Origin of the sequence: Luteolibacter sp. SL250 (assembly GCF_026625605.1) — a bacterium.
Taxonomy (GTDB): domain Bacteria; phylum Verrucomicrobiota; class Verrucomicrobiia; order Verrucomicrobiales; family Akkermansiaceae; genus Luteolibacter.
The window spans coordinates 623,034-680,704 of sequence record NZ_CP113054.1 but is presented as its reverse complement, the minus strand read 5'-3'; the positions used below and the strand labels follow the sequence as shown (position 1 = coordinate 680,704).

The 57,671-nt window shown below is 62.9% G+C and carries 42 protein-coding genes and 1 tRNA gene (2 of these 43 cut by a window edge); 17 read left to right on the top strand and 26 right to left on the bottom strand.

What is annotated here, in order from left to right; all coding sequences use genetic code 11:
* The 3 genes in view from OVA24_RS03045 to OVA24_RS03035 are tightly spaced (at most 59 nt apart) and all read left to right on the top strand, a layout consistent with a single transcriptional unit that may run on beyond the window.
* On the top strand, positions 1-494 hold the 3' portion of the coding sequence (locus OVA24_RS03045) for a DOMON domain-containing protein (protein WP_267673389.1). Its footprint begins 193 nt before the window's first position; only the last 494 of its 687 coding nucleotides appear in the window; its start codon lies off the left edge, out of view; its stop codon occupies positions 492-494.
* Between the two features lie 59 nt (positions 495-553).
* On the top strand, positions 554-1,924 hold the full coding sequence (locus tag OVA24_RS03040; protein ID WP_267673388.1) for a serine/threonine-protein kinase: 1,371 nt from the start codon (positions 554-556) through the stop codon (positions 1,922-1,924).
* Positions 1,921-3,360 (top strand): DUF3482 domain-containing protein, encoded by a 1,440-nt coding sequence (locus OVA24_RS03035; RefSeq protein ID WP_267673387.1) that lies wholly within the window; start codon positions 1,921-1,923, stop codon positions 3,358-3,360. The genes OVA24_RS03040 and OVA24_RS03035 overlap by 4 nt, the downstream gene beginning before the upstream one ends.
* A 26-nt stretch (positions 3,361-3,386) precedes the next feature.
* On the opposite strand, the gene OVA24_RS03030 is transcribed toward OVA24_RS03035, so the two are convergent.
* The 3 genes from OVA24_RS03030 to OVA24_RS03020 all read right to left on the bottom strand — a co-directional run bounded on the left by OVA24_RS03030 (position 3,387) and on the right by OVA24_RS03020 (position 6,297).
* Complete coding sequence (locus OVA24_RS03030; RefSeq protein ID WP_267673385.1) at positions 3,387-3,752, bottom strand: hypothetical protein; 366 nt, start codon at positions 3,750-3,752, stop codon at positions 3,387-3,389.
* Between the two features lie 94 nt (positions 3,753-3,846).
* Positions 3,847-4,920, bottom strand: coding sequence for a TerC family protein (locus OVA24_RS03025; protein ID WP_267673383.1), 1,074 nt, complete (start codon positions 4,918-4,920; stop codon positions 3,847-3,849).
* A 21-nt stretch (positions 4,921-4,941) separates the two neighbouring features.
* Positions 4,942-6,297, bottom strand: a complete 1,356-nt coding sequence (locus OVA24_RS03020; protein WP_267673381.1) for a hemolysin family protein — start codon at positions 6,295-6,297, stop codon at positions 4,942-4,944.
* A gap of 158 nt (positions 6,298-6,455) precedes the next feature.
* Here OVA24_RS03020 and OVA24_RS03015 point away from each other — a divergent pair, with 158 nt between their 5' ends.
* Both OVA24_RS03015 and OVA24_RS03010 read left to right on the top strand, forming a co-directional pair.
* Positions 6,456-7,919 carry an MFS transporter gene (locus tag OVA24_RS03015; RefSeq protein WP_267673379.1) on the top strand — a complete coding sequence of 488 codons (1,464 nt, stop codon included), beginning with the start codon at positions 6,456-6,458 and terminating at the stop codon, positions 7,917-7,919.
* A gap of 46 nt (positions 7,920-7,965) precedes the next feature.
* Complete coding sequence (locus OVA24_RS03010; protein WP_267673377.1) at positions 7,966-10,080, top strand: carbon starvation CstA family protein; 2,115 nt, start codon at positions 7,966-7,968, stop codon at positions 10,078-10,080.
* Between the two features lie 87 nt (positions 10,081-10,167).
* On the opposite strand, the gene OVA24_RS03005 is transcribed toward OVA24_RS03010, so the two are convergent.
* Together OVA24_RS03005 and OVA24_RS03000 are read right to left on the bottom strand one after the other, a co-directional pair.
* Positions 10,168-10,863 (bottom strand): SGNH/GDSL hydrolase family protein, encoded by a 696-nt coding sequence (locus OVA24_RS03005; protein WP_267673375.1) that lies wholly within the window; start codon positions 10,861-10,863, stop codon positions 10,168-10,170.
* A gap of 12 nt (positions 10,864-10,875) precedes the next feature.
* Positions 10,876-11,562, bottom strand: coding sequence for an SGNH/GDSL hydrolase family protein (locus tag OVA24_RS03000; RefSeq protein WP_267673373.1), 687 nt, complete (start codon positions 11,560-11,562; stop codon positions 10,876-10,878).
* Between the two features lie 154 nt (positions 11,563-11,716).
* Here OVA24_RS03000 and OVA24_RS02995 point away from each other — a divergent pair.
* A tRNA-His gene (locus tag OVA24_RS02995) sits at positions 11,717-11,792 on the top strand.
* 68 nt (positions 11,793-11,860) lie between these two features.
* The gene (gene rnc / locus OVA24_RS02990; RefSeq protein ID WP_267673371.1) at positions 11,861-12,544 is read left to right on the top strand and encodes a ribonuclease III; all 684 of its coding nucleotides are present in this window, start codon (positions 11,861-11,863) and stop codon (positions 12,542-12,544) included.
* 6 nt (positions 12,545-12,550) lie between these two features.
* Here the strand turns inward: rnc and OVA24_RS02985 are convergent, their stop codons facing one another.
* Together OVA24_RS02985 and OVA24_RS02980 are read right to left on the bottom strand one after the other, a co-directional pair.
* The gene (locus OVA24_RS02985) at positions 12,551-13,180 is read right to left on the bottom strand and encodes a response regulator transcription factor (RefSeq protein ID WP_267673369.1); all 630 of its coding nucleotides are present in this window, start codon (positions 13,178-13,180) and stop codon (positions 12,551-12,553) included.
* Positions 13,177-15,222: a sensor histidine kinase gene (locus OVA24_RS02980; protein WP_267673367.1), complete on the bottom strand. Its 2,046-nt coding sequence runs from the start codon at positions 15,220-15,222 to the stop codon at positions 13,177-13,179. Before OVA24_RS02980 ends, OVA24_RS02985 begins: the two co-directional genes overlap by 4 nt.
* 114 nt (positions 15,223-15,336) lie before the next feature.
* On the opposite strand from OVA24_RS02980, the gene OVA24_RS02975 reads away from it, so the two are divergent.
* The 4 genes from OVA24_RS02975 (at position 15,337) to OVA24_RS02960 (ending at position 18,815) form a co-directional block, all read left to right on the top strand.
* Positions 15,337-16,047: a hypothetical protein gene (locus tag OVA24_RS02975; RefSeq protein ID WP_267673364.1), complete on the top strand. Its 711-nt coding sequence runs from the start codon at positions 15,337-15,339 to the stop codon at positions 16,045-16,047.
* Positions 16,048-16,052: 5 nt separating this feature from the next.
* Positions 16,053-17,684, top strand: a complete 1,632-nt coding sequence (locus tag OVA24_RS02970) for an FAD-dependent oxidoreductase (protein WP_267673362.1) — start codon at positions 16,053-16,055, stop codon at positions 17,682-17,684.
* 130 nt (positions 17,685-17,814) lie between these two features.
* On the top strand, positions 17,815-18,357 hold the full coding sequence (locus OVA24_RS02965; protein WP_267673360.1) for a GNAT family N-acetyltransferase: 543 nt from the start codon (positions 17,815-17,817) through the stop codon (positions 18,355-18,357).
* The gene (locus OVA24_RS02960; protein ID WP_267673358.1) at positions 18,354-18,815 is read left to right on the top strand and encodes a hypothetical protein; all 462 of its coding nucleotides are present in this window, start codon (positions 18,354-18,356) and stop codon (positions 18,813-18,815) included. Before OVA24_RS02965 ends, OVA24_RS02960 begins: the two co-directional genes overlap by 4 nt.
* Positions 18,816-18,905: 90 nt before the next feature.
* Here OVA24_RS02960 and OVA24_RS02955 read toward each other — a convergent pair whose 3' ends face one another.
* Both OVA24_RS02955 and OVA24_RS21340 read right to left on the bottom strand, forming a co-directional pair.
* On the bottom strand, positions 18,906-19,763 hold the full coding sequence (locus tag OVA24_RS02955; protein ID WP_267673357.1) for a sugar phosphate isomerase/epimerase family protein: 858 nt from the start codon (positions 19,761-19,763) through the stop codon (positions 18,906-18,908).
* Positions 19,764-19,856: 93 nt separating this feature from the next.
* Positions 19,857-23,732 carry an autotransporter-associated beta strand repeat-containing protein gene (locus OVA24_RS21340; RefSeq protein ID WP_324287885.1) on the bottom strand — a complete coding sequence of 1,292 codons (3,876 nt, stop codon included), beginning with the start codon at positions 23,730-23,732 and terminating at the stop codon, positions 19,857-19,859.
* Positions 23,733-23,895: 163 nt separating this feature from the next.
* Between OVA24_RS21340 and OVA24_RS02940 the strand changes: the two genes are divergently transcribed.
* On the top strand, positions 23,896-25,899 hold the full coding sequence (locus OVA24_RS02940) for an RNA polymerase sigma factor (RefSeq protein WP_267673355.1): 2,004 nt from the start codon (positions 23,896-23,898) through the stop codon (positions 25,897-25,899).
* Entirely contained in the window at positions 25,896-27,176 is a 1,281-nt protein-coding gene (locus OVA24_RS02935) for a hypothetical protein (RefSeq protein WP_267673353.1), read from the top strand. Before OVA24_RS02940 ends, OVA24_RS02935 begins: the two co-directional genes overlap by 4 nt.
* A gap of 12 nt (positions 27,177-27,188) precedes the next feature.
* Here OVA24_RS02935 and mpl read toward each other — a convergent pair whose 3' ends face one another.
* Complete coding sequence (gene mpl / locus OVA24_RS02930; RefSeq protein WP_267673351.1) at positions 27,189-28,574, bottom strand: UDP-N-acetylmuramate:L-alanyl-gamma-D-glutamyl-meso-diaminopimelate ligase; 1,386 nt, start codon at positions 28,572-28,574, stop codon at positions 27,189-27,191.
* 219 nt (positions 28,575-28,793) lie between these two features.
* Between mpl and OVA24_RS02925 the strand changes: the two genes are divergently transcribed.
* On the top strand, positions 28,794-31,400 hold the full coding sequence (locus OVA24_RS02925) for a VPS10 domain-containing protein (RefSeq protein ID WP_267673349.1): 2,607 nt from the start codon (positions 28,794-28,796) through the stop codon (positions 31,398-31,400).
* A gap of 219 nt (positions 31,401-31,619) precedes the next feature.
* Here the strand turns inward: OVA24_RS02925 and OVA24_RS02920 are convergent, their stop codons facing one another.
* From OVA24_RS02920 to OVA24_RS02890, 7 genes are all read right to left on the bottom strand, one after another.
* Positions 31,620-32,579 (bottom strand): hypothetical protein, encoded by a 960-nt coding sequence (locus tag OVA24_RS02920; RefSeq protein ID WP_267673347.1) that lies wholly within the window; start codon positions 32,577-32,579, stop codon positions 31,620-31,622.
* Between the two features lie 51 nt (positions 32,580-32,630).
* Positions 32,631-33,626 (bottom strand): ABC transporter ATP-binding protein, encoded by a 996-nt coding sequence (locus OVA24_RS02915; RefSeq protein ID WP_267673345.1) that lies wholly within the window; start codon positions 33,624-33,626, stop codon positions 32,631-32,633.
* Positions 33,623-35,257, bottom strand: coding sequence for an ABC transporter permease (locus OVA24_RS02910; RefSeq protein WP_267673343.1), 1,635 nt, complete (start codon positions 35,255-35,257; stop codon positions 33,623-33,625). Before OVA24_RS02910 ends, OVA24_RS02915 begins: the two co-directional genes overlap by 4 nt.
* A gap of 14 nt (positions 35,258-35,271) precedes the next feature.
* On the bottom strand, positions 35,272-36,300 hold the full coding sequence (locus OVA24_RS02905) for a Fe(3+) ABC transporter substrate-binding protein (protein WP_267673342.1): 1,029 nt from the start codon (positions 36,298-36,300) through the stop codon (positions 35,272-35,274).
* A gap of 129 nt (positions 36,301-36,429) precedes the next feature.
* Positions 36,430-37,311, bottom strand: a complete 882-nt coding sequence (locus tag OVA24_RS02900; RefSeq protein WP_267673340.1) for a haloacid dehalogenase-like hydrolase — start codon at positions 37,309-37,311, stop codon at positions 36,430-36,432.
* A 54-nt stretch (positions 37,312-37,365) separates the two neighbouring features.
* Entirely contained in the window at positions 37,366-38,508 is a 1,143-nt protein-coding gene (locus OVA24_RS02895) for a TolB-like translocation protein (protein ID WP_267673338.1), read from the bottom strand.
* Between the two features lie 33 nt (positions 38,509-38,541).
* The gene (locus tag OVA24_RS02890; protein WP_267673336.1) at positions 38,542-40,029 is read right to left on the bottom strand and encodes an SLC13 family permease; all 1,488 of its coding nucleotides are present in this window, start codon (positions 40,027-40,029) and stop codon (positions 38,542-38,544) included.
* A gap of 110 nt (positions 40,030-40,139) precedes the next feature.
* Here OVA24_RS02890 and OVA24_RS02885 point away from each other — a divergent pair, with 110 nt between their 5' ends.
* Positions 40,140-41,492, top strand: a complete 1,353-nt coding sequence (locus OVA24_RS02885; protein ID WP_267673334.1) for an APC family permease — start codon at positions 40,140-40,142, stop codon at positions 41,490-41,492.
* Between the two features lie 259 nt (positions 41,493-41,751).
* On the top strand, positions 41,752-45,078 hold the full coding sequence (locus tag OVA24_RS02880; RefSeq protein ID WP_267673332.1) for a CHAT domain-containing protein: 3,327 nt from the start codon (positions 41,752-41,754) through the stop codon (positions 45,076-45,078).
* A gap of 25 nt (positions 45,079-45,103) precedes the next feature.
* Here OVA24_RS02880 and OVA24_RS02875 read toward each other — a convergent pair whose 3' ends face one another.
* From OVA24_RS02875 to rfbB, 9 genes are all read right to left on the bottom strand, one after another.
* Entirely contained in the window at positions 45,104-46,843 is a 1,740-nt protein-coding gene (locus tag OVA24_RS02875; protein WP_267673330.1) for a cation:proton antiporter, read from the bottom strand.
* Positions 46,844-46,946: 103 nt separating this feature from the next.
* On the bottom strand, positions 46,947-47,843 hold the full coding sequence (locus OVA24_RS02870) for a TIGR01777 family oxidoreductase (RefSeq protein ID WP_267673328.1): 897 nt from the start codon (positions 47,841-47,843) through the stop codon (positions 46,947-46,949).
* A gap of 137 nt (positions 47,844-47,980) precedes the next feature.
* On the bottom strand, positions 47,981-49,234 hold the full coding sequence (gene urtA / locus OVA24_RS02865) for an urea ABC transporter substrate-binding protein (RefSeq protein ID WP_267673326.1): 1,254 nt from the start codon (positions 49,232-49,234) through the stop codon (positions 47,981-47,983).
* Between the two features lie 126 nt (positions 49,235-49,360).
* Positions 49,361-50,215: a hypothetical protein gene (locus OVA24_RS02860; protein ID WP_267673325.1), complete on the bottom strand. Its 855-nt coding sequence runs from the start codon at positions 50,213-50,215 to the stop codon at positions 49,361-49,363.
* A gap of 284 nt (positions 50,216-50,499) precedes the next feature.
* A complete protein-coding gene (gene urtE / locus OVA24_RS02855; protein ID WP_267673324.1) occupies positions 50,500-51,222 on the bottom strand; it encodes an urea ABC transporter ATP-binding subunit UrtE in 723 nt (240 codons plus the stop codon).
* Between the two features lie 40 nt (positions 51,223-51,262).
* On the bottom strand, positions 51,263-52,051 hold the full coding sequence (gene urtD, locus OVA24_RS02850; RefSeq protein WP_267673322.1) for an urea ABC transporter ATP-binding protein UrtD: 789 nt from the start codon (positions 52,049-52,051) through the stop codon (positions 51,263-51,265).
* Positions 52,052-52,054: 3 nt separating this feature from the next.
* Positions 52,055-53,173, bottom strand: coding sequence for an urea ABC transporter permease subunit UrtC (gene urtC, locus OVA24_RS02845; RefSeq protein ID WP_267673320.1), 1,119 nt, complete (start codon positions 53,171-53,173; stop codon positions 52,055-52,057).
* 5 nt (positions 53,174-53,178) lie between these two features.
* Positions 53,179-54,915: an urea ABC transporter permease subunit UrtB gene (urtB, locus tag OVA24_RS02840; protein ID WP_267673317.1), complete on the bottom strand. Its 1,737-nt coding sequence runs from the start codon at positions 54,913-54,915 to the stop codon at positions 53,179-53,181.
* A 105-nt stretch (positions 54,916-55,020) separates the two neighbouring features.
* Entirely contained in the window at positions 55,021-56,025 is a 1,005-nt protein-coding gene (rfbB, locus tag OVA24_RS02835) for a dTDP-glucose 4,6-dehydratase (protein ID WP_267673315.1), read from the bottom strand.
* Between the two features lie 168 nt (positions 56,026-56,193).
* Between rfbB and lptD the strand changes: the two genes are divergently transcribed.
* Positions 56,194-57,671: the 5' portion of an LPS assembly protein LptD gene (lptD, locus tag OVA24_RS02830; protein ID WP_267673313.1), read on the top strand. The gene runs 1,030 nt beyond the window's last position; the window shows 1,478 of its 2,508 coding nt (coding positions 1-1,478); it begins with the start codon at positions 56,194-56,196; its stop codon lies beyond the right edge, outside the window.

Here is a 57,671-nt window from a genome sequence, read left to right as displayed (position 1 = left end):
TCTCCCTGGCCACGGATGCACGCCGGCTCTGGTTCATCGCCACCCACCGGAAGCCGGCCTCCCTCCACCCCCAGTCGCGCCCCGGCAAGTTCATGCCCAGGCTGTGGCAGCATGATGTGGCGGAGCTGTTCCTGGCAACGCCATCCGGGGACCGTTATTTCGAGTTCAACCTGTCCCCCAACGGAGCCTGGTGGAGCTGCGAGTTCAAGGGTCAGCGGATCCGCGAAGAGGAGGGGGACATCGTCATGCCGGAAGTGGCGGCATTCTCCGAGCTGGCCCCGGACGGTGGATGGGTGGCGGCGCTTTCCATCCCGCTGGACCTGCTCCGCGCCCGCATCGGCTTCGGCCCGCAATCCCTTGGCAACGTGGCCTTCATCCTCGGCCACCCGGAACCGCGCTACCTGAGCGCCGCGGATCTGGGAAGCGGTGAGCCGGATTTCCACCGCCCGTCCCATTTCCGGAAACTTCAGTTCGCGCCGGTGCCTCCACGTTGATTGCCGGAAGGCTCAAAGATCTCTTGGCTTGGCCGCAGAAAACAGTAATTTCAGCACCCTTGGCAGCCCGCTTCCACATCGAGGAACTCATCTCACAGGATTCATCCGGCGTGATTTTCCGCGCCAAAGACCTGGAGTCCGGCACTGACGTGACGGTCCGCCGCTTTTTCCCGCGCGGGATGGGTGAAGGCGGACTGCAGGAGGAGGAACGGGCCGCCTTCGACATCGCCGTGCAGCGCTTCACCTGCGCCATCCATCCGGCACTGCGAGGTGTGATCGCCGGAGGTTGTGATGCGGTGGACGGGGTACCTTTCATCGTCAGCGAATGGCTGGAGGGCACGCCCATTTCCCAGCAGCTCGCCAGCGGCCCGATGCAGCCGCGCCGTGCCATCGACATCCTCATGGGGGCGCTCGAGGTTTCGGAGGTGATCTCCGAATTGCTCGCGGAGCAGGCAGTGTGGGTGGAAACGGATCCCTCCTCCATCATCGACGCGTCCGATGATCCGAAGCGTGGCACCACCTTCGGCATCTCCCCTTTCAAATGGCTGGGTTCCGACGAGGAACGCCGCAGCCTGAAGCCCCTCATCCAGCTCACCGAGGAGCTGATGGGCTGGAAGAACAAGCTGGTGAACGACCAGGCGGGCAACGGTCTCGCCATCTGGTTGAAATGGCTGAAACAGCACGCCTTCCAGGCCACCCTCGCTGAGACACGCGAAAACCTGGCCGCCGCAACGGGTGCGCCACCTCCGCCTCCCACCTCCCGCCTCGTCCGGCAGTCAACCCGGCCGATGGTCCCACGGGCCGCCACCGTCCAGGTGCAGATGGTCCCCGTCCAGCGGACGAAGCCATCGAAGGTGCCGCTGGTCCTCGGTCTGACAGGTCTGCTCATCGCACTGGGCATCGGCGGATGGGTCGCCAAAACCGGGGAGATTCCTTTCAAAGGCCGTTTCCAGGCGGTGGCGGCAGAAGCCACGCCGTCCGCCCCGAAGTCCGCCCTCGACTACGCCCCGCCGCTTCCGTCGCAGGCAGACGTTGAGGAGGAAGAAGCGGTTGCAGCGACCCCGGCCAGCGCCTCCACACCAGCTCCACCGGCATCGGGATCCTCTTCCGAAACCGTGTATCAGGTGAAGGATTCCGAGGCCGTGATGAAGAAGCTCAACCAGACGGTGACCTTGGAAGGGAAGCTGGAAAGCGTCTCCCGCAACACGGAGAGAACCCAGATCTTTCTCCAACTGGAGATGACAGAACGCAACGACGCATGTGGCTTCGTCATCTCACGGGATGCCACCGGCTCCTTGAGCTTCGAGGAACTGACAAAGCTGGTGGGCAAAACGATCCGCATCCGGGGCAAGGTGGGCGTGGGGGCGGGCAAGTTCGGCAAACGGCCGAAGATCCAGATCTTCGACAGGGAATCCATCACGCTGCCATGAACGGACTGGTGACCTCGGACGTCCCCGCCTTCGCGGTGGTCGGACGGGTGAACATGGGGAAGTCCGCCGTCATCGCCACGCTGCTGGAGATCGATGACCAGGACGTGGTCCGGGTGAGCGCGACCCCGGGTGAAACCACACGCTGCCAGCCGCACCGCGTGATCTTTGGCGGCCGGGAATGCATCCGTTTCATCGATACTCCCGGATTCTCGCGGCCGGTGGAGGCCCTGCGGGTCATCCACTCGCTGCATGGGGAGGGCACGCCGAACCTGGAAACGCTGCACCGCTTCGTGGCGGAGGCGGGGGAGGATTTCGGGGATGAGAAGCGGCTGCTGGAACCACTGCTGGAAGGCGCGGGCGTCCTTTACGTGGTGGATCCGGCGAAGCCACTGCGGGACGACTTCCTTGCGGAAATGGAGATCCTGCGCTGGACCGGCCGCCCGAGGCTGGCGCTTCTCAACCGGCGGTCCGAAACCACCGGCCCGGACGAAGAAGCATGGCGGTCCAGTCTGGGCGGGGCCTTCAATCTGGTCCGCAGCTTCGATGCCCACCATGCCCGCTATGAAGAACGGCTGAGGCTTCTCAAATCCCTGCTGGAGATCGAGGAACGCCACCGCAGCAAACTGGAGGAAACCATCCGGCTGGTAGAGGATGAATGGGAACGGCGGCGGGAGGAGTCCGCCGAGATCATCATCAGCTTTTTCGAGGAAGCCCTCTCCCTGAAGGTGGAGGCGACGCTGGAAGAGCGTGATCTGACCCTGCCCTCCCGGCGGGAGCGGAAGGCTGAGTTGCTGGGGAAACAATATTTCGGGAAACTCTCCGAACTGGAGAAAGAATGCTTCGCCGCCCTGCTGAAGCTCCACCGCCACCATCTGCTGAAAGCTGACACGAACATCGACGCCTTCCACGGCATTGATCTGGAAAGTGATGAAACGTGGACGAAGTGGGGCCTGAAACGGGGCCAACTGGCGCTGGTCTCCGCCCTGACGGGAGCCGCCGGAGGGCTGGCGGTGGACGCCGCCACCGGCGGACTGACCCACGGTGCGGGAACCGTTCTCGGCGGCCTGCTGGGAGGTGCGGCCGCTTGGTTCAAGGGAGGCAGCCTGCCGGACCTGAGGATCGACCTCACCGGTGGCATCACGCTGGGGGCGGGTGAAGGCAAGACCCTTTCCATGGGTCCGCCGAAGAACCCGAATTTCCCCTGGGTGCTGCTGGATGGCATCCTCAGCCGCTACCGGCAGATGCTCGCCCGCGCGCACGGCAGGCGGGATGAGGAAATCCTGGAAGGCGCCGGAGAGGGATTCACCCGGCATTTTCCGCGCGAGCGGAGGGATGTCCTGGCAAAGTGGTTCAACTCCTGCCTGAAAGGATCACCGAACCGGGCGCTGGAGCCGGAGGTGTTCCAGGCGCTGGTCGCCGCGCTGGAGGAAGTGTAGGGAGGCCCTCCCCCTTGTTTTGGGCATCACTCCGCAGGAAGCCAACGCTCCTCGGTGCGCTTGCTCACCTTCGGGGAGCCCTGCCGTTTCCCATCCACCTCCACCCAGCGGGAGGTTTCGATGGTCAGGCGGACCTTGATCTCACGCTTTCCGAAAGCGCTGGTGCGGGAGTCGAGGCGGCTGATGTCTGATACCTTTTCGTCCTCGCTGTAGCCCTTGCCATTCGGCCAGCGGAAACCCTTCGGCTGGAACGCCGTTTTCCGGCCGCTGAAGCCCTCCGCGTAGCGGTTCATCACCGCCTGGTCCCCGGCCTCCGAACGGGAGGCGGAGGTCAGACAACCCACGGAACCCAGGCACAAGGACGCCACCACGATGAGGGAGAAAGGACGCATGGCCCATGTGTTAGATGGGCCGGTGCGCGTGGTCAATCCGCCCCTTGCGGACGGTGCAAAAATGTGGAACGCCGCCCGCATGGAGGCGGGCCGTTCATCCCGCCTTCTTCTCGTCGTCCTCCGCTCCGACGACCAGTGAGGTGACCACTCCCGCCAGCAGCAGGGCCAGGATCACACCGAGGACGACAAAGTTGAACGACTCCCCGAGCCAGGCCTTGAGGTACTTCGCGGTGAGCATCTTCACGCCGACCACCAGCAGGATCAGGGAGAGGGCGGGCTTGAGGTAGCGGAACTTGGCGATCATCCCTGCCAGGGCGAAATAAAGCGACCGCAGGCCGAGGATGGCGAAGACGTTGCTGGTGAAGACCAGAAACGGATCCGCCGTGATGGCGAAGATGGCCGGAATGGAGTCCACCGCGAAGATGACGTCCGTGAACTCCACCAGGATGAGCGCCACCGCCAGCGGGGTGAGCAGCCATTTGCCGGCAGGTGCGGCCTGGACGACGGGATCCGGAATCACTTCCGCACCCGGGGTTTCCGGCTCCTTGGAGGTGGGCTCACCCGCCTTCACCAGGAAATGCTGGCCGTGGAAGTCCCGGGTGATGGGGAAGCGCTTTTTCAGGAAGCGGACCAGACCGTTGTTCTCCGGATGCTCCTCCTTTTCCTTCATGAAGAGCATCTTCAGGCCGGTGACGATCAGGAACACGCCGAAGACATAGAGGACCCAGTGGAAGTTCTGCACCAGCGCCGCGCCGATGCCGATCATGGCGCCGCGCATCACCAGCGCACCGAGGATACCCCAGAAAAGCACCCGGTGCTGGTATTGGGCGGGAACCGCCAGCGAGCCGAAAACCATGGCGATGACGAAGATGTTGTCCACACTGAGGGACTTCTCCACCACATAGCCGGTCAGATACTTGGTGGCCGCAAGACGGCCGTTGTTCACCACGCCATCAACCGCGTCCCGGGTATTGCCCAGGTCGAACCAATGATTTTCATAGGCGAAATACACCGCCACGGAGAACGCGAGGCCGAGCGAGATCCACACACCGGACCACCCGAGCGCCTCCTTCATCCCCACCACGTGGGATTTCCGGTGAAACACGCCGAGGTCCAGCGCGAGCATGAGGAACACAAAACCAAGGAAGATCAACCAGGCCCAAATCATTGCGGGAAGCTGCCCCCAGCTTCAGTTCCCCGCCACTGTAATCTCTTCCACATTTTCCACTTCCTCCTCCTTCGCCGCGTCCGGATCGACGCTGGCGATCACCTTGTCCACTCGGATGCCGTCCATGTCCACGATCTCGAAGACCCAGCCGCTGTCACGGATGATGTCCCCCTCGACGGGAACCCGCGCCAGCTTCGCGCCGAAGAATCCCGCGACGGTCTGGTATTCGTCCCCGGCCTCCACCGGATGGGTGAAGCCGGAAAGGTGGCGTCCGAGTTTCTCGATCTCGAACAGTCCGTCGATGAGCCAACTGCCGTCGGTCCGCTGCTGGATCGACAGGGTCCGCCTTTCCTCCACCGACGGCACGTCGCCGACAATGGATTCCATCAGGTCGATGAGCGTCACCATGCCGATGACGCCGCCGAACTCATCCACGACGAAAGCGACGTGGTGGCCGGTGTCCCGGAAGGTCTCCAGCGTGGCGCTGGCCTTCTGGACTTCCGGCACCAGCAGGGGCGGCCGCATGAGGTGCCGGAAGGAGACCGGCACACCTGCGGCGAGCTGGGCGTAGCAATCCTTGATGGAGATGACCCCCACCAGATTGTCCCGGTCTTTCTGATAGACCGGGAAGAAGCTCTGGGAACTGCGGACGATGACCGGCCAGGCATCCTCATGCCTTGAATCCACATCGACCCAGACCACCTTCGGCCGCGGGATCATGAGGTCATAGACGTCGAGTTTCTCGAACGCGAGCACGCCTTCCATCATCTTGGACTCACCCTGCTCGATGGTGCCGGCGATGACGCCTTCACGGATCAGCACGCGGAACTCGTCCTTCGACATCCCCTCGGCGGTGGAGTCCTGCATCCCCAGCAACCTGAGGATGAAGGTGGTGGAGCCGGACAGGAAATGGACGAAAACGGAGGCGATCCTGGAGATGAACGCCATCGGCCGGGCCATGACGCTGGCGATGACCTCCGGCTGCTGCATGGCCAGCCGCTTCGGCACCAGTTCCCCGATCACCAGTGAGAGATAGGTCAGCGCCCCGATGACGATGATGAACGCCATGTTGTCCGCGAACTGGCCCAGCCAGGGGATTCCCTCCATGGTCACCGCCAGCTTGTCCGCGATGCGGGCACCGCCGAAAATGCTGGCGAGGATGCCGATGAGGGTGATGCCGATCTGGACGGTGGAAAGGAAACGCTCCGGGGTGTCCGCGAGCTCGAGCGCCTTTGCGGCGCCTTTGTTTCCGCCCTCCGCCATGGACTGGAGCTTGCCGCGGCGGGAGGAAACGATCGCGATTTCCGTCATGGCGAAGACGCCGTTTGCGAGAAGAAGGACGAAGATCAGGACGATCTCAAACAGGACTGAGCTCATTGAAGACAGGCATAGTCGGCGCGGAAACTGTTCAGTTCAATTTGAATTTTTCCTTGGTTTTACACCCATTCCCGAAAGCAACCACCCCGAATGGGCGTTCTTTCGGACTTGCCGGAACCTCTCCGGCACTCTGGAGTCCTCAAACGAAGCCCCGAACGATGTCACAGCCCTACCCATCCCATCCCTCCGTTCCCACCGGCAAAAGCTGGTGGGGCCAACTCGGCCCCTATCAGCGTCTCGTGTTCGTCGTAGCGACCCTCGCGTGGTTGTTCGACTGCCTGGACCAGCAGCTTTTCAACCTGGCGCGGAGTCCGGCGATGACCTCGCTGTTGGGCCAGAACCAAACCATCGACCTGGGATTCATCACCACTACCGCCCCCACGCTGGCCACCACCATTTTCATCCTCGGCTGGGCCACGGGTGGCATGATCTTCGGCTCGCTCGGTGACCGGTTCGGCAGAGCAAAAATGCTCTCCACCTGCGTGTTGCTCTACTCGATCGCCACGGGACTTTCGGCACTTTCGGTACATTTCGTCGACTTCTGCATCTACCGTTTCGTCACGGGTCTGGGTGTCGGCGGGGTGTTCGGCTTGGCCGTGGCGCTGGTCGCGGACACGGTTCCCGGTGAAGTCCGCCCGCGGGCGCTGGGGGTACTCCAGTCGTTCTCCGCAGTGGGCAATGTGAGCGCCGGATTCATCGGCCTCGCCATCGCGCTGACACACTTCGGTGACAGCCCGACCTACTGGAAGTGGCTGTTCGTGATCGGCGCTCTGCCAGCCTTCCTCGTCGCCGTGATCCAGATGCGCATGAAGGAACCGCCAGCATGGCTTGAGGCGCGCGAGCGTGCCACCGCCCAAGGCAAGAAGGCCGGCTCCTACAAGGATCTATTCGGCCACCCCACCTGGCGGAAGCATGCGCTGCTGGGCATGACTCTCTCCTGCGCAGGGGTCGTCGGACTTTGGGGCATCGGCGTTTTCTCCAGCGACCTGGTCGGTGACATCATCACCAACAGCCTGCGCGAAGCGGGAGCCGGAGCACAAGAAATCAGCAAGGGCAAGCAGACCTGGATGTCCATCAACTTGTTGGCATTCAACGTCGGCGCGTTCGCCGGGATGCTCGCCTTCACCCGTGCGACCGAGGCGTGGGGCAGGAGGAAGGCGTTCGCCATCTCATTCATCGGCTCCTTGCTGGTGACGGTCTTCGTCTTCCAGAAACTGGGAACCATCAACGGCCGCTGGGACATCCTTTGGATGACCCCGCTCATGGGCTTCTTCCACCTCACGGTGTTCGCCGGATTCTCCATCTACCTTCCGGAGCTGTTCCCGACCCGCCTGCGGGCGACGGGGGTTTCGTTCTGCTACAACGTGGGTCGCTATCTGGCAGCCCTCGGTCCGCTGCTGTTGGGGACGATGATCGCCACCTTCGCCAAGTCCGCGGAAGCGGAAGCGGTGAAGGCCGCGGGAGCCTCCGTTTCGGACTCCGCGCTCGCCGCCCTGAAGGCCGCCGCGAAGATCGATGCCTTCCGCGACGCCGCCTCCTGGATGTGCGTGATCTTCCTGCTCGGCGTGGTCGTCCTGCCGTTCCTCCCGGAAACGAAAGGCCAGCCGCTGCCGGAGGATTGAGATTTCCGCATTGCGCCGCCTTGTAATCCCACTAAAAACCGCTCCCATGCCCAAATTCGTCAAGATCCTGATCTGGATCGCCGTTTCGCTCCTAGGCGCCGCCGCCGTGGCGATCGCCGCGTTCCAGAGCGGCGAGAAAGTCAACGCCCTCTGGCTCGTCGTGGCCGGTGCCTGCGCGTTCGCCGTCAGTTACCGCTTCTACAGTTCCTGGCTGATGGCCAAGGTGCTGGTGCTCGATGACCGCCGCGCCCCCCCTGCCGTGACCAAGGCGGACGGCAAGGACTACGTGCCCACGAACAAGTGGGTCGTGTTCGGCCACCACTTCGCCGCCATCGCCGGCCCGGGTCCGCTCGTCGGTCCGGTGCTCGCCGCCCAGTTCGGCTACCTTCCAGGAACCCTCTGGATCCTCATCGGCGCCACGCTCGGCGGCGGTGTGCATGATGCGGTGGTCCTGTTCTCCTCCATGCGCCGAGAGGGCAAGTCGCTCGGCCAGATGCTCAAGGACGAGGTGAACCCCGTGGTGGGCATCGTCGCCCTCTTCAGCCTTCTGGCGATCATGACGATCATCCTCGCCGTGCTCGGCCTGGTGGTGGTCAAGGCGCTCTCCCACAGCCCGTGGGGCCTGTTCACCATCGCGATGACCATCCCGCTAGCGATGATCATGGGTCTGGCGATCCGCGGTGGCATCAGCGTGAAGTCCGTCACCATCGCCGGTGTCATCGGCCTTTTGGTCTGCGTGTGGGCCGGCGGGCTGATCAAGCCGGGCTCAGCACTCTACGGCGCCCTCACCTGGTCCTCCACGGATCTGGCCTGGGCCATCATGATCTACGGCTTCTTCGCCTCCGTGCTGCCGGTGTGGCTACTGCTCGCGCCGCGGGACTACCTCAGCACCTTCATGAAGCTGGGCACCGTGGCGATCCTCGGGGTTTTCGTCATCATCATCGCGCCGAAACTGCAGATGCCCGCCGTGACCCAGTTCGTGGACGGCAGCGGCTGGGTGGTCCCCGGTCCTGTGTTCCCCTTCGTCTGCATCACCATCGCCTGCGGAGCCATTTCGGGTTTCCACTCGGTGATTTCCTCCGGCACGACGCCGAAGCTGCTGGAACGGGAAAAGCACATCCGGCTGGTGGGCTACGGCTCCATGGTCACGGAGATGCTCGTCGCGCTGATGGCCATCATCGCCGCCTGCTCCCTGCAGCCGGGTGAATACTTCGCCATCAACACCCCGGTCGCCCTGAGCGACGCGCCGATCTCCGCCCCGGAGAACCAGGCGGCCCTGCAGGGCGCGGTGGACAGGGTGAACTCCGTGAAGAACCCGGACGGCACCGCCGCATTCCCCATCACGATGGAGCGGATGAACACGATGGCGTCCGACATGGAGGAGCCCACCCTGATCGGCAAGACCGGTGGCGCGCCGACCTTCGCCGTCGGCATGGCGGTGATGTTCGATTCCGTGTTCAAGAAGTTCGGCCTCGGCCACGGCCTGCTGGGCCTCTGGTATCACTTCGCCATCATGTTCGAGGCGCTGTTCATCCTGACCACGCTGGATGCGGGCACGCGGGTGGGCCGCTTCATCATGCAGGACCTGCTGGGCAGCTTCTACAAGCCGCTGGGCAACACGAAGTCCTGGGGTGCGAACGTCCTCACCAGCGGCCTGCTGGTCGCCGCCTGGGGTTATTTCCTCTATCAAGGGGCGATTGATCCGAACGGCATCGCGAAGAGCCTGTGGCCGCTGTTCGGCATCGCCAACCAGCTCCTGGCGGTGATCGCCTTCTCGCTGGGCACGACGGTCATCATCAAGATGGGCCGGGCGAAGTACGCATGGTGCACGATGGTGCCGCTGGCTTTCCTGGTCTGCGTGACCTTCACCGCCGGCTACATGAAGATCTTCTCCACCAAGGCAGCCGGATTCCTTCCGGAAGCGGACAAGCAGAAGGCCATCCTGGAAAATGCCGCCAACCTCACCGCAGCCCAGATCAAGGCGGCGGAGACGGCGCTGTTCAACGCCCGCATGGACGTCGGCATCACCGCCATGTTCATGGTGCTGGTCGCTGTCATCGTCATCGGCTGCGCCCGCGAGTGGATCAAGGTCATCAACGGCACCAAGAAGGCCGTCCTCCACGAGGGTCCCTACGTGGCACTCGACGGGGAGAAGGCCTGATCCGGATATCCGGCTCCCAATCCCAAACAAAAAAGGCGCGGTGCGAACCGCGCCTTTTTCATTTGATGGGGAGAGGAGTTCCGCCGGTCACTTCTCCAACGCTTCCTTCAGCGCCGGAAAGGTGACTTTGACCGAGGCTTCCTTCGTCGGATGGACGCCATCCTTGACGTAGGTCTTGAACAACTCCCCGTCCTCTTCGCGGATCTTCAGCCAGTTCTTGTTGTGATCGACCAGCAACAGGCCACGCTCCGCGGCGACCTTCCGGTAGACCTCATAGTAGGAGGGGAGTTCCGGACGGATGGATCCGGAGCGGTTGCCGTTCGGCGCGTCCCACGCGGGGTTCATGGTCTGGAGGATGATCTCCGTGCCCGGCAGCGCCTTCTTGATCCGGTCGATCATTTCCCCGAGATTTTTCCCGCACTGCTCCTGCGAAACGGCGGCCGGCTTGCCCTCATGCTTGCCCGCGTCGTTCACGGCGAACTCGATGATCACCGTGTCCGGCTTGTTCCCTATCACGACCTCATCGAGCTTCTGCAGCCCGACGATCGAGTTTTTCCCGGATTGCCCGCTGTTGATGAAGTTGACCTTTGCTTTGGGATTCACGGTCACCAGCCAGTCGTTCAGGGCCTTCGTCCATTCGCCGCCCCTGGTGAGGCTGGTTCCATAGACGACGACGGTCTGGTCTTTCCCCGCCTTGAGATTGTCAACGAGCTGTGAGGCGGAACAGAGGCCCGGAGCGAAAAGCAGCAGCGCTGCGGCGGACAGAAAGGTTTTCGTTTTCATGGGATGGATCGGTTATTTTTCCAACATCTTCTTCACTTCGGGGAAAGTGACCGCCACGGAGGCCTCCGCCGACGGATGGATCCCGTCCGCGACGTAGGCCCTGAACTGTTCCTCGCTCTCCGCGCGGATCTTCTCCCAGTTCCTGTGATGATCGATGAGCAGCAGGCCGTGCTTCGCGGCGACCTTGCGGTAGCTCTCATAGCAGGCCGCCAGATCGGGGCGCTTGGTGGCGGAGCCGTTCCCTTTCGGGGAGTCCCACGCCGGGTTCATGGTCTGGATGATGATCTCCGCGTCCGGCAGCTCCTTCCGGATCCTTTCGATCATGGTCTCGAGGTTCTCCCCGCTCTGTTTGGCGGAGACCCGCTTCTGCTCCTCCGGGTAGAGGAATGCGTCGTTCACGGCGAACTCGATGAACACGGTGTCCGGCTTCTTCGCGATGACCACGCTGTCCAGCTTCGCCAGGCCGACGAGGGAGTTCTGGCCGGACTGGCCGCCGTTGATGACATTCACCTTCGCGGCGGGGTTGATGGCGGAGAGCCATTCCTTGGTGGACGACACCCACTTGCCACCGGCGGTGAGGCTGGTGCCATAGACGACCACGGTCTGGTCCTTTCCGGCCTTGAGGTTATCGACCAGTTTTGAGGCGAAGGCCGGGGAAATGGAGAAAAGACAGAGAAGGAGGCACAGTCGGAGTTTCATGCGATCCAAGTGGATGCCACCTGGTCTCCCCGCCGTCGAGATGGATTTGAAGGATGCCGCAAGGGCTTCCCCTGAGGAAATCCATGAAGTGCATATTTTTCACTTTGCAAACCCGGGATCATCCCTTAGTCCTCCCGTCCGCCTGAAACAAATGGTGGTCGTAGCTCAGTTGGTAGAGCCCCGGATTGTGATTCCGGTTGTCGCGGGTTCGAGTCCCGTCGATCACCCCATCTTTCTTATCGGGGATCCCTGAAGTGGGTCCCGGACAAGGGGGAAGGAACCCCCTGGATACTGAACGATGCAGCCTCTAGAGAGCAGGATTCAATACAAGTTCCGCAATTCACTTCTGCTGGCGGAAGCGCTGACCCATCCGAGTCTGGCCTACGAGTCACAGAGGCCCCATTTCGACAACCAGCGGCTGGAATTCCTGGGAGACGCGGTCCTCCAACTGATCGTCACGGAGGAACTCTACCGGATGTTCCCCGACTTCACCGAAGGGAAGCTCACCAAGCTGCGTTCCCGTGTCGTCTCCCGCCGCGCGCTCGCCCGTTTCGCGATGGCGATCCACCTGGGCGACTACGTGCTGCTGGGGAAGGGCGAGGAAGCGACCGGCGGCCGCAGGCGGCTTTCCACGCTCGCTGACGCCTTCGAGGCGTTGATCGGCGCGGTCTATCTGGATGCCGGTCCCGGCCCGGCGACGAAGCTGGTGCTGCGGCTTTTCGAAAGCGAGATCGGTGCGATGGCCTCCAGTCCGGAGGAACGCAATCCAAAGGGAGAGCTGCAGGAATGCCTGCAGGCGCTCCATCCGCAGGCCCCGTCCTACCGCATCATCGGCGAGACCGGACCGGACCACCGCCGGGTCTTCCAGGCGGAGGTTTCCTGGCGGGACAAGGTGCTGGCCACTGGCAAGGGCAAGAGCAAGAAGGAAGCGGAAGCCCGCGCCGCCGCGGAAGCGCTGCGCTCCCGGGTGTGGGAGGACTGAACCGGTTCACTCCCGCAGGATGCCGCGCCGCAAGGCCTCGCTGATGGCCTCCGCGCGCACGTTGACGCCCAGCTTTTCGTAGATTTTCCGCAGGTGGTGCTTCGCTCCATCCTCGCTGAAGCCGAGGACGCCCGCGATTTCCTTGTTGGTGAGACCCTTCGCGACGAGATCCAGCACCTCCACCTCACGCTTCGACAGCTCCGGCAGGGAGGCCCGTTCCTTGGCCAGGTCCAGGATCTCCTTGGGAAACCACCGCTCCCCACGGAAGACCGTCCGGATGGCCTCCGACAGCTCCGGGAGCTTCGATTCCTTCAAGAGGTATCCGGCCACGCCTGCCTTCACCGCCTGGTGGATCTCCTCCTCCCGGTCGAAGCTGGTCAGCAGGATGACCCTGGCTCCGGGAAATTCCTTCCGGATGCGCCCGGTGGCCTGGATGCCGTCCAGCTTCGGCATCCGCAGATCCAGCAGGGCGATGTCCGGCTGGTGCTCGCGGAACAGCGCCACCGCCTCCTCCCCATCCCCCGCCGTGGCCACCACCTTGAACTCCTTGCGGAGTTTCAGAAGCGACTTCAGCCCCATCAGGACGATGTAGTGGTCGTCCGCAAGCAGCAGACGGATGACGGGTGAGGCGCTCATGATTGCAACGGTACGGTGGCGGTGATGCGGGTGCCCGCGGAGGAACTGGCCACCTCCAGCACACCGCCCAACCGGGTGATCCTTTCCTTCAGGGAGCGCAGGCCGAAGTGCCCCTCATCCGGGCCGGGGACGGTCACGGGATCGAAGCCGCAGCCATCATCCACGATCTCCAACCTGGCGGAGCCGCCGGACACGCCGACCGAGATCCCCAGTCGCCCCGCGCCGCCATGCCGCAGTGCGTTGGACAACGCCTCCTGTCCCGCCCGGAAAAGATGGATGCGGATCCGCTCCGGCAGGGAGGCGATGTCCCCGGAACGGTTGACGGTGACCTCGCAACCCGCACCGCTCTCACGCGCCACCTTTTCAAGCGCGGTGGCCAGATCCTCACCAGCAAGGGCGCTGGGGCTCAGATCCCACACAGTCCGCCGCAGATCCTCCCTGCCCCGGTCGAGCAACCGCTTCGCCAGCGCCAGATGATCTTCCGCGCCGATCCCCTCCTCCGCCAGATTTCCAGCGACCTCAAGCTGCATCGCCGCTCCGGAAAGGGATTGGGAAATCGTGTCATGCAGGTCCGCGGCGAGCCGCACCCGCTCCGCTGCCACCAGCTCCGCGTCATGCCGCGCGCGGATCTCCCTCACCAGCAGGTCGCTTCTTTTTCCCACCCGCCGCCGCAGCACGACCACCCACAGGAATGCCCCGGCAAGCACCGGTCCCAGGGCCATCAGCACGCCCCCCACCGTCAGCCATGAGCGGCTCCCGCCGATCTTGATCGCCCTAGCGTCCGGCAGTTGCAGGTCGAACCCATCCGCGCCTTTCCCAAAGCGCCCCGCCACATCGCTGAAGCCCACACGGCACACGCCCTCCACCACGACCTCCACACCGGGTTCCAGCCCCTCCGGAAGGACTTCACCCTCCGGCAGGATGGCGCGGAAATCCCGCTTTTCCGCTGCGATCACCAGCGTCTGCCGGTCTCCTTCCCGGAGGGTTTCCTTGAATCTACCCGCCATCCTCAGCAGCCGCGCCTCCCGGTCCGTCCCTCCACTTTCATCCAGCAACCGCTGGGGGGAGATCTCCTCCGGTTCCACCAGACCCGCGACGCCGGTCCGCTTCACTTCCGCGTTCTCCAGCACCACCCTGCCACCCGCCAACGAGGGAAAGCCCGCCGCCACCACCCTATCCCCCAGACGCAGTCCGCCCGGTGCATCCGTCCGCAGCCGGATGGCGTGTCCTCCCCGCTGCAGGACCACCAGCCCGTCCGGCCAGCAGAGCGTGACCACCCCTCCCGCCACCTCCCGGTGGGCCATGAAGTCTTCCACCGGCAGGACCAGCAGTTCCTCCAGCGAGCGCTCCTCCAGCTTTTCCCAATCTCCGGGTGCCTGCTTCAGCACCTCGATCTCCTGCGGATCGGACACGGTCACGAACGTGCTGAACGGTTGGAAATTCGGGCCGCGCCAGGAGTTGCACACACCCCGCACCTTCACCTCCACATCCGGCACCAACTTTTCCCGCACCGCGTCATCAAAGTGTGAAACCCACACCCGCAGCCGCCTGCTTTCCGGCCCGAGATCCAGCACCAGCCTCGTCGGCGGAACCCCTTCCTCGATCTTCACCGCGCGGATCACCCCCTGAAACTCGATGTAGTTCGCGTCCTTCGAGCCGTCCCGCAGTTCCAGCGGGCTGACTTTCATCGGTTCCGGCAGCCCCACGACGGGACCCACCGTCAGCTTCCTCACCTTCACCCGCGGACTCGGCGTCTCCTCGGCCGTAACGCCCTCGATTTCCACCTGCTGCCCGGCCACCAACTGGTCGCCCACTTTCCCATTGAGGCTGGCGACCACGCCGCCCGTCCGGTCCTGGAGAATGAACTCCGGGTATTCCTTCCCCCTCACGGATGTCACCACGCCGGAGATCCTCACCGGGTGTTTCTCCGCCAAACGCGTGGGCGTCATGGCGCGCAGCTCCGCGGAACTGGTGAGCACCTCCCCTACCGACATCACCTGCAGGCAGGCGAGGATGGCGGGGATCTTCAGGGCTCGGAGCATCGGAGGAACGTCACAGATCATCACGCGGCCGCCCACTACACGTCCGTGTAGTGGACCACTTGCCGATGGAATACCATCCTAGGCCAAGCTTCCGGAATCCTGTTCCGCAAACCCATGAAAAAAACCTCCCCGCTCGTTCTCATGGCCTGCCTCGGTGGTATGGCCATGTCCCACGCCGCCACGGTGGCATCCTACCAGTTCGATGGTGCCAGCGGCACTCCGGTTTCATCGGACACGGACACGAACTCGACTCCCCAGCCGTTCGGCGTCGGTTCCGGAATCAATGGCAGCGCCCTCCGCTACTCCACCTACAACTCCACCACCGGCAACCGCTCCGCGGCGATGTTCACGGCGGAAACCAACGGTACCGATGAAGCGACCACCATCGCCGCCAACGACTATTGGACATTCACCGTCACCGCGGTCACCGGCACGCTCAACCTGGACACGCTGAGCTTCAACCACGGCGGCTCCGTCAACATCGAGAGTACGATCTTCGTCCGCTCCAGCATCGATGACTTCGCCACCACCATTCACTCCACCGGCGCATACGTCGTCTCCAGCGGGGGCGGAGTCAGCGGCTTCACCCCGCCCGGCGGCTCGTCGCCGCATCTGGCGGTCGTCAATCTGGCGTCCATCCCCGCCTACCAGAATCTGACCACCGTCGAGTTCCGCATCTACGGCTTCGACAACAGCGCCACCACCGCGGACACGGGCGGTGTCCGGATCGACAACGTGCAGCTCACCACCATCCCGGAGCCTTCCACCCTGCTTACGGCGGCCATCTTCTCGCTGATACCCATCACCCGCAGACGCATCCACTGAACAACATGATCCGATCCCTACGAACCATCCCTTTCCTCGCGGCCCTCATCGCCACCGCCCACGCGGAGGACACCATCAATGCCGATGTCTGCGTCTATGGCGCGACGCCTGCGGGCATCAACGCCGCCATCGCCGCCAAGCAGGAAGGCGCGAGCGTCATCCTCATCGAGCCGTCCCGCTGGGTCGGCGGCATCCTCGGCGCGGGCATCAAGACGAAGCAGGACTGCCCGGAACCAAGGGCGGTCGGCGGCCTCACGAAGTCGAAGATTTTCACCTTCGGGAATTTCCCCAGCCATCTGCGCCGCGACTTCGAGGCATGGCTGAAGGAAGAGAACATCGGGATCGTCCGCGAGCACCGGGTGAAATCCACCACCAAGGATGGCGCGAAAATCACCACGGTCACGCTCGAAAACGCCCCGCCGGACAAGGAAGGCATCCCGATCCCGGAAGCGCTCCCCGGCTCCCCTGAAAAGCAGGTGCAGGCGAAAGTGTTCATCGATGCCTCCTATGAAGGCGACCTGATGGCGAAGGCCGGGGTTTCCTACTCCGTGGGCCGCGAAGCCGCTTCCGAGTTCAACGAGGAACCGGCGGGCGTGGGCAAGCAGACGAACTGGACGCCCATCGACCCCTATGTGAAACCCGGAGATCCATCCAGCGGTGTGCTGCCGCTGGTGGACCCCGATCATGGCAGGCCACTGGGTGCGGCGGATGACTACACCCAGGCCTACAACTACCGTTACTACGTGACGGATGAAGCGGACAACAAGGCCGAGTTCGGCGTTCCTCCGGGTTATGACGCGGCGCAGTTCGAGCTGGTGGGCCGGTTCGTGGAGCACCTGAAAAAGGTGCATGCGGACGATGCCAAGAAGCTGGACGAGCGCCTCTCCGCCATCTTCCCCGGCTGGATGAACTCCGGCGAATACAACTACCAGCGCAACTCGCTGGTGACGATGGCCCCTCTGAACGTCTCCCGCTTCTACCAGGACGGTGACTATGCCACCAAGTCGAAGGTATGGCGCCAGCACCGCGACTATCTCGCCGGCCTCCATCACTTCATGTCCACCGACCCGCGCGTGCCGCAGGAGTTCCGGGAAAAGACCGCGAAGCTGGGACTGAAGCTGGATACCCACCCGGACACCAACGGCTGGCCGAACCAACTCTACGTCCGCATCTCCCGCCGGATGGACGCTCCCTACAAGCTCAGCCACAAGGACGTGCTCAACAAAACGGACGAGAAGGATGCCGTCGGACTCGCCCTATACGGGGTGGACACCTACCCGCCGCGCCGCTACGTGGCGAAGCACCCGGAGAGCGGCCAGATCGGTGTGGCGACGGAGGGCAACATGTTCATTGGCGGACCGAAAGGCACCGGGCATCCCTACCCGGTTCCCTATCGCTCGATCACACCAAAGGCGGAACAATGCGAGAACCTGCTGGTTCCCGTCTGTTTCAGCGCCACCTACATCGCCTACGCCTCCGCACGGATGGAGCCTGTCTTCGCCGTGCTGGGGGAGTCGTCCGGCGTCGCCGCCGCCCAGGCGGTCAAGGCGGGACAGAAGGTGCAGGAAGTGGATGTCCCGAGACTGCAGGCCCGCCTGAAGGAACGCGGGCAGGTGCTTTCGTGGGAGCCGAAGTAAGACTCCATCACCAACCTTTCCTGAAGCCCGGCCTCCGCAAGGGGCCGGGTTTTTCTTTGGCATGGCGCACCAGCTTCGACCGTCATGCAGACAAATTTCCCGCCTGGCGGGATTTTCCCAATGAATGCGAATGCCGGATGAAATCCAGATACGCGACGCCGTCCCTGCGGATGCACCGGCCATCGCGGACATCCATGTCCGCTGCTGGCAGGCGGCGTACGCGGGTATCCTGCCGGGTGACCATCTGGCCGCGCTTTCCATCGGAAAACACACCGCTTTCTGGGAGGGCGAACTCGCCGGAAGCGGGAGTATCACGCTGGTATCCGTCCGGGAAGGATCGATCACCGGTTGGATTTCCGGTGGCGGCAGCCGCGATGACGATGGAGCGAAGACATCCGAGATCCACGCCATCTATGTCTCCCCTGACTGCTGGGGCGGCGGCAGCGGAAAAAAATTGATGGAAGCCATGGAGCGCCATTTCCCATCCGGATCTCCCATCACACTGTGGGTGCTGGAACAGAACCAGCGCGGCATCGGTTTCTACCAACGGCTGGGCTTCACAGCGGAAGGCATGACGAAGAGAATCCGGATCGGCGGGGCGGAGCTGGCGGAGATCCGGCTGCGGAAGGAATGGACTCCGCGGGACATTCGGGAAATGATGGCAGGACCATGAAATCGTTCATTCCAGCGTTGGCATGTCTGGGCTTGGTGTTCCCCTGCTCCTCGCATGCGGAGGAGATCCTGTTCCATGCAGGACCTACGGTCGCGGTGCCGGATGCCGTGATGCTGGACCCGACACTGAAGGCCGATCCGAAGGGGGATGACCTCCAGTTCATCTATGAATTCTTCATCGGCTCCGAGCTGCTCGCGCGGCTGCCCCACGCATCGGGCATGCCTCCGCTTTCCGCCGCGAAGGCGATCGAGCTGGCATCCGCTTCAGTGGAGCCGAAACCGGAATCCGGTGGACTGCCTGTCCGGAAGCTCGACCTGATGGAGGACAACAAGGCGGGGAAAAGGATCAGCTACTATCTCATCACTCTGAAGGTGGACGACAACGCCGAGAGCCACCGGGTGGTGCTGATGGATGGGACGGTGCTCAAACCGAAGCTGAGGAGGATCGACGGGAAGTAACAACGACCGGACCACAGCCCGCTATCCCTTTGAGACAAGAAAAGCCCCGGCCGCAGGTGCGGGCGGGGCTTCGTGAATGCTACAGGCGGATCAGCCCTTGCGGGTGGCGGAGTAGGCGCGGAGGTAGCCGACGCACTGGGCGATCTCCGTGACGTTGTTTTTCCAGTTGAATTCGTACTCGATGGTGACGTTGCCGGCGAAGCCGTGTTTGCGGACCTCATCGAGGATGGCGAAGTTGTCGATCACGCCGGTGCCGAACGGGCGGTCGCGGCTCGGCTTGCCGACGATCTCGCGGTCCTTCATGTGGAAGGAGCGGACGCGCGGAGCGATCTTTTTGATGACTTCGAGCGGGTCCAGGCCCGAGGTGGCCCAGTGGCCGAGGTCCGCGCAGAAGCCGATGTTCTCATGGCGGTCCTTGATGGCATTCCAAATGGTGTCCGGATTCCAGAGAGCCGTTGGCTTCGGATGGTTGTGGAAGCAGACCTTCACGTCGTATTCCTTCGCCAGTTTCTCAAGCGTGTCGAGGGAGCCCAGCGACTCGGTGGTGACGCCGTAGAGGCCGAGTTTTTTCGCGAACTCAAACACCGGTCGGGCCTTCGCCTCGTCCTTGTCGATGCCGGTGACGCCGAAGTTCACGGCGGCGATCTTGTTCTTCTCGAGGTGGGCCTTCAGAGCCTGGATCTTGTCGTCCGCCATGTCCGGCCCCAGCTTCGTGTCATCCTCCGGGGAAAGCTTCTGGCCGGGGAAGATCTCGACCCCGGTGGCACCGGCGGAAGCGGCCTTTTCGATGGCTTCGAAGAGGGTGAATTCCTTCAGCGACCAGCACTGGACGGAAATGGCGAAGCCGGCCTGGGTGGCGGCGGAGGCCGGGATGGGGGCGGCTTTCGAGCGGAGCGAAAGAAGGGCCGCGGCGGCTGGCACCATCGTGAGAAGTTTGCGTCGGTTCATAGGATTTGCGGCCCGAGAGTGAGCGAAAAGCAAAGCGGCGCAACTCCCGAATCCAGGAGCCGCGCCGCGGAAATGCCGGAACAAAACCCCGCGTCAGGGGATCTGGGCCCTCAAGCGGTAAAAGACTTTCCCGGTGGCGTGGGTCCTGTTGTCGGTGACGGTAACCGTGCCTGCGGATTCCGACACGGTCGCACTCACGCCCACGCTGCTGGTCATCGCGGCACCCGCAGTGCTGGTCGCCAGCACCGTCCAGGTGGCGGCCCCCAGGTCCGGACTGGCCTCCAGATAGAGGGTCAGGTCGCTGCGGACCGGAGTGGTCGCCCGGTTGAACCTCACCGACGCGGGGGCACCTGCCACCTGGGTCAGAACGGATGGGGTCGAGCCCTTCGGAGCCGTCCCCACCGCATATTCGATGCCGTTCTTCACGCCGTCGAAGTCCGCGTCATAGTCGGCGGCGGATTCACCCGTCGAGAGGCTGTTGTTGTTCGCCCACTGCTGGTATGGGGTGAGGGCGCTGCCGACATACAGGGAACCGCCTCCGAGAACGACGTTCTCTTTCGTCACCTTCCCCGCGGGTTGGGCGGCTCCGTCGATGTAGACAGCGGCGACGGCGACGTCACCCGTGACGTGCAGCTTGCCAGCGCCACCGGTGGCGGATGTGGCGATGTAGATCGTGGATGAAGGATGCAGGTTCCCCGGTCCGACCATGAGGGTTCCGTCCTGGACGCGGGTCTCCCCCTTGTAGGTGTTCTGTCCTCCGAGTTGAAGCGTGCCGGCCCCGGACTTGATGATGCCGGAGGCGTCACTGCCGCTGAGAACCCCGTTGAGCAGGGCATCAACATCCGCACTGCCGTTCGCCACCTCGATCTTCCGGCTGCGGCCGTTGAGGTTGATGTTGTTGCGCAACTCCAGCATGGCGTTCGCCCTGGAGGAGGACAGCTTGAAGGTGTAGTCCCCATCCGTCTCGGAATCCGGCTGCGTGAGGAAACGATCAGCTCCCCATACGAGTTGCTGGCTGCTCGGGACGCCGGAAATGTCGTAGGTCGCGAAGTGCACCACTCTCTTGGGGATCGGCACCGAAGGGGTCGGCGCCGCAGTGGAATAGGCGCTCATTCCGGAGTCTCCGTAAAATGCGATGCCGCCGGCCGGGGTGGTTCTCAGCGGCTTCGCGAAATCCACCTGATCCCATTCGGGATACAGCCCGAGGCTGAAGAAGTCCGCGTTCACCTCGAGGACGCCGCCCTCCGCAACCCGGAAGTTGCCCTCCGATGGGAAGAGGATCTGGCCGCGTGAAAGGCGCACCGTGGAGCCGTGGAGGAAGAAGTTGTCCGTCTTCTGGAAGAATCCCACGTGCTCGGTGAATCCGGTGCCGCCGAAAATGAGGAACTGCTGGTCGAAGTCGGCTTCGATTTTGAACTTGGCGTTCGGCTCCAGATAATTGTGGAACCAGATCGGCTGGGTGTTCGAGTTGAAGAATTCGGCATTGGAGATCGTCACATTGTTGTTCCCTGTGATCAGGATGCCTTTTCCGCTGTTCTGTCCGCTGCCCATCCCCGGGGAAAAGCGGCCGGTGTTCAACGACAGGCTGATCTCGTTCTCAAAAGCGACGGCAGGGGCCGTCGAGTCCAACGTGATGGTGTTGAACAGCATGTTCTCATAGTTGCCGGCGGTGTCCCAGATCCCGCTGGCGCTGTATTCCCCTTTGGTGATCCTGTAGTTCTTGGTATTGTCGTTGAAAACGGCGGTCGCGCCGTTGGTATAAGTGACAATGTTGGAGTCCGCGGTGGAGGCGCTGATCTTGACCAGGTTGCCGGAGGTTCCGCCGCTCAACGTCGGGAACCCGTAGGTTCCATCCTTGTCACGCAGGATCAGGTTGGCACGGCCGTTGGTGGTCGTGGAGGCGTTCGCCATGAGCACCCCGTTCACAACCCTCATGGCGTTGTTGGAATTGAGGGCGGTGATCGTGAACGAGTTGTTGGGATTGCTTGAGATATCGATGAGGTCGTTGCGCTGCGTGCTGCCTCCGTGGGTAAAGGTCGTGGCGGTGAGGTTGACCCGGTTCTCAAACTTCAGGGTGGCCGCGGTGTGCTGGTTAATCGCAAGCTGGAAGGTGCTGAACGTCTCCGTGGTTCCGCCGGTGGTGCCCTTGATGCGGATCTCACCGGCGTTCAGGTGGACCGCTCCGGTGCTGACGGGATCCGCCCCGGCGCTGTAGTCCAGGGTCAGGATACCGCCGTTGTTGCGGGTGGTCCCGGTATAGGTGTTGGTGCCGGCGAGCGTCCAAGCCGCCGTGCCCTGCTTGGTGACGCCAATCGCCGTATTGTTGCTCGTGTTCGGGATGATGCTGGCGATTCTGTTCTCACCCGGTGCATAGCCAGTGAGAGTGAGGGTTCGCCCCGAATTGCCTGAGTGGACGATGGTGCCGGTATTGGTGAAACGGAGGGGACCGTGACCGGAGGAGTCGATCATGGAACTGGCGCTCATGGTGAACAACCGGTCGGTCTGGGCCGCCGGTCCGACATACATCAGGCGTCCGCCGCTGAGGAGCACGCTGGACGCGGTGGAAGGGGAACTTCCGATCGAGGAGTTCTGGCCTCCATCACCAATCTGATAGATCCGCAGCGATCCTTCACGGATCTGGATCCCGCCGCTGTCGGAGCGGGTACCCAGGAGGGTGAGGGTACCAGGACCACTCTTGGCAAAACCACGGGTGCCGGAGAGGGCACCGTCCCAGGTGAAGTCGGACAGGGCACCCATGCCGAAGGCGGCTGTCCCGCCACCGGTGGTTGCCATGGTGGGCAGCGCGGCATACTCAGTCTCGCTGAAACCACCCGCGCCAACCATGGCGACAATCGTGTTGGCGTCTCCGTTAAGGACGATGGGATTCGCCCCAGTACCCAAGGAACCCGGCCGACCGAGCGTAAGCGACCCCCCGTTGAGGGTGATCTTGCCCGCTCCCGTGAACGTGTTGGTACCGGACAGAGACAGACTGTGCGCTCCGACGGCAATGTTACCCGTAATCGTGTTGTTCCCGGACAATGCCAGGTTCCCGCCGGACAGGTTCACAGAGGAAAGGGTGTTGTTCCCACTCAGGATCAGAATACCGCCACTTGGGGTGACAGTCAGCGTGTGGCCGCCCTGAGTGATGGGACCTGATATGGTGCCGGTGATACCGGAGTTGACGTTGATCGTCGAAGGTCCCGTCAGCGTCACCGCCCCGGAGACAATGGCGCCGGTGGTGTCGAAGCGGATCGCCCCCCGGGCGGCCGCACCGCTTCCGTTGAGGGTGAACGCCGGGGTGAAGGTGGATCCTGTGGCAAGGATCATGCTTGCGTTCGCCCCAACCGAGACAGTGCTCAGGGTATTGATGGCACCTACGTTCAGCGCTTCGACAAAAATCCCCTCATTTGAGCCTGCGGAGAGCGAAAGGGTTCCGGTCCATGCGTTGTTTCCGAACAGCCGGAGCATGGCCAGACTGGTGGTGGTGGAGCGCGTGATGTTGATGTTATTCCCTAAAATGGTGCTGGTGATGCGGTGGCGCTTGGTCGCCGTATCGGTGCTGTTCGATCCCCTGACGTCGATGGTCGATCCGTCCGCGAGGACAATCTCTCCGCCGCTCAGGATGTAGCTGTTCTCGGTGGTCGCGTTGAAGACCAGCCCTGCGGCGTTCACGGTGTTGGAAACCGTGATTGTCCGGCTTGCATCGGCCGTCGCGGTGATCCCCGCGTTGGTCTGGCTGCCGAAATGGGCGACGTTTCCGGCCGCATTGTTCCACGATACGTTGGCGGCGCCGTCCCACCAGCTTGTGCCGCCGGCGGCCCATGTGCCGGCCCCCTGCTGGGCGCCACTGGTCGCGGAGTCAGTATCCCAATACCAGGTGGCTGCCAGAGCCGGGGAGGAACCAAGGCTGGTCAGGGCGGCCAAAGCCAGAGCACGACGGAGGAAAGCGGGAAGGCGAGAGGGTTTCATCGGGTTTTGGGGTTTTTAAAATGTATATACACCAAAAAGGTATGATCCCAACCCCTATCTTTCCTCCGCCCGGCGGCAATCAAATTTTCCCGGCCCGCAGGGAGATGCGGCGTGAAAATAATTGTCCGCATCCGGGCGTGAGGTGGTGTTCCCTTGTGAAACCATGCCGGATTCCGACGCCACGCTCCTGACCACCTTCGCCGCGACCCGGGACGAAAAGTCCTTCCGTACGCTGGCGGACCGGTATCTGGGGTTGATCTTCCACACGGCGCTGCGGCGCACAGGGAACCGCCCGCTGGCGGAGGAGGTGAGCCAGAACGTGCTGTGCGCGATGGCCAGAAAGGCGGGCAACCTGGCCCGGCACCCGGAGCGGCTCGCCCCATGGCTGCACCGCGCGACCATCCTGGAATCCCTGAAGGCCATGCGCTCCGAATGCTCCTACCAACGGCGGAAACACCTGCCACCCCCGGAAGAAACGCCCTCCAGTCCGGGCTCCGGCTCCATCTGGACAGACGCCGTCCCGCTGCTGGACGGTGCGCTGGACAAGCTCCCGGAAGCGGACCGAACCGTGCTGATGCTCCATTTTTTCGGAAACCGGAGCTTTCCGCAGATCGCCGGCATCCTGGGGAAATCCGCGGACGCGGTGCAGAAGCAATCCCGCCGCGCGCTGGAAAAGCTGTCCCGGCTGCTGCGGGCGCGGGGTGTGGCGCTTTCCGCCTCCGTCATCGCGGCAGGTCTCTCCGCGGAGTTCGCCAAGGCGGCACCCGTTTCGCTGGCTGCCACCGCCGCAGCGGCCGCCTGGTCCACTCCCTCATCCACCGGTCCCATCACCGCACTACTATCCATGAAACCGAAAGTCCTCATCCCCGCCGCCGTGCTGGTCTGCGGCCTGCCGCTGGCGGTCCAGCAATCCGCCATCTCATCCGCCGCCGCGCGGAACCGGGAACTCACAGCCTCCGCCCCGGGCGGTCCCGCCGGAGGCGGGGCCCCTTCCCGGCAGCGGGTCGTCGCGACTGCCACGGGGGGCGCGGCGAATCTGGATTTCATCGCTCTGGGCGACCGCTGGGATGGGATCCGCCGGTCGCTCGGCAATCATGCGATGCCCGGCACACCGGATCTCCAGGCGGAGGCCTATGCGGCTGATCTCGAAAACCTCGATACCCCCACTCTTGTCGAACTCATCCGGAAAGGCGCGGCGGAAACCATGAACCGGGATACAAAATACGCCACGCTGCGCACGCTGGCATTCACCTTGGCAAAGCGGGATCCCCGATTGGCATTGGAGACCCTGCTGACCGCATTTCCGGCAGGAGTGAACCTGCCCCGCGCCCTGAACCGGACCGGTGCAGGGAATATTCTGGGCCACTGGGCGGCAGCGGACCCGCGGGCGGCATATGACTGGTTCCAGGCGGGCAATCTCCGCGAACGTTATGGTCCGGAGCTGGGTGTTTCCAGCCCCCGCCGGGACAGCCTCGGCGAGCTGACCATCCCGCTGCTCGATTCCCTGCTCCTGTCTGACCCCGGGCTGGCGCGAGAACTGGTGTTGTCACTGCCGGAGGCAGAACGTCCGACATTTTTCGGGAACCTCACGATGGGAACCCGCTCGAAGAACACGGGCATCACTTTCACCGGAGAAGGGAGGCCGCCTGCACCCGTCCGAAAAACTGCCAACCTGCTCGCCCTGTTCCGTGAATTCGCACCCTCCCAGGTGGCGAAGGAACTGCCGGTCATCTTCCAGCCAGGCAGCGTCGCCCCCCGTGACCTGGAGGAGTTCCTCGCAGGGGTGGATTTCACCGAAGCGGAAAAGATCATGGTGGCGCGGCATCTGGCGCGAATGGCCCGCAGCAGCGTCCGCCAGCCTGACGGAACCGTCGTCGAACGGATCAACGGGGGAATGATGGAAGTCGCCAAGCGGCTGGCACCGGATCTCGCCTCCCAGCTTGCGGCGGATGCCGGGGAGGAAAGCAGGAAGCGCGATGCCGGCATGGCCCAGGCACAGCTCCAGATCCTGAACGCGCCGGTGGAACTGGGCGATCCCGCCATTTCCATGATCCTGATGAACCATGATTTCAGCGGCCATCTCGATGAAGCGCTCAAGCACGCGGAGCGCATCAAGGATCCGGAGAAAAGGGCCCAGGTGATCGAAAAACTCCGCCGCACGAAATGAAACCCTACCACCTCATCCCGATACCGATCCTGGCGCTGGCCATCGGCTTGCTGCGTCAGCCGGAGCTTGAGCGGCTGCGGCAGGAGAACACGCGGCTCCAGCCAGCCGCGCCCGAAATCCGGTTCCGCTCGGAACGCCGCCCCGCTCCCCGGATGCCCCTTTCGGAGCCAAAGCGGGAAGAGATCGTCGGCCTCGTCCGGGATTTCCGGCGGATGGCGGATGATCCGGGCCGGGGTGGTCTGGAGCCACGCGCCCACTACTTGGCGATCATGGAGCTATCGAGGCGGTTCCAGAAGGAACTGGCAGGCCTGAACCGGGAGGAGGTGATGGCGCTCATCGAGACCGCCTCCGCCGGAATGGACCCGGCCTCCCGCAGTGAGGTGACCTACTTTTTCCTTTATGCCTTCGTCGAGGGGAATCCCAAGGAGGCCCTGCTGCTCGGATTGGAACTCGGAGAAATCCCCGCCCGCGCGGAATTTCTCATCTTGGCCTTCAACCGCAGCATCCCCGCGGACCCGGCATTCGCCATCCGCACATTCAACAAGATGGCGTCGGATGGCTTGTCCGGCCCCATCGACTCAGTTGTTCGCCCGGCGATCTATGCCGCCCGCGCCCGGCTGGAGCCTGTGGAATTGATCTCCCATCTGCTTTCTCCGGAAGGGGCCGAGGAGATGCTGAATCTGCATGGACTCCACACAGCGATCGGAGATCATCTGAGAAACCCAGGCGAGCACCGCGCTTTCCTCGCCGCCCTGCGGACGGAAGCCGCGAAGCAACCGGGGTCTCCGGTGGCCGCCGATCTCCGGAACCAATACATTGTCCGCCTCATCGGCAAGCTCCCAGCGTGGCCGCATGACGAAGCGGTCCGGTTGGTGGACGCCGAGTTCACCGCTGAGGAAAAATCGAAGCTGGTGTACGAGCTCCAGATGGAGGGCGACGAGCCGGGGCTATGGGCGGACTGGGTGGCGGGGCTGGAGCACTCCGGCCCCCGGGAGCATCCCGTCGGTGGCTTCATCCGGGTCTGGATGAAGCAGGACCGCGCCGCGGTTCGCGTCTGGCTGGACGGACAACCGGAAGGGACCATGCGGAACACGGCTGCGAAGAACTATGCCATGGAACTCGCCAACACAGATCCAGCCGAGGCCGCGGACGCCGCTATGATGCTCCCGGTCGGGAGGGACCGCAGCCATGCCTTGGCGGTGATCCGCAACGAATGGCGGAAAAAGGATCCGTCCGCGTGGTCCGCTTTCGCGGGCGACCGGAACCTGAAGCAGTGATCCGCCGCCCGGTCAGGCCAGCGCCTCCAGCAGCTTGCCGTGGATGCCGCCGAAGCCGCCGTTGCTGAGCACGGCGATGACATCCCCGGTGGCGGCACGCTCTGAGACGTAGGCGACGATGGCATCGACATCCGCCAGGTAGGCGCACTCGCCGCCGAGGCGGACGATGTCGGATGCCAGCTTTTCGGGATCAAGCCGGTCGTTTTCCGGGATCTTGTGGAGGTCCGGGATGGCGGCGACCACGGCGCAGTCCGCGGTGGCCAGCGCCTCGGCCAGTTCATTCTGGAAAACGGCCCTGCGGGTGGTGTTCGAACGCGGTTCGAAAAGCACCCACAGCCGGTCGCCGTTGAACTTCTGGCGCAGGCTCTGCACCGCCAGCTTGATGGCGGTGGGGTGGTGCGCGAAGTCATCGACCACCTTGATGCCGTTCACCTCGCCCTTCAGTTCCTGACGGCGGGCGACGCCCTCGAAATTCTCCAGTCCGGCGCGGATTTCCTCCGGGGAAAGCCCGGCGAAGGTGGCGGCGGCGGCGGCCATCGCGGCATTGCGGACGTTGAACTCCCCCGTCATGCGGACGGAATACGGCACGCCACCGAGGGTGAACGAGCTGCGCTCCGGCTCATAGCTGACGTTTTCGATGCGCAGATCGCAGTTCTCCCCGAGACCCACGCGGGTCACCGGGCATGGCGCGTTGGCGGAGACGTCCAGGCAGTTGGGGTCATCCCCGTTGACGAAGGCACGGCCACTGCGGGGGACGATGTTGAGCAGGCGGCGGAAGGTCAGCTTGATTTCGTCCAGCGAGTTGTAGATGTCCGCGTGGTCGAACTCGATGTTGTTCACCACCACGCAGTCCGGCAGGTAGTGGAGGAACTTCGAGCGCTTGTCGAAGAAGGCGGTGTCGTATTCGTCGCCCTCCAGGACGTTGAATTCGGAATCCGGAAAGTAGGCGCCGCAGCCGAGGTTCTTCGGCAGGCCGCCGATCATGAAGCCGGGGTTTTTCCCCGCATCACGGAGCACGGACGCCAGCATGGAGGAGGTGGTGGTTTTTCCGTGGGTGCCGGAGACGACGAGGTTCCTCTTTCCGCGGAGGAAGAACTCCTTCATGACCTCCGGCAGGGAATGGTAGAGCAGCTTGCGGTCGAGCGCGGCTTCCGCCTCCGGATTTCCACGGGAAATGGCGTTTCCGATGATGACCACATCCGCATCCGCCGGGATGTGCTCTTCCTTGTAGCCCTCCGCGATGGTGATGCCCTGATTCCGCAGGAAGTCGGACATGGGCGGATACACGGCGGCGTCGGAACCGGTGACGGTGAATCCGCGCTGTTTCATGGCGGCGGCGACGGCCCCCATGGCGGTGCCACAGATGCCAGTGAAGTGGAAGCGGGTCTTGTCTGCCATGAAGCGGGAAAATGCGTGAGTCGCGGGATGGTGGATGTCCCTGCCCGGACGTCAATCATCCGTTTCCCCGTCATTTTGGGAATGGACACCGGAGGCCATCAAAAAACAGGCTGATTGGCCATCTGGGCAGGTCGGGTGATCCCGGCAGCCATTTGTGAAAGAACCGCCGCTTCCGGAAAGTTACGGCTGACGCTGACGGAAGCCCCTACCCGATCCTCCATGTCCTCACTACGAAACCTACCCAAACCACTGAAATGGGGGCTGCTGGCCTCCACGATTCTCTCCCCCGGCCACGCAACTGCCGCGGAAACGAAATGGGAGCAGGCCGGCTGGGGGGGCGGCGGCTTTTTCTGGGCCGCGGAGTATCACCCGACGAAGAAGGGGACCATGTATCTCGGCGGCGATGTCGCGGGGATCTACCGGACCGACGATCACGGCAAGCAGTGGAAGATGATCAACAACGGCCTGGTTTCCTACGCGGTCTATTCGGTCGCCGTGGACCGGACGAATCCCGACACGGTCTATGCGGTCACCGAGGACGGGGTGAGCAAGAGCACCGACGCGGGCGGGAGCTGGAAGACGCTGCCCAACACCGGGAAAAAGGAACTCCGGATCACCGCGGAGCGCGACAAGAGCGTGCGCGCGCTGGCGGTCGATCCGACGAATGGGAAAAATCTCTACGCGGCCAGCCCCGGCGGGAAGGTCTACAAATCCGTGGACGGCGGGGAGACGTGGACCGTGTCCTGGTCAAAGGAAGCCGCAGGCGGCGGGGATACCCTGCGCGTTCAGTATGGGAAGGTGAACGCGGAATTCTTTGGTGACATCGCCATCCCGGTGACGGTCCCGGCGACGGCGAACACGTCGCAGCTTTCCGGGGTCGGCTTCACGGTGAAGGGCGATGGATCCACCGCGAAGGATTCCTATTTCACGGCGCGGACGAAGTCGGGCATCACCTACCGGAGCAAGAACCTGGCCCCGCACTACAAGAACACGGAGTGGCAGGACATCGTCATGGGTGCGGCGGATTTCATCGTCGAGCCGGGGTATGCGAAGAAGAACCCGGAAGCGGCGGCGAAAAACCCCACCCCGGACTGGGCGGCGATCGACCGGTTCGACCTGGCGATTTCCGGCAACCTGCCTGCGGAGCAGACGGTGCTGGAACTGAAGGAATTTTTCTTCACCAGCGGCCCGGCGGCCAAACCGGTGAAGGCGACCATCCGTGATTTCAAGACGGACAGGACGTTGCAGTTCTTCGGCAACATCAAGCTCGGCCCCGTGGCGGCCGGGACCGTGTATGCGGTGAATGTTTCATCGAAGAACCCGTCGCTGGTGCTGGCAGGCACCCAGAATGACGGGCTGCTGCTGAGCAGGGACGCGGGGAAGACCTGGAACCGGGTGGGCACCCCGCCGCAGGCCGGCAGCTCCGCCTTCGACCCGGTGAACCCGGACATCATCTACGGGGCCTTCCACAAGGACGGCATCCACAAGTCCACCGACGGCGGCAAGACCTGGATGCCATCCTCGGAGGGGATCGAAAAGGGCATGGAGATCATGGAGGTGGTCGTCAGCCCGACGAACCCGCTGGATGTCTATGCGATCGGCAGCATCAGTTGGAACGGCAGGTTCTATCGTTCCGAGGATGGAGGAAAGACTTGGAAATCCTCATCGAGGCTGAAGGTGGATCCCACGGCGAACCCGACGCTGGACAACGTCTCCAACGGCATGACGTCGCTCAGCGCGCCGACGAACATCGCGGTGAATCCGCGCGATGGAAAGGAGCTGTTCATCAGCGCGAACTGGCGCTGCCCGCACAGCACGGACGGCGGTGTGACCTGGACCGAGCGTGACGCGGGGGCGGACATTTCCGTCATCACGGATGTGCGTTTCTCGAAAGGCAGAACTTTCGTCTCGGTCATGGACGAGGGCACGCTGGCGAGCGACTCCGGCGGAAAGACCTGGCAGCAGCTCTGGCCGCTCTCCCACGTGCGCGGTTTCAGCGGCCACAACTGGCGCGTGGCGGTCAATGAAGTGGCAGGCAAGGAACGTGTGATCGCCACCGTTTCCCCATGGGACGATGGCAGCCAGAGCACGGTTCTCAGCGAGGACGGTGGCAAGACGTTCAAGATCATCAAGGACGGCCTTCCCGATAAGAGGCTGAAGAAAAACACGATGTGGGGCCGTGGCTATCCGCGTGCGCTGGCGGTGGATCCGAAGGATCCGAGCATCGTCTACATGGGCCTCGATGGTGATAAGGAGGAAGGCCACAACGGCGGCGGGATCTTCAAATCGACGGACGGCGGCGCTTCATGGAAGCAGATGCCCAACCAACCCGGCAGCCGCCGGATGTTCTACGGCCTGGCCGTGGACCCGACGGACTCCAAGCGGATCTTCTGGGGTGCCTGCGGCGCGGGCGGAGGCGTCTGGCGCAGCGAGGATGGGGGCAACACCTGGCAGAATGTTTTCGCCAATGAGAACTTCGTCTGGAACCTCCACGTTGCCACGGACGGGGCCATCTATGCCTCCGGAGCGCAACTGCACCGCAGCACCGACCACGGCAAGACCTGGAAGAAGCTGACGAACTTCCCGCAGGGCATGTCCACCGTCGGACTGGAGGTCGATCCGGGTGACCCGAAGACGATCTGGGTCTCCAACATCAACTGGGGAAACACGGCCATCGGTGGCATCCACAAGTCCACCGACCACGGCGCGACCTGGACCAACATCACCGGCGACATCCCCTTCGTGAAACCGATGGTGCTGCGCTTCAACCCCGCCACCCGCGAGCTGTGGGCTGCCGGCGTGGGACTTTATAAGACCAACCAATGAGGATGGTTCCGTAGCGTCATGGCTGCGCCATGACGGCTGTGGAAACACATCCCCTCCACTCGATTCCACATGGAAAGATCCCGTCCATTCTGAATTGGGAGCAAGGGAGCGCACTCTTCCGTAGCGTGATGGCTCACACGGACCATCGGCGGGACGCCGATGTCACGGCCTGCTGCGGGACGCAGCAGCCACGGTTGTCTTTTCCATTCCCGCAGACCGTCAGGGCCTCAGATACTTCCTGTTGAACTCGGCGGAGACATCCTTTCCGGCGGCGATCCAGGCGATTTCGTCATGGCGGATCCCGCCCGTCAGCCTCGCTCCCTTCGCCAAGCCTTTCTTCAACAGCTCGGCGAGCAACTTCGGATCACCGCCTTGGATGGTTCCCGCCGCCCATTGGAATTTTTCAGTCAGCCGTTTCCTGGCTTCGGGTTCCTGAACGCGCGAATAGGCACTCAGATACGCAAAGCTCGCATGAATTGAGGCATTCTTGTCCATCATGCCCGATATAAGAAGATCCCCGAGAATTTCCTGGAGGATCGGGTTGTCGAAATCCGCGAAGCGCATCATTCCAAGCACCGCTTGGATTGCCTCTTTTCTGATGGGTTCGGTCAGCTCCTTCCCTTCTCCAGCGGCTTCGTGCTTTTTCGCCACCCACCCGGCGAATCCCACCTTACCCAAATTCGGATCATGCATGTTGGCTTTCTCTTCCGGCCTCCCTTCGAGCATCCATTCGATGAGCCATTTCTGATACTTCTCACGTCCGAAATGAGCGTTCGGATTCACCTCCAGCGCCTTTTCGATCCGCCCCAGGGCGGCCGAAAGATCACCAGTGTAGATATAGAAGGTTCCGGTGTTCGACAGTGTTTCATAGAGACCCGGCTTGATCCCATCTTTCGTTTTCATGGTTTCGATCGCCCCTTGGTGATCACCCAGTTTGTGCTGGGCTACGGCGAGATCGTCATAGAGTTCCAGCCGTGATGGATCGGCGGCGATGCCCGCTTCACTTTCCTTTTTCCTCCATTCGTAAAACTCTCTGGAATGTCGTGGAAACTCTCCGAAGATCACTTTGTCCACTCCGGGAAACCGCGCCTTTTCCGAAGCAATGGTGTCGCCATCCCAAAGGCACGCCTCCGCAGCGGGTGATGCGACGACGGCCATCAGCAGAGGAAGAAATCTCATCCCGGTATCATGGATGGCACTGCCGGGATACGTCAAGATCCCCCCAATCGCTCACCGCGGGGCGATCAACCAGGTCTCACCGACCGCGACCGGCTGATCTCCCGGGTGGTGGAGCTGGATGGTGAACGCGCCATGGATTTCGCAACGGCAGTCGAGGATGACTTCATGGTGGGTGCCACGGAAGCGGACGGTGGTGATGACGCCGGTGAGGCCTTCACCGAACGCGACGAGGGCGAGTGATTCCGGCCTCAGCCAGAGGCCTTCCGTTTCCGGACCGGGGCCGATGTGGAGGCAGGTGGCCAACTGCCCGGGCGGCACGAAATTGCAGGCTCCGAAAAAGGATGCGACATAGGCGTTCGCGGGGCGGCCATAGATTTCCGCAGGCGTGCCGATCTGCTGGATGGTCCCCTGGTTGAGCACGACGATGCGGTCGGCGACAGTGAGCGCGTCCGCGGTATCATGGGTGACGAAGACGGCACTGCTGCCGTGGCGTTTCAGCACGCGGCGGGTTTCCTCACGGAGTTCCTCGCGCAGGCCCGCGTCCAGGCTGGCGAACGGTTCGTCCAGCAGCAGGAGTTCCGGCTTCGGCGCGAGGGCACGGGCAAGGGCGACGCGCTGGCGTTCCCCGCCGGAAAGCTGGTGCGGATAGCGGCCACCGAAGCCGGGCAGGCCGACGAGTTCCAGCAGGGAGCGGACGGTTTCCGCGCGCTCCGTGCGGGGCAGCCTGCGGATGCCATAGGAGATGTTCCTCTCCACCGTGAGATGAGGAAACAGCGCATGATGCTGGAACACCATGCCGATGCCGCGCTTCTCCGGCTGGATGCCACGGCCCGGCGCGGAGATGACGCGGTCCGTCAGGGTGATGGTTCCTTCGTCCGGGGATTCCAGCCCGGCGATGAGGCGGAGGAGCGTGGTCTTCCCGCTGCCACTCTCACCGACCAGCGAGAGGATCTCTCCCGGAGCCGAAGCGACGGTCGCACCATGAACGGCGGGCCGGACGCCGCCGCGGTAGGTTTTCGAAAGGTTGTGGATTTCCAGGAGATTCATTTCGAGGCGGGGCGCATCAGGCGGACGAGTGGGATGAGGCCGAGCAGACCGAGCGCGACCATCAGCAGGCCGGGCAGCGCCGCTTCCGGGATGCGGCTCTCATCGGTGAGACGGAAGGTGAGCGTGGCGAGGGTCTCGAAGTTGAACGGGCGCAGCACCAGCGTCATGGTCAGTTCTTTGAAGACATCGATGAAAGCCAGCGTCGCCCCCGCAACCAGCGCGGGGCGGATGAGCGGCAGGTCCACCACCCGCAGCGTGCGCAGCGGGCCGGTGCCGAGCATGCGACCCGCCTCATGCAGGCTGGCGGGCAGACGCTCGAACGCGGCGGCGGCGGGCTGGATGCCCACGGCCAGGAAGCGGATGAAATAGGCGAGGAACAGGCCGAAGGTGGAGGCGCTCAACGCGAGCCACGCCCAGCCGGGAAAGTCGAAGGCGAGGACGGAAACGAGCACACCGGTGCCCACCGCCACCATCGCGCTGGGATAGGCGTAACCGAGGATGCCGGTCTGACGGGCGAGCAACAGCCACCGGCCCCCGTAGGCACGGCAACCGCCGACGAGGATGATGGTCCCGACCACTACCAACACGGCGGCCCCAGAGGCGAGCATGAAGGAATTTCCCGCAGCGCGGAGATTGTCCGGCCAGTTCATGACCTCCCACGAAGCGAGGGTCCAACGCAGCAGCCGCCAGCCGGGGATGACGAAACCGAGGACCAGCGGCAGGCCGCAGGCCAGCCACGCCAGCGCCGTTCCGGTGATGCCGGCGTCCGCGCGCGTCAACGGCATGTCCGGTGAATCGGACGAAAATTTCTTCCCTCCACGCTGCCAGCGCTCCGCGGCGAGCAGCACGACCACCACCGCCATGAGTACCACGGCGAGCCGCATGGCGGAAACGAGCTGGCCTTCATTCCACGCCCGGAACACGCCGGGGGTGAGGGGCGAAAGGCCGAAATGGGAAACGACGCCGTAATCATTCACCGCCTCCATCGCCACCAGCGCGGCACCTGCGGCGACGGCGGGACGGGCCATCGGCAGGGCGATGGTGAGGAACCTGCGGAAGGCCCCCGCGCCCAGCAGGCGCGCCGCCTCCAGCGGACCGGCTGCCTGCCGCACGAAGACCGCCCGGCAGCTCAGATAGACATAGGGGAACAGGGTGGCCGCGAGGACCACCGTGGCGAAGATCCACGGCATGATCTCCTGCGACTTCAGGAACGCGTCCACCCCGAAGTTTCTCCGGATCCAGATGTAGAAGGGAATGAGTCCGCGGAAGGCATCGACATAGGCCACGGCGGCGATGAAGCCGGGCATGGCGATGGGCAGCAGCATGGCCACCTCGAAAAACCTGCGGCCCGGGAAGCGGCAGGTGGAAACGAACCACGCGGCGGGCACTCCGAAAACGATGGAGAGCGAGGTGACCCCGGCGACCAGGATCAGCGTCTGGCGCAGGTAGGCGGGCAGACGTTCCTGGGAGATGCGGGTCCATTCCTCCCCGCCGGGCATGCCGGCGCGCCAAAGGACCACCAGCACGGGCACGAGCACCACCAGCGCGGGAAGCCAGACCCCGGCGACCACGAAACGTCTCCCGGCCGCATGACGCGGCGGGAGGGGTTTCGTGGGATCATCGGCAGGCATCCGCCCCATCCGAATCACTTCCAGCCCGCCTGGTCAAAGATCCTCGTCGCTTCCGGCTGGCTTTCCGACATTTTCGGGAGCGTTTCGGTGTCGATCTTGAACTTGCCCCAGCTTTCGTGGGTCGGGCTGAGGGTGACGTCACCGTTGACCGGATGCTCGTAGGTGCTGTTGGCGATCATCTTCTGGATCTCCGGGCTGACGAGGAACTCCATATAGGCCTTTGCCTGGGCGACGTTCTTGGCGTGCTTCGTCACACCGGCGGCACTGACATTGCAGTGGGCTCCGCGGCCATCCTGGTTCGGGAAGATCACGGTGACGGCTTCACCGGCCTTGCGGTCCGCCTCGTCCTTCGAGTTCAGGAGCAGGCCGAGGTAGTAGGTGTTCGAAATGCAGACGTCCGCCAGGCCGGAGGCCACGGCCTTGATCTGGTCACGGTCGCCGCCCTGCGGCGGGCGGGCGAAGTTCGAAACCACGCCTTTCGCCCACTTCGCGGCCTCATCCTTGCCGTTCGCGGTCACGATGGAGGCGAGCAAGGACTGGTTGTAGCTGCTGGTGGAGGAACGCGCCAGCAGGCGGCCGCGCCATTCCGGCTTCGCGAGGTCCTCGTAGGTCTTGATCTCACCTGCCTTCACGCGGTCCTTCGCGGCGAGGATGACGCGAGCACGGAGGGTGTAGGGATACCAGTAGCCTTCCGGATCGCGCAGTTCCTTCGGGGCGGCATTTTTCAGCACTTCCGAATCCAGCGGCTGGAGCAGGCCCTCCGCCTTGGCGCGCTGGAGACGTCCGGCGTCCACGGTGACGAGAAGGTCCGCCGGGCTGTTCGCGCCCTCGGTTTTCAACCGCTCGATGAGCTGGTCCGCATCCGCGTTCACGACGTTGACCTTGATGCCGGTCTTCTCGGTGAAGAGGCGGTTGATCGCCTGGTCCCCGGTGTAGTGGCGGTGGGAGTAGACGTTGAGTTCATCGGCACGGGCACCGAGGAAGGATGACGCAGCGGCGACGGCGGCCAGAACGAGGAGGGGCTTGCGGGATGGTTTCATCATCCGGAATCGAGCCGCGAAACGTCTTCCGGGCAAATCAAAACCTCGACGGTGGATTGCTTTTGCCAAACGGCTGGTGTTTCCCCCCCGTATCCGAAGCCAGCGCACAAATACCACGCGGGCAGGAAATTTTCAGAACTTGGGCGCGGCGACCGTCGAACGCTCACGCTCGTCGATACGCCGGGAAAGGATGCGATCGGCGATTTCCGTGACCATTTCCTGAAGCAGCAGCCAGAGGTGGGAACCCTGGCGGTAGTCGGCCGGGGCGATGTGTTTCACCCGGCCCGCATGGGTGGAAAGCTGGAAGCACTTCCGGAAGGAACGTCCGGTGGGGTCTTCCGGATTGTAGACGGCGATGCCCTGGCCGCCGTTGCGGGCCATGACGGTGAAGCACGGCACGTCCGTGGGTCCGTCGCCGACATAGACCATGTTCTCGAAGGGGATGGGCCGCTGGTCGGCGGGCATGTGGTCGTTCACATCCTCATCGTAACGGAGCATGCCCTTGTTGATGCGGAAGAGGAACTGGGTCTTCGAGGTGTGGGAGATGACGCGCTTGGGGAAACTGATGCGGCCTTCCGCATCCTCGCCGAACTCGCAGCCGAACATGGCTCGGACATGGTCCTTCAGGCGGGAGCCGTCCAGCAGCGCCTTGAGTCCGGAGGAAATGATGTAGTGCTCCACCTTGATGCCTGCCATCTCGTGCTCCGGACGCAGCGCGGCCTTTGGCAGTTCCTCGAAAAGCTCCGGCAGGCCGGGGAAAAACCGCAGGCCGCCGCCCAGCTCGCTGAGGCGCCCGTTGGTCACGTTATCCATGCCCAGGTAGTCGAGCAGGCACTTCATGTAGGCCAGCTCCCCGTCCCATTTCTGATCGCTCACCAAGGCGTTGCACTTCTTCCAGAACTGCTCCGGGTTGATGCCGAACTGCGGGAACAAGACATCATCCTGCATGTAGCGGGGACTGAGCGTCTGGTCATAGTCATATACCAGAGCGATGATGTTCTGCGGTGCGGCCATGGACAGAGCGAACCAGCACCAAGCCCGCCCGCCAAGAGCGGAATGGAGCGCCGGTCACTTCACCTCCGCCACCATCAGGCGGGTCCACGGACCGTCGCTGACGTTGTAGTAGATCCGCTTCCCGTCCGCGCTGAAGGCGGGGTGCGGGTGGCTGCGCCGCCAGCTTTTCGCACCCTTCGAGTTGTCGAACAAATCGACGACGACGAACTCATCCGCCGTCGTGGAGCCGACGCCGATGGCCCAGTGGCCGGGCTTTCCGAAGGGACGCTTCGTGACATCAGCATCCGTCACGAAAACGGAGGCATCCGGTGCGAGGGTGGGATGGTCCGAAAAGCACGACGGAGAGAAGCGCGGACCGTTCTTTCCGGTGGCGACGTCCATGAGGACCTGCCCTTTTTCCAGGATACCGGCGGAATCCGGCGACCAGGAGGGATGCCCCCAGGAATCGACCAGGCGGATGAATTTCCCGTTCACCAGGTCGAAGATCGCCTTTCCATCGCGCTTGCTGACGGACATGCCCTTGTAGCTGTCCCCGCCACCGGGGATGCAGGGTTTGAAAAACACCTTCGATTCGTCAGGGCTGACCACCGGGAAGAAGATGGTGAGATCCCGCGAGCCGAGCTTCTTGTCGATCCACTCCCCGTACGCCTCGACGGTCTGTTCAGCGGTGACGGGGGTGGTGACCTCGCCGGTGGCCACATCGATCATCTCCAGGTTCCGGTGCGCGCCTGGGTTCCAGTGGCAGCCATAGACGGGTGCGTATTTCCCGGTGGCGGAGCCGTAGCCGAGCTGCCTGTCCATCGCCAGCACCCGCTCCTGTTTGGTGGAAATGTCCACGGCACGGACACTCCAGCGGCCGTCCGTGAGGGTGTGGTAGAGCACGTGTTTCCCACCGCCGGACCATTGCTGGCAGGCGGCGCGGTGGGCGTCCTCACAGGTGATGCCATCCGCGATGACGGTTTCCTTTCCCGTCGCGCGCTCGAGGATGCGCAGGTCCCCCTTCTCCCCCTCCGGGGTGGTGGAGGTGAAGTAGAGGACGTGCTTTCCGTCCGGGCTTTCAGGGCAGACGTTGAAATAGGAATGGATGGAATGCCGGGACCGGCCCGGAGCCACCGCGCGCTTCTCCGCGTGCCTCCACGCCTCCAGGTCCGCATGGGCGGTGCAAAGGCCGAGAAACAGGGCGAGCAGGGGTTTCATCCCGGACGATAACGCCCGCATGCCCGGGATCTATCAAATCCCGAACGCCCAGCGGCCGACGGTCCACATGAGGATGGGGATGAGGATGGCGAACAGGATGTTCACACGGAACCCGGCCCGCATCATCTCCGGCAGGCTGACGAGGCCCGAGCCGTAGGCGATGGCGTTCGGCGGAGTGCCCACCGGCAGCATGAAGTCCGCGCTGGCGGCGATGGCGACGGGAACGGCGAGCAGCAGCACCGGTTGGTCGATGGCGACGGCCAATGCGCCGATGACGGGAAGGAAAGCGGCGGCGGTGGCGGTGTTGCTGGTGACCGCGGTGGCGGCGATCATGATGGCAACGACGAGGAAAACCATGGCCAGCGGAGGCCAGTCAGCCATGCTGTTGAGGGCCGTGGCCATGGAGACGGCGAGCTTCGTTTTCTCAAACGACGACGCGAGGCTGAGGCCCCCGCCGAAGATGACGAGCACCCCCCACGGAAGTTTCTTCACGCTTTCCCAGTCGAGCACGAAGATGCCTTTCTTCAGGTTGACCGGGATGAGGAAAAGCAGGCAGGCGGAGCCAATGGCGATGACCTCATCGGTGATGCGGGGGTAGGCGCCCTTCCACCACTCGCGGCTGATCCAGCAGGTGACCGCGAGGATGAACGCGCCCAGCACGGCCAACTCCGGCTTGGTGATGGGACCGAGGCTTTCGACCTCCTTGTCCAACGCCTCCTTCAGCCCGGGCACCTCCGTATTCTCCACCCTGAAGCAGTAGCGGGTGATGATGAAATAAACCAGCGGCAGCGAGACCAACGCCAGCGGGATGCCGAGTTTCATCCACTGGAAGAAGGTCACCTCCACACCGTGGGTTTCCTGCATGTAGCCCTTCAGGATGAGATTGGGCGGAGTGCTGGTGAGGATGGCCATGCCGCCGATGTTCGCCCCATACGCCACGGTGAGGACGAGGGCCGCGCCGAAGTGCTTGCTCGCCGCCTCGCCCTGCGACTCCTTGATGAGGGCATAGACGGACAACGCGATGGGCAGCAGCATCATGGCAGTGGCGGAGTTGCTGACGCCGAAGCTGATGCAGGTGCCGGAGACGAGGAAGCCGAGGACCAGCGCCCGGGGCTTCGTTCCGAAAACGCGGATGATGCGCAGGGCGATGCGGCGGTGCAGGTTCCAGCGCGCCATGGCGATGGAAAGCATGAAGCCGCCCATGAAGAGATAAATGATGGGGTCCGCGTAGGGTGCCGCGGCCTCCCGGACCGTGGAAACGCCAAGCAGCGGCAGCATCACGATGGGGAGCAACGCGGTGGCCGGGATGGGCAGGCCTTCCGTAATCCATAGCAGCGCCATGGCGAAGCACAGGAGTGCCACCTTCGAGCCTTCCGGAGAAAGTCCGAACAACGGCGGGCTGAGAAACGCGGCGGCCAGCAGCCCGAGCCCACCGACCCAACCCGCGATTTTCACAAGGCCGAAGCCTTCCTCGGCATCGGAATCATCAGGGATGGGAGTCGTGTTCGGCTTCTGGGACATGGCGGCGGCACTTGAGGAAAGAACGGATTTCAGACCGGAAGTCGATGGCTTTTGACCCCATGGGGCCGATTTGCGTTCCAGCGGTGGGACACATCCGTTAGAGCTGGATCATGTCTTGTCCGGATGGTTCACCAAAACTCGCCCAAACGATCGGCCCATGGCAGATCCTTTTCTACGGCCTCGGCTCGATGCTGGGGGCCGGAGTCTACGCCCTGATCGGCAAGGCGGCGGGATCCCTGGGCAACGCGGTGTGGCTGGCATTCGTCGCGGCGATGGTCGCCGCGCTGCTGACGGGCCTGTCCTACGCCAGCCTGGGCAGCAGGTACCCGAAGGCGGGCGGCGCCGCCTATATCACGGAACGCGCGATGCGGAAGAAGTGGCTGAGCTACGTGGTGGGCATCTCCGTCATGATGAGCGGCCTGACCAGCATGGCGACGGGCCTGCAGGCCATCGCGGAGGCGCTTGTCCTCAAGCTGGGCATCGCGCTGCCGGTGAAGCTGATGGCGGTGCTGCTCGCGGTGTTCATCGGATCGGTGATCTACCGGGGCATCCGGGAAAGCATGTGGGCGAACCTTTTCTGCACCATCATCGAGGTGGGCGGCCTGATCTTCATCATCGCGGTTGGGATGAAATTCTGGGGAGGCGTGGACTACCTGGAGGTGCCGCCACAGGCCGAAGGCGTGGGCATCGCGGGCATCAGTTTCATCGTGATCCTGCAGGGAGCGGTGCTGACGTTCTTCTCGTTCATCGGCTTCGAGGACATCCTGAACGTGAGCGAGGAGGTGAAGGAACCGCGCCGCTCGATCCCATTCGGACTGGTGGGTGCGATGCTCGGCGCTACGGTGATCTACATGGGGGTGGCCATCACCGCGGTCTCCGTGATGCCGTGGCAGGAACTGGCGAAGAGCCCCGCTCCGCTGATGGAGGTGGCCCACCGCGCGGCGCCATGGTTCAAAGGACTGGACCAGGTCTATCTCTTCATCACGATCTTCTCCATCGGCAACACGGCGCTGCTGAACTATCTGATGGGTTCCCGCCTGCTCTACGGCATGAGCCACCAGGGATTGATGCCAAAGCTGCTGGGCAGGGTGCATGCGGTGCGGAGAACACCCCATATCGCCGTGCTGGTCCTGCTGGGCATCGTCACGGCGCTGATCCTCGCCGGCGGGGTGAAGCAGCTCGCGGAAGCGACGGTGCTGCTGCTCCTGACCGTGTTTGTCATCGTGAATGCCTCGCTGGTCATCCTGAAGTTGCGGAAAGGCGAGGAGAAAGGCGGCTTCGAGATCCCCCTGTTCGTCCCCGCGCTCGGCTCGGTCGTGTGCCTGGTGCTGATCGTGACCCGCGTCCACGGGGCCGTCACGGGCACAGGTCAGGCAGGCCACGTCGCCCCGCTGGTGGCCGGAGCCATCATCGCCGCCAGCCTGGTGATGTATGCGGTGCTGCGGCCTCAGGTTACGGAGTGAGGTCACACACAACCGAGTTGCGAGGAGATCTGGATTGTTGATGCGATAACGACCCTGTCCTTTGATCAAGCGCCCCTTATGTTCCGGCGATCGTCCCAAAAGGCATCAGCGACAACCAACCGCTTGAAGAGCAACCGGCTTTCATCTCCACTGTTCTCAACGACATCTTCATCTTTCGGGCGAAGTGCATGTGACCGGCTGGATCGCCATTCCTGTATCGTATCCGAGGAACAAAGATTTCAAACCCAGCATTGCACTCATGTCCCCGTATCTCCTTTCCCTTGTTCGCGAGGGAAACAACGTCCGTGTTTCTCTCCTCCATGATGGCGTCAGCGACGTGCGTATCGCCGAAGGTTCCTCTATCTCCGATCTTACCAAACGGACGGAGACACTACTTGAAAGCGACGAACCCCCTTCCACTTCTGAAATCCGTTCCTTGGGACTCGATCTGGGAATGCAGCTTCTGGGAGATCTCCTATCAAGGATCATCAGCATCCGCGGCACACTTTGGATCACCAGCACCGATCCTGTCCTCGTCAATCTCCCGTTCGAATTGCTGACTGACAGCGATGGTGGATTTCTGATTGAATCCGGCCATCTCTTCCTGCGCCGGACCACGGATCCCGCCGCAATGAACAAAGAAGCCACCGCGCCAGTGCCAGGCCCGCTTCGTGTTCTTTTCATGGCATGCTCACCTGACAGCGAAAGCCGTCTTTCCTTTGAAAAGGAAGAGGAGAATCTTCTCAAAGCCTGCTCCTCGGCCGGGCCCGGCGTCCATTTGGAGATCGAGGAGTCCGGCACCTTTGAAGGACTGCAACAGAAAATCATCTCGTATCGTCCCCACATCGTCCATCTTTCGGGACACGCCGCGTTCCATTCACCTTCCGGCTCTGGTTCCTTTGCTTTCGAAGATGCATCCGGAAATACGGATCTCCGGAGTGCCTACGATATTTCCGATATCCTTTTCAGAAATTCCGGGGTCCGCCTCGCCTTCTTGTCCGGTTGCGACACCGCCCGGGCAGGTCCCGCTGGCATCGCTCAAAAGTTGGCCGAATCCCAACACGTTCCCTTGGTACTCGGCTGGGGATTGCCCGTCCTTGATGACATTGCCATTCAGTTCGCCACCACCCTTTTCCGGGACTTGGGCGCCGGTCGCGGAATCGACATCGCCATCGATCATGCAAGGGCCGTCATTCTCAAAACCTGCACCTTTTCCTCCCCGGATGGAACACCCCGCATTCTGGCTGATTTCGCTCTTCCTCGCCTCTACGCCGCGTGTCCCGTGGATCGCCTGCTCAATCCGGCGCTTCCCGAAGATCGGCCACCCAGACCCACCTTCCGACCCTCCCAGTTGAAAGACGGCATCCAGGGTCTCGCCAGCGGGTTCGTCGGCAGACGCCGCATTCTCCAACGAACTTTTCCCGTGCTGCAGGATCCGGCCTCGGGCAAATGGATCCTGCTGCTTACCGGCATCGGTGGCGGAGGGAAAAGCACGCTCGCTACGCGCCTCGCCAACCGCTTGGAAGCAGCGGGCATGACGATCGTTTCACTTCGTCTCCGCGCCGATGAACCCGCACCCCAATTTCTTCTGCGGATCCTCATCGATCTTCACGTGGCGGCGAAGGCCCTCAGCCGGGAAGTTCCACTCGCCGATGCCATCATCGACGGCAAACTCGAGGTGAGCATCCGCATCCGCTACGCCATCGAGGTCTTGAATCAGCTTCCCATCCTGCTTGTTCTGGACAACCTGGAGGATCTCATGCCGGCACCACCCGCTCCACCCACATGGACGGATACCAATCTCGCGTTATTTTTCACCGAACTCGCCAACGGCCTGATTGGTAGAAGCCGGGCCATTCTCACTTGCCGCTACATTCCCGCCGGGCTCGATCCGGCGAATGCCCCCACAGTTTTCGTCCAGCCCATGCCGGACTTCACGTCTGCTGACTTTTTCAAGTTCTCCGAGTATCACGAACGTGTTTCGTCACGTCTCGCCACCGGGGAAATCACCCACGACCTGTTGGCGGAATTCCACCGCAAGCTGGGTGCCACTCCCGGCTTTGTCCGCCAAGCCCTCGATGTCCTCGCCACCCTCGACCCCGCCGAGATCAGAAGTACCCTGGCAACTCTGGAAGAAACCACTGCGAGCGATCAAGCAGGCCACACCAGCGATCCCATCCGCGAACTCCAGCAAGAATACTTCACCCGGCTTTTCCTCACCCAGCTCTACGACGCCCTTTCCCCCGCCCACCGCACCGCCCTCAGCCGCCTCGCCGTATGTGACATCGCGATTCCCTTCGAGGCCGTTGCCGCAGTAACCGCCCTCGACGAAACGGAAACAGGGTCCGCGTTGCAGGCATGGACCCGGCTCGGCCTCGTCCAAATTTTTCCTGAAGAAACCGAGGCGTATTCTGTTTATCCACTGCAAAGAAAATTTTTACTCGGAGGAGAAAACATTGCTTCCGATGTTCTTCGGCAGAGTCATCTTGAACTTTCAAAATGGCTGAAAGGATACATGGAAGGCCCTTCAGTTGACAAAGAAATCGATCTTTTCCCCCTACTCATTGTATGTCTCGGAAGCGCCCGTAAGGCTGAATCCCCGGAACTGATTGTCTGGAGCAGCACTAACATCTGCAAGAGCTTCGCCTTGTCGTCAAACCATCGAACGATACTCGCTCTCGCTTTGGACATCCTCCGGAAAGATCGCTTCCCCGAACTGCTGAAAATCGCCGCACAAGCATTGTACCATCTGAGCAATTGGTCCAAAGCCCGGGCTTATTTCAGAGAAGCTGAGGAAGGCTACCGGAAGCAAGGCAACATCAGCGGCCAAGCCACTGCGATTGTGAATGAGGCACTGATCGACTCACGACAAGGAAACCTGGATGCCGCCGAACAGGGATTCAGGCGAGGCTTGCGCCTTCAAATCAGCATCAATGACTTTGATGGCCAGGTGATGACTTGGCTCAATCGGGCCGGGATCGACGAACGCAGGGGAAAGTATGTCTCCGCAAAAATAAAGATCCGCAAATGTCTCAGAATGCTGATTCTTCATAAGAATCCCGATGCCGAAGCTTTTTGCCGGAACATGCTTGGGAAAATCCACCACGCTACCGGAGACCGTAAGAATGCGCGCCATGAATTTGAGGCATGCATGAAGATCCGGATAGCAATGGAAGATTTGGCGGGACAGGCGGCTTCCGCCCATCAAATTGCGACTCTCGACAGCGAAGAAGGCAACTACAAGGACGCCAAAACCAACTATTTGTTTTCTATCAAAATCCATCAATTACTCGGAGATAGAGTGGCCGAGGGATACAATTGGATGGGCATTGCTGGAATTTCTTTGAATCAGAATGGCGCTACCTTGATCGGCGTCCGCCTTGCGGCTGTCGGATGGAGCTTGCTGAATCTCTTGGGAATAGGGGATCAGGAGACAGCGTGGGCGAATCTCACCGGCATAGCCGCAGAACTGGAAATGCCCAACGATGCGTTCCATGCGGAGATCGACCGCACCTTCGATTCCTATCGCGCAGACCGAGGAACCTCTCTGCTCGCCGCAGCGTTCCCGGAAGACGCATCGGCTTGAAGGGCCGCCCCCTCCATCCCGGCCGCTATTGTGTGGCGATCTCCCGGATCTCCCGGTCCGTCAGGGTCACACGCTGGTAGATCTCCCGCGCGGAGTGGATCATGGCAACGGCGCTTTCCGCCTCGTCATGGATGACGTCGATGTCGAGTTCCCGCAGGGCCTCGATCTCGGACGCGAACTTGACCCTGCCCATGATGACGATGCCCGGGTTGTGCTCGCGGACAAGCGGCACCGCGGCGTTCGTCAACTCCACGGACGGAAAGGTGAAGGCGACCATGCGGGCGCGGTGGATTCCGGCAAGCTCGAGGGCTTCCGGGTGCGTCGCATCCGCGAACAACACCGGCTGACCCTTCGCTTTCAGCGAACGGACGGTATCCGCGTTCAACTCCATGATGAGGGTCTCGACGCCGGATCGTTTCAGGGCTTCATTGAGCGCCTGCCCGACCGGTCCGTAGCCGCAGATCACGGCGTGGTCGGAGATTTCCTTGATGTGGCTGGAGGGGGTGAGGTTCTCCGCCTGCGGGTGCTTCTTCTGGTCGAACCCGAACTTCGTTTCCAGGAACTTTCCGAAGCCGCCGCTGCCCCGCATCAGCAGCGGGACGGTGGCCATGGTGAGCGCCGCGCAGCTCAGCAGGAGCTGCTGGATGGACTCATCCGCCGGACGGTAGTCCGCCGCCTTTGCCAGCAAGACGAGGGAAAACTCACCGGAGCTGGCCAGGGCGGCGCCGGTAAGCAGCGCGGGACGCAGCCGCAGCTTGAAGATCCGCGCGACATTGAAGGCGACGAAGCCTTTCACCATCAGGATCAGGACGCTGAAACCAACGATCCGCATCCAGTCCCCGGCGACGATCTTCAGGTCGATCTGGAGACCGACGGAGACGAAGAAAATGGCAAGGAACAGGTCCTTGAACGGCATGATGTCCGCCATGATGCGGTGGCGGTAGATGGACTCGCTGACGACCACCCCGGCGGCGAAGGCGCCGAGCGCGGGAGAAAGGTTCAGCGCGGCCCCCAGCACGGCGATGCCCGCGCAGAGGGCGACCACGGCGAGCGTGAACAGCTCCCGGCTGCGGGTGCGGGCAACGGCATGCAGCAGCGGCGTGATGCCGAATTTCCCAATGAGCAGCGCGCCGCCGAGGAAGAGCACGCCCTTGCCGATGGCTTTCGCGATTTCCACCGGCACCGGATGGTCGCTGCTGGCACCATACAGCGCCGGCAGGATGAGCAGGAAGAGAATGACCACGATGTCATCGAACAGGGCGATGGCCAGCGCCGTCCTCGCGGAGGGGTTGTTCGGCTGGCCCATGTCCTGGAAGGACTTCATGGACACGGCGGTGGAGCTGAGCGCCACCGACACCGCCAGCACGATGATCTCCGCGCCGGGAAACGAGGTGGACGCCCAGATGATCGACGCGCCGACCAGGGAGATGGTCCCCACCTGGATGCCGCCGCCAATCAATGACACCCGCCAGAGGTGCTTCAGCTCCGCCAGGGAGAACTCGATGCCGAGGGTGAACATCAGCAGGATGATGCCCAGTTCCGCGAGATGGGAGATGACCTTGTCCATCTCCGCCTCCTGTCCGGGGATGAAGCCCAGCAGCCCGGCGTTCGCGATGATGACGCCGCAGATCAGGTAACCGATGAGGAAGTTCTGTTTCAGCTTCGCCAGCAGCAGGGACATCAGCACGGCGAAGATCAGCACCAGGCTGAGCAACGCGAAAAGAGGCGAGACATCGGTCGCACCCGCGGCCAAAAACGAAAACACGGTCATCGTCTCAAATCATTCCCCGGCAGGCCAACTTGTGAAAAGTAAAAACGTCCGGATGAGGGAATCTTGTGAACCACCCCACCCGGCATGAATGGAAGCCCTATCCGTCCAGCCCTGCGAGGGCATCCTCCAGCGTTCCGAAACGGAAGACGAAGCCGTCCGCCACCAGCGCGGAAGGCACCGCCCGCCCGCTGTCCAGCAGGGCCTGGGCGAACTCACCGAAGGCCAGCTTCAAGGCAAAGGCCGGCACCGGAAAAATAGCGGGGCGGTGCATGGCGGCGGTGAATTTCCGGGTGAAATCCGCATTCCTTTCGGGCGCCGGTGCGGTGCCATTCACCGGTCCGCGCAGGGTCCCGGAAACCACGGCGTGGATGATACCCCGCCGGAGGTCGTCAATGTGGATCCACGGCATCCATTGCCGTCCATCCCCCAGCCGCCCGCCGATGCCCATGCGGAAGATGCCCCGCAACTGCCGGTAAGCCCCGCCCTCTTTTCCCAGAACCAGCCCGATGCGCAGCATCACCGTCCGCACCCCCAGATCCTCCGCCGCCATCGCCGCGTCCTCCCAATCCCTGCAGAGATCCGCGAGATAGCCGTCACCCGCGCCTGCGGCTTCCGTCAGGAACTCATCCCCGCGGTTCCCGTAGTAGCCCACGGCCGAGGCGTTCACCAGGACTTCCGGGCGCTCCCCCTCCGGCAGCCTTCCGATCGCGGCGACGAGCTTCTCCGTGTAGCCGACACGGCTATCCCGGAAGCGTTTCTTCCGCTCTTCCGTCCAGCGTTGGTTCACGGGCTCGCCCGCCAGGTTGATGACCGCCTGGTGGCCGGAAAGGTCCATCGCCTCCGGCCTCTGCCACCGGTCCACGCCCGGAACATTCCCGGCACCACCGCGGCTGATCCCCGTGACGGAAAAGCCCTGCTCCGCCAGCAACGCGGGAAGACCACGCCCGACAAGACCCGTCACCCCGGCGACCGCAGCTTTCCTTTTCTCTGCCATACCCGGGAGCATCGCCCGATTCCGTCCGGGGTAAATCGGAATTCTCTCCGGAAAGGGAAGGTCCGCAAAGCCCGCCCAAATGAAAAACCCCCGGCCGGAACATCCGGACAGGGGTGTGAGGGTGAAGCAGGCCGGGATTACTTGGCCTTGAAGGTTCCCTTCAGGAAGGGCTCACCGACAACGTCCTTGTATTCCTTGAGGATCTTGAACTGGCCGTCGGCCTTGGACTCACCGATGAACACGTTCTTGGTGAGGTGGTGGTTCTTCTGGGTGGTCACCTTGCCGCCGGGGCCGTCGAAGGAGATGCCGGACTCGAGGGCGGCGACAACCTTGTCCACGTCGAAGCTGCCGGCCTTCTCAACCGCGGCTTTCCAGAGGTAGACGCCGTTGTAGGAGAGCACCATCGGGGAGCAGGTCACGCGGCCTTCCTTGACGATGCCGGGAACGTCGGTCTTCTGCAGCCAGGCTTGGAAGTCCTTCGTGAACTTTGCGTTGGCCGGGCTCTTGATGGACTGGAAGTAGGTCCAGCAACCGAGCTGGCCGACAAGCTGCTTCGCGGGCAGGCCGCGGAACTCATCCTCGGAGATGGAGAAGGAGACGACGGGAGCGGTTTCGGCGGTGAGGCCGGCGGCGGCGTATTCCTTGAAGAACGGCACGTTGGTGTCGCCGTTCAGCGTGCTGATGATGGCGGCGTCACCGGAGGCGCAGAACTGTTTGATCTCGGAAACGATCTGCTGGTAGTCGGTGTGGCCGAACGGGGTGTACTTGCCGGCGGAGATGATCTTGCCGGAGCCGTCCTTGGTGAAGCCACCGCCGATGTTCTCAAGCGGCACTCCCTTGCTGAGGAGATACTCGAGGAGGACCAGGTTGGTGGTCTGCGGATAGACGTAGTCGGAACCGAGGAGGTAGAATTTCTTCTTACCTTCCGCGAGCAGGTAGTCCACGGCGGGAGTGGCTTGCTGGTTGACGGCCTCCGCGGTGTAGAAAATGTTCGGGGACATCTCCTCGCCCTCGTACTGCACCGGGTAGAAGAGCAGGCCCTTCTTCTCCTCATAGACGGGCAGGACGGACTTCCGGGAAACGGAGGTCCAGCAGCCGAAGGTCACGGAGACCTTGTCCTGGTCGAGGAGCTGCTTGGCCTTCTCGGCGAAGAGCGGCCAGTTCGACGCGCCGTCCGCGACCACCGGCTCGATCTTCTTGCCGAGGACGCCACCGTTGGCGTTGATTTCGTCGAAGGTGAAGAGCAGCACGTCACGCAGCGAGGTCTCGCTGATCGCCATGGTGCCGGAGAGGGAGTGGAGGACGCCGACCTTGACGGTATCCTGTGCCTGGGCGGCGGAGGCGGAGAGGGCGATTGCCGCGAAGGCGGCGGGTACGATTCGGGAGATCATGGTATGTTTTGGAGGAAGAGGGAAGAGAGCTGGAGTTCAGCGGAAAAACACACGGGGAGAGCCTGCACCTCTTGCGGAGGAACAAGCCCTCCCCGTGGCAACCGATAGCGCAACAAACAAGGTGGATCAGAAGGCGACGGTCACGCCTACGTTGGCAGTGAGGAAGTTATCCTTCCGCGGATTGCCAACGACATCACCGGAGGTGACGTAATAGGTGAGGCCGGCGTGGATGGACCAGTCACCATAGGCATCGCTGATGAACTCCAGAGGCATGTTGGCGGTGACTCCGAGGGAGCCGTAGCCGAAGCCGTCATCGGTGCTGCCGGGATGGTAATCATCCTGGAAGAAGTAGGCGACATTCAGCGGGAAGGAGAACGTCACCGGACCTGCCTCAATGCTGTGGGAAACACCGAGCACCGCGACGGTGCCGGTCTGGCCACCGGAGGCACCTTCATCAAGACGGTTGTGGATCGTAAGGGTCGGGGAGAGGAACGTGGCGTAGGAGAAGGTGACATCCAGAATCTCCTCCGTCTCGCTGCCGTAGAACCAGTTCTGGTAAGTCACCTTGGCGGTGAAATCGCCGATGTTGTAAGCGAGGCCGGCCCAGACGTCGATCTCCTGGATCTTGCCACCGATCGGGGATTCAGGCGTTCCCGGAGCAAGGCCTGCGGGCTTGGCGTTGACATCCCACCAGGTTCCAAGCGTCGCGGTGAATCCGCCGGGAAGTTTCCACGCCAGCTCGAGGGATGGGTTGAATCCGTAGTTGGAAAGGGAGCTGCCGTCCGCCCAGACGTCCCAGCCGTAGGAGATGAAGTGCGAGTTCGCATCGAGGCTCAGGGTACCGGAGAAGAAGTCCTCTTCCTCTGCCGGGGTGACCGGGGCGGTGGTGGTGCTTTCCGTGACTCCGGCCATGGCACCGGCCGAGAGGGCGAGCACGAGGAGCGGGGTGGCGAAGAAGGTGCGACTGTGATGTTTTTTCATGGTTAGGCTGCTTATTGGTATGGCGCGATCAGCTTGATCGTCTGCCTCCCGGGTAATGCTTGATCCGTGCCATGATTTTATGCGGAAGCATGATTCTATTAAATTTATAGTAGCTGTTAGACAGCATGATGAGCCCGCTTCATCCGCGGAATCCGGCCACATGAACCAGGCACATGCACCCATGAAATCGCGGATACCCCCGCACGCGGCGGGCGGATGCCAGGAAAACGAAAAGGGACGCTTGCGCGTCCCTTGCTGGTCCGGAGCCATGAACCGGGGCCATCTCACACGGTGAGGAACTCCTTCACCACATCATCGGTGAGTTCATCCATGGAACCCGAAGCGGCCACGGATCCGCGTTCCAGGATGGCGAAGTCATCACCGAGCTCCTTGCAGAAGTCCAGGTACTGCTCGACGAGCAGGATGCTCATGCGCCCCTCTTCCCGGAGCATCTTGATGGCGTCGCCGATCTGGTCGATGATGTTCGGCTGGATGCCCTCGGTGGGCTCGTCGAGGATGAGGAGCTTCGGCTTCGTGAGCAGGGCGCGGCCGATGGCGAGCTGCTGCTGCTGACCTCCGGAGAGCATGCCCCCCTTGCGGTGGAGGAACTCCCTGATGATGGGGAAGAGGGTGTAAATCCGGTCCACCTCGGACTTGTCGATCTTCTCACCGCGCGCCTTCACACCGATGAAAAGGTTCTCCTCCACGGTGAGGAGGGGGAAGATGTCGCGGCCCTGTGGCACATACCCCAGCCCGGCGCGGGCGCGGGAAGCGGCTGGCATCCGCGTGATGTCCTGCCCGTCCAGAACGAAGCTGCCTGCGTCCGCCGGATAGAGCCCGGTCAGGGCCTTGAGCGTGGTGGACTTCCCCACCCCGTTGCGCCCCATCAGGCAGAAGACGGACTTCGGCTGGATGGAAAGGTTGATGCCGCGGAGAATGGCGCTGCCTCCGATGGAGACCCGGAGGTTCGAGATGGCCAGGCTTTCCTGGATGGCGGTGGCGGACATCGGGAATAGAGATTTGGGATTGGGAATGGGATAGTTGGTGTCAGGCGGCCTTGGACTTGCGGCCGAGGTAGACTTCGATGACGCGCTCGTCGGACTGGACCTGATCCACCGGGCCTTCGCAGAGGACGTGCCCCTGGTGGAGAACGGTCACCTTCCGGCCCTGGGAAATCTGGCGGACGAAGGTCATGTCATGCTCGATGACGACGATGGTGTGCTTTCCGGCGAGGGAGAGCAGAAGCTCTCCGGTGCGGTAGGTTTCCTCATCCGTCATGCCGGCGGCGGGTTCATCCACCAGCAGCAGGCGGGCGTCCTGGGCGAGCAGCATGCCGATCTCCAGCCACTGCTTCTGCCCGTGGGCGAGGATGCCCGCCTTCCGGTGGGCGTGGTCGGTGAGCTTGATGGTGGCGAGGATCTCCGCGATGCGTTCCTTCTGCGCCGCCGTGACCTTGCCGAAAAGCGAGTGCCAGATGCCGCGGGATCCGGCGAGGGAGAGGATGAGATTTTCCGTGACGGTGTGGTCGTTGTAGACGGTCGGTGTCTGGAACTTCCGGCCGATGCCCAGGCGGTAGATCTCATATTCGCTCATCTTCAGGAGATCATGCTGGCCGTCGTCCCACTTGAGGCTGCCGACGTCCGGCTTGGTGCGGCCGGTGATGAGATCGAGGAAGGTGGTCTTTCCCGCGCCATTGGGGCCGATGACGGTGCGGAGCTCCCCTTCATCGAGGTAGAAGTTGAGGTCGTTGATGGCTTTGAATCCGTCGAAGGAGCGGGTGAGGCCTTCCGCGGCGAGCAGGAAGGGCTTTCTGGGAAGAGTGGGATAGACGTCCATGGCTCAGGGTTTCGAGGTGGCGGAGTTGGTGATGGAAGGTGCTTTCTCTTCTTCCTTCCTGCGGAATTTCAAAATCAGCGAGCGGATCTGCCCCGGAATGCCGACGATGCCCTTTGGCATGAAGAGAACGACAAGAACGAAGGAGCCGCCGAGGATGAGGGGCCAGAAGTCCGCCGTGGCGCCGGAGGAAGCCCAGCTCTTGAGGGCGTTCACGCTGATCGCGCCGAGCACAGGCCCGATGATGGTGCCGCGCCCGCCGAGGGCCACCCAGACGACGGCCTCCAGCGACTTGCCCGTCTCCATCTCGCTGGGGTTGATGATGCCGACCTGTGGGACGAACAGCGCACCCGCAAAACTGGCGATCACCGCGCTGATGACGAACACGAACAGCTTGAAGTTCGCGGTGGAGTAGCCGGAGAAGAGCACGCGGTTCTCCGAATCCCGGATCGCGCGCTGGATCAGACCGAAGCGGGAACCGGTCAGCCATTTGCAGAGCGCGACGACGGAGATCAGGAGGATGGCGGTGGCGATGTAGAGGCCGCGCTTCGTGCCCACCTCGCGCAGGGAGAAGCCGAGCAGCGTGTCGAAGTTCGTGAAGCCATTGTTGCCACCCATCAGCAGCTCGTTCCGGAAGAACAGCAGCGCCGCGCCGTAGGTGAGCGCCTGGGTGAGGATGGAGAAATAGACACCCTTGATGCGCGACCGGAAGGCGAGGTAACCGAAGACGTAGGCCAGGACGCCCGGCACCAGCACCATGGCCAGCAGGGCGAAGGGGAAGCTGGAGAACGGCTGGAAGAAGACCGGCCATTCGCTGCGCCCGACCATGGTCAGGAAGGTCGGCAGTTCCGTGGTGCCCGCCATCCGCAGCAGGTGCATGCCCATCATGTAGCCACCCAGGGTGAAGAAGAGGGCCTGGCCCAGGCAGAGGAGGCCGGTATAGCCCCACAACAGGTCGATGGAGATGGCCAGGATGCCGTAGCAGAGGTATTTCCCCCAGTTCCCCAGCGTGAAATCCGAGATGACCCCGAAGGAATGCAGCAGCGGAATGACAATGACGAGGACGATCGCGCAGGCGATCAGGAGCGGAAGATGAATCCGGCTGGTGAGCGGTGTTTTGGACATTGGGGTTAGTCGAGGCTGCGGGACCGGGTGACGAAGAGACCTGCGGGACGCCATTGCAGGAAGAGGATGATCGCTCCGAGGACGAGGATTTTACCGATCACCGGGTTTCCGAGATATTGCTGGAAGGTCTGGTCCGCCACGCCGATGCCCAGCGCGCTGATCACGGTTCCCACAATGTTGCCCACGCCGCCGACCACCACGGTCATGAAGGAGTCCACAATGTAGAGCTGCCCCATGGTCGGACCCACGTTGCCGATCTGGGAAAGGAACGCGCCGGCCAGACCGGCCAGCCCGCAGCCGAAGGCAAAGGTCATGGTGTTCACCCTTTCCGTCCTCACGCCCATGCAGGCGGCCATGTTGCGGTTCTGCATCACCGCCCGGATGAGCAGGCCGAGGGAGGTCTTGTTGAGCACCAGCCAGGTGCCGGCGATGATCAGCACGGCGAAGCCGATGACGAACAGCCGGTTCCACCCGAAGATGACATCATTCACGGTCCAGTTTCCGGAAAGCCATGCGGGGCTGTTGACCTGCACGTTGTTCGAACCGAAGACGAACTTGAGGATCTGCTGCATGACCAGCGAGATGCCCCAGGTGGCGAGCAAGGATTCCAGGGGCCGCTTGTAGAGGAACTGGATGACGGACCGCTCCAGAAGGATGCCGACGAGCGCGGCGACCAGGAAACTGGCGGGGATCGCCAGGATGAAGTAGGTGTTGTCCCCGCCCCCCACGTTGAAGCCGGGGATGCTGAGGGAGAAACCGAAAGGAGAGAGTTTCAAGCCGGCGGCGAAGACGTTCTGGATGACGTAGGTGGTGTAGGCGCCTACCGCGATGAACTCACCGTGGGCCATGTTGATCACGCCCATGAGGCCGAAGGTGATGGCAAGGCCGATGGCTACGACCAACAGCACCGAACCGAGCGAAAGCCCGCGGAACGCGGTCCCCATGGCATTGATCCGGGAAATGTGGCCGTCGATGGAGCTGATGGCGGACTGCGCCGCGGCGGCGAGGCCCTTGTCGTCGGCCGCACCGGCTTCCTTGAGAACCGCTTTCAGGGCGTCCTGCGCGGCCAGGGAGTGGAGATCACCCAGAGTTTTGCAGGCGGCGATTTTTTCCGCGGGAACCGTGGACTTGAGCTGGATGAGGGAGATGGATTCGCGGAGCGCCCGCCGGATCGCGGGCTCCTTCTCTGATTTTTCCAGCAGTTGCAGGCCGGGGAGCTTCTCCGGATTCTGGCCGATGGCGGAGTCTTTCACCGCACGCAGGCGGCGGACGGGATCCGGATCCGCCAGCGCGGCGAGATCGGACACTTCCTTCATCGCCCTGCGGATGCCGGAGGTGGTTTCCGCGGCGGGGACTTCATCCGGATTGATGAGGATGGGCTGGCCGTCAGCTCCGGTGAAGGGTGTGTCATCCACCAGCTTCACCGCGTTGCTGGCACCATCGGCATTCGGTTGGCCGGTGAGCAGCAACGCCGTGATCACGGCACCATCATCCGTGGTATGGACATAGATCTCTCCGCCCTTCCATTTTTCCAGCCATTCCACGATTTCCGGAGAAGGAGTGGACCGCATCGCCAGAATCAGATCCTTCTGCTCATCCGGCGTGGCGGCGGAAACCGCGTTGGCGATGAGCTGCCGCGGGGACGCGGCGGGTGCCTCCTGGGCCCGCAGATGACCTGTCAGAACACAGGCGGCAATCAGCGGCACGAAGACGGAGCCAAGTTGGAACAGTTTCTTCAGCATCGGAAGATGCCGGAGTTAGCATGGCACATGCCATGGCGGCTTTATCAGCGATGAAAGAAATTCATGGCTTCCTGGCGGAGGCGACGGCGTGGATATGCCGTGACGCTACTTCAGGTTGGCGAGGTACCACTCCACGGTTGAGAAAAACCCTTCGCTGCGGGTGATCTCCGGCTCCCAGCCGGTGTGGGCGCTCACCTTCGCCGCGTCCAGCGCATAGCGGAAATCATGCCCGGGGCGGTCCGCCACGAAGGTGATCTGGTCCGCGTAGCTGCCTCCGGCGGGCTTCGGGGCCAGCCGGTCGAGGATGCCGCACAGCTCACGGACCAGGTCCAGATTCCTCCGCTCATTCCCCCCACCGATGAGGTAGGTATCATGGTTGCGGCCATGGGCGGCCACCCGCACGAGGGCATCGCAATGGTCGAGCACGTGCAGCCAGTCCCGGACCTGCGTCCCGTTGCCATAGATGGGGATGGGCTCACCGCCGAGCGCGCGGGTGACCGCCAGCGGGATCAGTTTCTCCGGGTGCTGGCAGGGACCGTAGTTGTTGGAACTGTTCGTGACGATGAAGGGCAGGCCATAGGTCTCCCCCCAGGCACGCACCAGATGGTCACTGGCCGCCTTGCTGGCGGAATAGGGCGAGCGGGGCTGATACGGGCTGTTCTCCGTGAAGACGCCTTCGTCGCCCAGCGCGCCGAACACCTCGTCGGTGGAAACATGGATGAACCGGAAGCCCTCCGGACGCGGGTGCCGTTGCCATGTTTCCAGCGCAGCCTGGAGGAGCACCGCGGTTCCCGTCACATTGGTCCCGATGAACGCCATCGGCCCGGTGATCGAGCGGTCGACGTGGCTCTCCGCCGCGAGATGGAAAATCAGGTCAGGCCGGAACGAAGAAAACGCCCCATGGATCGCTGGAGCGTCCGCGATGTCCGCCCGCAGGAAGGAGTAGGAGGGGTGGCCGCTGACATCCGCGAGGGAGCGGAGATTTCCCGCGTAGGTGAGCTTGTCGATGTTCAGGACGCGGTGGCCGTCCGCAAGCAGGCGGCGCACCAAATGGGAGCCGATGAAGCCCGCGCCTCCGGTGACGATGATGGAACGGGCTTGGTTGCTCACGGCGGAACGATTCATAGCGGTTCCCCCGCAAATGAAAAGCGGGGACGGAACCCCTCCCCGCCCCCCTCCGGAAAATCCCACCGCCCCACTGCGGGCCGCAGAGTGGGTGTGGGGTGCCTCCGGCTTTCCCTCTTTACTTCGGCCCCCCGTCAAACTCTTATCACGGCGATGTCCAAGCTCGTCGCGCTGATCTCCGGTCCGCTGCTCTTTTCCCCGCTCCACGCCCAAGATGCGCCGGTTCCCGCACCCGTGCCGGCCGTGCCCGCACCGCTGCCCGCCACCCCGAACCCGCCTGAGATCCAACCGGACGGCAACGTCGGACCCGCCGTGGACATGATCACCCCTGTACCCGCTCCGGAGATTGCATTCGGTTCGCAGGTCGAGGGGATGGCAGCCCTTCCAGAGAACATCCGCCTCACCAACAACGGCCTGGAAGGCAACGCGAAGGACAAGATCCGCGCCCGCGGACCGGTGAAACTGACCGGCGACAACGGGCTGGAGATTTTCGCCGACAGCGCGGTGCTGGATCTGGTCGCCAAGTCCATCACCTTCGAGGGCAACGTCACGCTCTATCAGGGAAATCTCGCCCAGAAAGGGGACCGCACGGTTTATTTCTACGAGACCAAACAGCTCGACACCGCCGGGCTGCGTGCCTCGGTCGATCCCATTTTCCTCGAAGCCGGCAAATTCCAGGTCCAGACCATCGATGGCAAGCAGGTCTTCGTGGGGGAGGACGCGGGCATCACCACCGACGATTCCCAGGACCCCAGCTACTGGGTGCGGGCCGGACAGACGAAGGTTTATCCCGGGGAGAAAATCGTCTTCCGGAACATGAAGCTCTACGCCGGGGACACCCCCGTGTTCTGGCTGCCCTACCTCAGCCAGCCGCTGGACTCCGAGCTGGGCTACCACTTCATCCCGGGAGCCCGGACGAACTGGGGCCCCTACCTGCTCAACAGCTACGGCATCATGCTGGGCGGTGACGAATCCACCGGGGCGGATCCCTGGCTGCTTTCAAAATGGCACTTCGACTTCCGCGCCCGCCGGGGCGTGGGCTTCGGCCTCGACCTGAAGGATGCCACGGACACCTCGAACAAGAACACCACCGGCCTCAGCCTCTACTATCTGAACGACCTCAACCCGGACATCTCCCGCTCCGGAGTGGACCGGGGCTCCGTGAACGAGGACCGCTACCGCCTCCAACTGAAGCAGCGCTTCCCGTTTGAAGTCGCCGACCAGGCCGAATGGTATGCGGATGCCAACCTGACCTTCCTCAGCGATCTCTACTATCTCGAGGACTTCGACCCGAAGAACTATGGCGAGGACCCCTTCCCGGACAACACCCTTGGCATCTTCCGCCGGGATGAAAAGTCCCTGCTCTCGCTTTATGGTAGGTTTCGCCTGAATGATTTCTACCGGACGGACACGCGCCATCCGGAAATCGCCTATGACCAGGCCCGCGGCCCATTGTTCGGACTGCCGATCCTGCATGAAGGCGCCACCTCATTCTCCGTCCTGGGCGACCAAACGTCCGACATGCGGAAAAATTCGATCATCCGGCCCCTGCTGGACGGCCCTGTGGGCGACCGCGCGCGCTACCTCAGCCAACTGACCGGCTATGAACTGATCCTCGCCCAGCAGATCCT

Coding starts and splice junctions, on each gene's coding strand:
- urtE (WP_267673324.1), bottom strand. CDS start 51,222: ATGTCCGCCACCGCCATCCAGGAAAGCCTGGCCATCTCGAACCTCCGG.
- OVA24_RS02870 (WP_267673328.1), bottom strand. CDS start 47,843: ATGGCAGAGAAAAGGAAAGCTGCGGTCGCCGGGGTGACGGGTCTTGTC.
- OVA24_RS03010 (WP_267673377.1), top strand. CDS start 7,966: ATGCCCAAATTCGTCAAGATCCTGATCTGGATCGCCGTTTCGCTCCTA.
- OVA24_RS02880 (WP_267673332.1), top strand. CDS start 41,752: ATGTCCCCGTATCTCCTTTCCCTTGTTCGCGAGGGAAACAACGTCCGT.
- OVA24_RS02895 (WP_267673338.1), bottom strand. CDS start 38,508: ATGAAACCCCTGCTCGCCCTGTTTCTCGGCCTTTGCACCGCCCATGCG.
- OVA24_RS03025 (WP_267673383.1), bottom strand. CDS start 4,920: ATGATTTGGGCCTGGTTGATCTTCCTTGGTTTTGTGTTCCTCATGCTC.
- OVA24_RS02980 (WP_267673367.1), bottom strand. CDS start 15,222: ATGCTCCGAGCCCTGAAGATCCCCGCCATCCTCGCCTGCCTGCAGGTG.
- OVA24_RS03015 (WP_267673379.1), top strand. CDS start 6,456: ATGTCACAGCCCTACCCATCCCATCCCTCCGTTCCCACCGGCAAAAGC.
- mpl (WP_267673351.1), bottom strand. CDS start 28,574: ATGGCAGACAAGACCCGCTTCCACTTCACTGGCATCTGTGGCACCGCC.
- OVA24_RS02925 (WP_267673349.1), top strand. CDS start 28,794: ATGTCCTCACTACGAAACCTACCCAAACCACTGAAATGGGGGCTGCTG.
- OVA24_RS02960 (WP_267673358.1), top strand. CDS start 18,354: ATGAAATCGTTCATTCCAGCGTTGGCATGTCTGGGCTTGGTGTTCCCC.
- OVA24_RS03030 (WP_267673385.1), bottom strand. CDS start 3,752: ATGCGTCCTTTCTCCCTCATCGTGGTGGCGTCCTTGTGCCTGGGTTCC.
- OVA24_RS02900 (WP_267673340.1), bottom strand. CDS start 37,311: ATGGCCGCACCGCAGAACATCATCGCTCTGGTATATGACTATGACCAG.
- OVA24_RS02885 (WP_267673334.1), top strand. CDS start 40,140: ATGTCTTGTCCGGATGGTTCACCAAAACTCGCCCAAACGATCGGCCCA.
- urtB (WP_267673317.1), bottom strand. CDS start 54,915: ATGCTGAAGAAACTGTTCCAACTTGGCTCCGTCTTCGTGCCGCTGATT.
- OVA24_RS02985 (WP_267673369.1), bottom strand. CDS start 13,180: ATGAGCGCCTCACCCGTCATCCGTCTGCTGCTTGCGGACGACCACTAC.
- OVA24_RS03000 (WP_267673373.1), bottom strand. CDS start 11,562: ATGAAACTCCGACTGTGCCTCCTTCTCTGTCTTTTCTCCATTTCCCCG.
- urtC (WP_267673320.1), bottom strand. CDS start 53,173: ATGTCCAAAACACCGCTCACCAGCCGGATTCATCTTCCGCTCCTGATC.
- OVA24_RS03005 (WP_267673375.1), bottom strand. CDS start 10,863: ATGAAAACGAAAACCTTTCTGTCCGCCGCAGCGCTGCTGCTTTTCGCT.
- OVA24_RS02890 (WP_267673336.1), bottom strand. CDS start 40,029: ATGTCCCAGAAGCCGAACACGACTCCCATCCCTGATGATTCCGATGCC.
- OVA24_RS02975 (WP_267673364.1), top strand. CDS start 15,337: ATGAAAAAAACCTCCCCGCTCGTTCTCATGGCCTGCCTCGGTGGTATG.
- OVA24_RS02940 (WP_267673355.1), top strand. CDS start 23,896: ATGCCGGATTCCGACGCCACGCTCCTGACCACCTTCGCCGCGACCCGG.
- urtA (WP_267673326.1), bottom strand. CDS start 49,234: ATGATCTCCCGAATCGTACCCGCCGCCTTCGCGGCAATCGCCCTCTCC.
- OVA24_RS02965 (WP_267673360.1), top strand. CDS start 17,815: ATGCCGGATGAAATCCAGATACGCGACGCCGTCCCTGCGGATGCACCG.
- OVA24_RS21340 (WP_324287885.1), bottom strand. CDS start 23,732: ATGAAACCCTCTCGCCTTCCCGCTTTCCTCCGTCGTGCTCTGGCTTTG.
- OVA24_RS03035 (WP_267673387.1), top strand. CDS start 1,921: ATGAACGGACTGGTGACCTCGGACGTCCCCGCCTTCGCGGTGGTCGGA.
- rnc (WP_267673371.1), top strand. CDS start 11,861: ATGCAGCCTCTAGAGAGCAGGATTCAATACAAGTTCCGCAATTCACTT.
- OVA24_RS02970 (WP_267673362.1), top strand. CDS start 16,053: ATGATCCGATCCCTACGAACCATCCCTTTCCTCGCGGCCCTCATCGCC.
- OVA24_RS02915 (WP_267673345.1), bottom strand. CDS start 33,626: ATGAATCTCCTGGAAATCCACAACCTTTCGAAAACCTACCGCGGCGGC.
- OVA24_RS02955 (WP_267673357.1), bottom strand. CDS start 19,763: ATGAACCGACGCAAACTTCTCACGATGGTGCCAGCCGCCGCGGCCCTT.
- OVA24_RS02935 (WP_267673353.1), top strand. CDS start 25,896: ATGAAACCCTACCACCTCATCCCGATACCGATCCTGGCGCTGGCCATC.
- OVA24_RS02910 (WP_267673343.1), bottom strand. CDS start 35,257: ATGCCTGCCGATGATCCCACGAAACCCCTCCCGCCGCGTCATGCGGCC.
- OVA24_RS02905 (WP_267673342.1), bottom strand. CDS start 36,300: ATGATGAAACCATCCCGCAAGCCCCTCCTCGTTCTGGCCGCCGTCGCC.
- urtD (WP_267673322.1), bottom strand. CDS start 52,051: ATGGACGTCTATCCCACTCTTCCCAGAAAGCCCTTCCTGCTCGCCGCG.
- OVA24_RS03020 (WP_267673381.1), bottom strand. CDS start 6,297: ATGAGCTCAGTCCTGTTTGAGATCGTCCTGATCTTCGTCCTTCTTCTC.
- OVA24_RS02860 (WP_267673325.1), bottom strand. CDS start 50,215: ATGAAAAAACATCACAGTCGCACCTTCTTCGCCACCCCGCTCCTCGTG.
- OVA24_RS02920 (WP_267673347.1), bottom strand. CDS start 32,579: ATGAGATTTCTTCCTCTGCTGATGGCCGTCGTCGCATCACCCGCTGCG.